46 protein-coding genes (2 of these 46 running past the window's edge) are annotated in these 57,671 nt (G+C 67.2%); 18 read left to right on the plus strand and 28 right to left on the minus strand.

Translation table 11 applies throughout. The annotated features are described in order from the left end of the window. The 9 genes from EP7_RS15835 to EP7_RS15875 all read right to left on the minus strand — a co-directional run. Nucleotides 1-686, minus strand: partial view of a S24 family peptidase gene (locus EP7_RS15835; RefSeq protein ID WP_463522363.1) — the 5' portion only. The gene continues 121 nt to the left of window position 1, outside the view; the window shows 686 of its 807 coding nt (coding positions 1-686); its start codon is at nucleotides 684-686; its stop codon lies beyond the left edge, outside the window. Between the two features lie 215 nt (nucleotides 687-901). Continuing rightward, a complete protein-coding gene (locus EP7_RS15840; RefSeq protein WP_463522365.1) occupies nucleotides 902-1,201 on the minus strand; it encodes a metal-sulfur cluster assembly factor in 300 nt (99 codons plus the stop codon). A 24-nt stretch (nucleotides 1,202-1,225) separates the two neighbouring features. Continuing rightward, nucleotides 1,226-1,540, minus strand: a complete 315-nt coding sequence (locus EP7_RS15845; RefSeq protein ID WP_463522367.1) for a non-heme iron oxygenase ferredoxin subunit — start codon at nucleotides 1,538-1,540, stop codon at nucleotides 1,226-1,228. A 37-nt stretch (nucleotides 1,541-1,577) separates the two neighbouring features. Next, nucleotides 1,578-2,024, minus strand: coding sequence for a SufE family protein (locus EP7_RS15850; RefSeq protein WP_463522369.1), 447 nt, complete (start codon nucleotides 2,022-2,024; stop codon nucleotides 1,578-1,580). A gap of 102 nt (nucleotides 2,025-2,126) precedes the next feature. Continuing rightward, nucleotides 2,127-2,987 carry a sulfurtransferase gene (locus EP7_RS15855; protein ID WP_463522371.1) on the minus strand — a complete coding sequence of 287 codons (861 nt, stop codon included), beginning with the start codon at nucleotides 2,985-2,987 and terminating at the stop codon, nucleotides 2,127-2,129. Nucleotides 2,988-3,116: 129 nt separating this feature from the next. Continuing rightward, nucleotides 3,117-4,454 carry a Fe-S cluster assembly protein SufD gene (gene sufD / locus EP7_RS15860; RefSeq protein WP_463522373.1) on the minus strand — a complete coding sequence of 446 codons (1,338 nt, stop codon included), beginning with the start codon at nucleotides 4,452-4,454 and terminating at the stop codon, nucleotides 3,117-3,119. A 197-nt stretch (nucleotides 4,455-4,651) separates the two neighbouring features. Beyond that, complete coding sequence (gene sufB, locus EP7_RS15865) at nucleotides 4,652-6,067, minus strand: Fe-S cluster assembly protein SufB (RefSeq protein ID WP_463522375.1); 1,416 nt, start codon at nucleotides 6,065-6,067, stop codon at nucleotides 4,652-4,654. A gap of 116 nt (nucleotides 6,068-6,183) precedes the next feature. Beyond that, entirely contained in the window at nucleotides 6,184-7,014 is an 831-nt protein-coding gene (gene sufC / locus EP7_RS15870; RefSeq protein WP_463522377.1) for a Fe-S cluster assembly ATPase SufC, read from the minus strand. Between the two features lie 100 nt (nucleotides 7,015-7,114). After that, a complete protein-coding gene (locus EP7_RS15875; protein WP_463522379.1) occupies nucleotides 7,115-7,780 on the minus strand; it encodes a helix-turn-helix transcriptional regulator in 666 nt (221 codons plus the stop codon). Between the two features lie 280 nt (nucleotides 7,781-8,060). Between EP7_RS15875 and EP7_RS15880 the strand changes: the two genes are divergently transcribed. Both EP7_RS15880 and EP7_RS15885 read left to right on the plus strand, forming a co-directional pair. Continuing rightward, nucleotides 8,061-8,975, plus strand: a complete 915-nt coding sequence (locus EP7_RS15880) for an ABC transporter ATP-binding protein (protein WP_463522381.1) — start codon at nucleotides 8,061-8,063, stop codon at nucleotides 8,973-8,975. Next, complete coding sequence (locus EP7_RS15885; RefSeq protein ID WP_463522383.1) at nucleotides 8,968-10,293, plus strand: ABC transporter permease; 1,326 nt, start codon at nucleotides 8,968-8,970, stop codon at nucleotides 10,291-10,293. Before EP7_RS15880 ends, EP7_RS15885 begins: the two co-directional genes overlap by 8 nt. A gap of 73 nt (nucleotides 10,294-10,366) precedes the next feature. Here EP7_RS15885 and EP7_RS15890 read toward each other — a convergent pair whose 3' ends face one another. Further along, a complete protein-coding gene (locus EP7_RS15890; protein WP_463522385.1) occupies nucleotides 10,367-10,507 on the minus strand; it encodes a hypothetical protein in 141 nt (46 codons plus the stop codon). Nucleotides 10,508-10,789: 282 nt separating this feature from the next. Here EP7_RS15890 and EP7_RS15895 point away from each other — a divergent pair, with 282 nt between their 5' ends. From EP7_RS15895 to EP7_RS15910, 4 genes are all read left to right on the plus strand, one after another. Beyond that, the gene (locus EP7_RS15895; RefSeq protein ID WP_463522387.1) at nucleotides 10,790-11,467 is read left to right on the plus strand and encodes a PEP-CTERM sorting domain-containing protein; all 678 of its coding nucleotides are present in this window, start codon (nucleotides 10,790-10,792) and stop codon (nucleotides 11,465-11,467) included. A gap of 235 nt (nucleotides 11,468-11,702) precedes the next feature. Then, nucleotides 11,703-12,407, plus strand: a complete 705-nt coding sequence (locus EP7_RS15900; protein WP_463522389.1) for a methyltransferase domain-containing protein — start codon at nucleotides 11,703-11,705, stop codon at nucleotides 12,405-12,407. A 67-nt stretch (nucleotides 12,408-12,474) separates the two neighbouring features. Further along, nucleotides 12,475-14,136 (plus strand): alkaline phosphatase family protein, encoded by a 1,662-nt coding sequence (locus EP7_RS15905; protein WP_463522391.1) that lies wholly within the window; start codon nucleotides 12,475-12,477, stop codon nucleotides 14,134-14,136. A gap of 91 nt (nucleotides 14,137-14,227) precedes the next feature. Next, nucleotides 14,228-15,499 (plus strand): hypothetical protein, encoded by a 1,272-nt coding sequence (locus tag EP7_RS15910; protein WP_463522393.1) that lies wholly within the window; start codon nucleotides 14,228-14,230, stop codon nucleotides 15,497-15,499. 32 nt (nucleotides 15,500-15,531) lie between these two features. On the opposite strand, the gene EP7_RS15915 is transcribed toward EP7_RS15910, so the two are convergent. The 8 genes from EP7_RS15915 to EP7_RS15950 all read right to left on the minus strand — a co-directional run bounded on the left by EP7_RS15915 (nucleotide 15,532) and on the right by EP7_RS15950 (nucleotide 23,057). Beyond that, nucleotides 15,532-16,032 carry a Fur family transcriptional regulator gene (locus tag EP7_RS15915; protein ID WP_463522395.1) on the minus strand — a complete coding sequence of 167 codons (501 nt, stop codon included), beginning with the start codon at nucleotides 16,030-16,032 and terminating at the stop codon, nucleotides 15,532-15,534. 128 nt (nucleotides 16,033-16,160) lie between these two features. Further along, nucleotides 16,161-17,078 carry a hypothetical protein gene (locus tag EP7_RS15920; RefSeq protein WP_463522397.1) on the minus strand — a complete coding sequence of 306 codons (918 nt, stop codon included), beginning with the start codon at nucleotides 17,076-17,078 and terminating at the stop codon, nucleotides 16,161-16,163. Between the two features lie 146 nt (nucleotides 17,079-17,224). Further along, complete coding sequence (locus EP7_RS15925; protein ID WP_463522399.1) at nucleotides 17,225-17,509, minus strand: flagellar biosynthesis anti-sigma factor FlgM; 285 nt, start codon at nucleotides 17,507-17,509, stop codon at nucleotides 17,225-17,227. Between the two features lie 280 nt (nucleotides 17,510-17,789). Beyond that, complete coding sequence (locus tag EP7_RS15930; RefSeq protein WP_463522401.1) at nucleotides 17,790-19,067, minus strand: MlaD family protein; 1,278 nt, start codon at nucleotides 19,065-19,067, stop codon at nucleotides 17,790-17,792. A gap of 80 nt (nucleotides 19,068-19,147) precedes the next feature. Next, nucleotides 19,148-20,047 carry an ABC transporter permease gene (locus EP7_RS15935; RefSeq protein WP_463522403.1) on the minus strand — a complete coding sequence of 300 codons (900 nt, stop codon included), beginning with the start codon at nucleotides 20,045-20,047 and terminating at the stop codon, nucleotides 19,148-19,150. 66 nt (nucleotides 20,048-20,113) lie between these two features. Beyond that, nucleotides 20,114-20,590, minus strand: a complete 477-nt coding sequence (locus EP7_RS15940; RefSeq protein ID WP_463522405.1) for a hypothetical protein — start codon at nucleotides 20,588-20,590, stop codon at nucleotides 20,114-20,116. A gap of 303 nt (nucleotides 20,591-20,893) precedes the next feature. Then, nucleotides 20,894-21,628 carry an FkbM family methyltransferase gene (locus EP7_RS15945; protein ID WP_463522407.1) on the minus strand — a complete coding sequence of 245 codons (735 nt, stop codon included), beginning with the start codon at nucleotides 21,626-21,628 and terminating at the stop codon, nucleotides 20,894-20,896. Nucleotides 21,629-22,142: 514 nt separating this feature from the next. Further along, on the minus strand, nucleotides 22,143-23,057 hold the full coding sequence (locus tag EP7_RS15950; RefSeq protein WP_463522409.1) for a sugar phosphate isomerase/epimerase family protein: 915 nt from the start codon (nucleotides 23,055-23,057) through the stop codon (nucleotides 22,143-22,145). A gap of 317 nt (nucleotides 23,058-23,374) precedes the next feature. Here EP7_RS15950 and EP7_RS15955 point away from each other — a divergent pair, with 317 nt between their 5' ends. Beyond that, complete coding sequence (locus EP7_RS15955; RefSeq protein WP_463522411.1) at nucleotides 23,375-24,685, plus strand: hypothetical protein; 1,311 nt, start codon at nucleotides 23,375-23,377, stop codon at nucleotides 24,683-24,685. 63 nt (nucleotides 24,686-24,748) lie between these two features. Here the strand turns inward: EP7_RS15955 and EP7_RS15960 are convergent, their stop codons facing one another. Beyond that, nucleotides 24,749-25,912, minus strand: coding sequence for a thermonuclease family protein (locus EP7_RS15960; RefSeq protein ID WP_463522413.1), 1,164 nt, complete (start codon nucleotides 25,910-25,912; stop codon nucleotides 24,749-24,751). A gap of 189 nt (nucleotides 25,913-26,101) precedes the next feature. Continuing rightward, nucleotides 26,102-26,395, minus strand: a complete 294-nt coding sequence (locus EP7_RS15965) for a hypothetical protein (RefSeq protein ID WP_463522415.1) — start codon at nucleotides 26,393-26,395, stop codon at nucleotides 26,102-26,104. Between the two features lie 477 nt (nucleotides 26,396-26,872). Between EP7_RS15965 and EP7_RS15970 the strand changes: the two genes are divergently transcribed. From EP7_RS15970 to uvrA, 4 genes are all read left to right on the plus strand, one after another. Continuing rightward, the gene (locus tag EP7_RS15970) at nucleotides 26,873-29,875 is read left to right on the plus strand and encodes a sigma-70 family RNA polymerase sigma factor (protein ID WP_463522417.1); all 3,003 of its coding nucleotides are present in this window, start codon (nucleotides 26,873-26,875) and stop codon (nucleotides 29,873-29,875) included. Nucleotides 29,876-30,829: 954 nt separating this feature from the next. Further along, the gene (locus EP7_RS15975; protein ID WP_463522419.1) at nucleotides 30,830-32,629 is read left to right on the plus strand and encodes a S8 family peptidase; all 1,800 of its coding nucleotides are present in this window, start codon (nucleotides 30,830-30,832) and stop codon (nucleotides 32,627-32,629) included. A 197-nt stretch (nucleotides 32,630-32,826) separates the two neighbouring features. Continuing rightward, nucleotides 32,827-33,396: a S8 family serine peptidase gene (locus tag EP7_RS15980; protein WP_463522421.1), complete on the plus strand. Its 570-nt coding sequence runs from the start codon at nucleotides 32,827-32,829 to the stop codon at nucleotides 33,394-33,396. A gap of 807 nt (nucleotides 33,397-34,203) precedes the next feature. Next, the gene (gene uvrA, locus EP7_RS15985) at nucleotides 34,204-37,002 is read left to right on the plus strand and encodes an excinuclease ABC subunit UvrA (protein WP_463522423.1); all 2,799 of its coding nucleotides are present in this window, start codon (nucleotides 34,204-34,206) and stop codon (nucleotides 37,000-37,002) included. Nucleotides 37,003-37,018: 16 nt separating this feature from the next. Here the strand turns inward: uvrA and EP7_RS15990 are convergent, their stop codons facing one another. Continuing rightward, a complete protein-coding gene (locus EP7_RS15990) occupies nucleotides 37,019-37,423 on the minus strand; it encodes an iron chaperone (protein WP_463522425.1) in 405 nt (134 codons plus the stop codon). Nucleotides 37,424-37,535: 112 nt separating this feature from the next. Between EP7_RS15990 and EP7_RS15995 the strand changes: the two genes are divergently transcribed. The 4 genes from EP7_RS15995 (at nucleotide 37,536) to EP7_RS16010 (ending at nucleotide 41,932) form a co-directional block, all read left to right on the plus strand. Continuing rightward, nucleotides 37,536-38,126 carry a hypothetical protein gene (locus EP7_RS15995; protein ID WP_463522427.1) on the plus strand — a complete coding sequence of 197 codons (591 nt, stop codon included), beginning with the start codon at nucleotides 37,536-37,538 and terminating at the stop codon, nucleotides 38,124-38,126. Between the two features lie 448 nt (nucleotides 38,127-38,574). Further along, on the plus strand, nucleotides 38,575-39,219 hold the full coding sequence (locus tag EP7_RS16000; protein WP_463522429.1) for a YkgJ family cysteine cluster protein: 645 nt from the start codon (nucleotides 38,575-38,577) through the stop codon (nucleotides 39,217-39,219). A gap of 138 nt (nucleotides 39,220-39,357) precedes the next feature. Then, a complete protein-coding gene (locus EP7_RS16005; protein WP_463522431.1) occupies nucleotides 39,358-40,245 on the plus strand; it encodes a bile acid:sodium symporter family protein in 888 nt (295 codons plus the stop codon). 409 nt (nucleotides 40,246-40,654) lie between these two features. Continuing rightward, nucleotides 40,655-41,932 carry a hypothetical protein gene (locus tag EP7_RS16010; RefSeq protein ID WP_463522433.1) on the plus strand — a complete coding sequence of 426 codons (1,278 nt, stop codon included), beginning with the start codon at nucleotides 40,655-40,657 and terminating at the stop codon, nucleotides 41,930-41,932. A gap of 461 nt (nucleotides 41,933-42,393) precedes the next feature. Here EP7_RS16010 and EP7_RS16015 read toward each other — a convergent pair whose 3' ends face one another. Continuing rightward, the gene (locus tag EP7_RS16015) at nucleotides 42,394-44,733 is read right to left on the minus strand and encodes a WD40 repeat domain-containing serine/threonine protein kinase (protein ID WP_463522435.1); all 2,340 of its coding nucleotides are present in this window, start codon (nucleotides 44,731-44,733) and stop codon (nucleotides 42,394-42,396) included. A 349-nt stretch (nucleotides 44,734-45,082) separates the two neighbouring features. Here EP7_RS16015 and EP7_RS16020 point away from each other — a divergent pair, with 349 nt between their 5' ends. From EP7_RS16020 to EP7_RS16030, 3 genes are all read left to right on the plus strand, one after another. Continuing rightward, complete coding sequence (locus tag EP7_RS16020; RefSeq protein WP_463522437.1) at nucleotides 45,083-46,579, plus strand: MFS transporter; 1,497 nt, start codon at nucleotides 45,083-45,085, stop codon at nucleotides 46,577-46,579. 112 nt (nucleotides 46,580-46,691) lie between these two features. Next, nucleotides 46,692-47,159 carry an EVE domain-containing protein gene (locus EP7_RS16025; RefSeq protein ID WP_463522439.1) on the plus strand — a complete coding sequence of 156 codons (468 nt, stop codon included), beginning with the start codon at nucleotides 46,692-46,694 and terminating at the stop codon, nucleotides 47,157-47,159. A 34-nt stretch (nucleotides 47,160-47,193) separates the two neighbouring features. Next, nucleotides 47,194-47,577 carry a VOC family protein gene (locus tag EP7_RS16030; RefSeq protein WP_463522441.1) on the plus strand — a complete coding sequence of 128 codons (384 nt, stop codon included), beginning with the start codon at nucleotides 47,194-47,196 and terminating at the stop codon, nucleotides 47,575-47,577. A gap of 9 nt (nucleotides 47,578-47,586) precedes the next feature. Here the strand turns inward: EP7_RS16030 and EP7_RS16035 are convergent, their stop codons facing one another. The 6 genes from EP7_RS16035 to EP7_RS16060 form a co-directional block, all read right to left on the minus strand. Next, nucleotides 47,587-51,321 (minus strand): response regulator, encoded by a 3,735-nt coding sequence (locus EP7_RS16035; RefSeq protein ID WP_463522443.1) that lies wholly within the window; start codon nucleotides 51,319-51,321, stop codon nucleotides 47,587-47,589. 1 nt (nucleotide 51,322) lies between these two features. Continuing rightward, nucleotides 51,323-51,694 (minus strand): response regulator, encoded by a 372-nt coding sequence (locus EP7_RS16040; RefSeq protein WP_463522445.1) that lies wholly within the window; start codon nucleotides 51,692-51,694, stop codon nucleotides 51,323-51,325. Further along, complete coding sequence (locus tag EP7_RS16045) at nucleotides 51,691-54,531, minus strand: response regulator (protein WP_463522447.1); 2,841 nt, start codon at nucleotides 54,529-54,531, stop codon at nucleotides 51,691-51,693. The genes EP7_RS16040 and EP7_RS16045 overlap by 4 nt, the downstream gene beginning before the upstream one ends. Beyond that, the gene (locus EP7_RS16050; protein WP_463522449.1) at nucleotides 54,521-55,138 is read right to left on the minus strand and encodes a RedB protein; all 618 of its coding nucleotides are present in this window, start codon (nucleotides 55,136-55,138) and stop codon (nucleotides 54,521-54,523) included. Before EP7_RS16050 ends, EP7_RS16045 begins: the two co-directional genes overlap by 11 nt. Nucleotides 55,139-55,349: 211 nt before the next feature. Next, nucleotides 55,350-56,312, minus strand: coding sequence for a ComEA family DNA-binding protein (locus tag EP7_RS16055; RefSeq protein WP_463522451.1), 963 nt, complete (start codon nucleotides 56,310-56,312; stop codon nucleotides 55,350-55,352). Between the two features lie 139 nt (nucleotides 56,313-56,451). Next, on the minus strand, nucleotides 56,452-57,671 hold the final stretch of the coding sequence (locus EP7_RS16060; protein WP_463522453.1) for a sigma-54-dependent Fis family transcriptional regulator. It continues 1,933 nt past the right edge of the window; only the last 1,220 of its 3,153 coding nucleotides appear in the window; the start codon falls outside the window, past its right edge; it ends in the stop codon at nucleotides 56,452-56,454.

Consider the following 57,671-nt stretch of genomic DNA (forward strand, 5'->3'; position numbering starts at 1 on the left):
ATGACGTGCCGGCCGCTGACGTCGAGCCAGCGCACCATCGACTCGCCGTCGATGACCGCGGCCACCATGCGGCCTTTCAGGGCGAGGGGATCGGTGACCGTCCGATCGATGGCGACGACCGAGCCGCTGGGCAAGATCGGGTGCATCGCGTCGTCAGGCAGGCGGACGCAGAAGGTCTCGCGGGGGTTGGGCAGCCACTGGCGATAGGCCAGCACATGCCCTTCGATGAGGGAGGGGTCGAAGGCCCCCTCGGCCATCCGTTGGATCGGGTAGAGCCCGACGGCGACGAAGTCGGACATCGCCTCGCCCGGCAGGTCGTCGGCGGCGACCAGCACCAGGTCATTTGGCTTGGCCTGCTCGAGCTTCTCGAGCCCCTTGCGGATCAGCTCCACCGGCGTGAGGTCGGAGAGGACCTGGTCCTCGACGCCGGAGTGGAACTTCGCCCCCTCGCCGCTGAGCAGCCAGAGCGGGTTGGTCGATGTCTGCTCGATGAACCCGAGCAGCACCTCGGCCGGGACGGTCACGCCGGTCTCGTAGTTGTACCAGGTCCGCGCGGGGAGGTTGAGGCGTCGAGCCAGCTCCGGGCCCCCATGCTCGCCGAACATTTCCTGGCGGATCTCGCGCAGTCTACGCGAGATTGACGCCTTGACGTTAATGCGAATCTTGGGAGTCTTTTTGCGAGCCACGTCATGTCCCCGCCTGCGGGATTCCCAGCGGACTTCCGGATCGTCGCCGGAAATCATTCGAGCGGAGTGAGATTGGGTGCGCAAGTGATATGCTGGATGATGCCCGCTGTCAAGGGAAAAGCCTGATCTTGCCGACTTTCTATAGCTCAGAGGCTCCGCAAAGCCCCGGAGACGGGCATTTGACGCATATCGATCCCACGAAGATGACCCGCCGCTCAGAAGATTCCCAGCTGGTCTCGGGCGTCGTCGGTCATCCGCTCCGGGGTCCAGGGCGGGTTCATCACCAGCTTGACGTTGGCCTTGGTCACCCCGTCCACCTTCTCGATCGCGCCGACGGCGTCGCGGATGAGCTGGGGGCCGGCGGGGCAGGCGGGCGACGTCAGGGTCATCTCGACGTCGACTTCGGTCTCGCGTGTCTGGATCGTGTAGATCAGGCCGAGGTCGACGATGTTGACGTGCAACTCGGGGTCGATGACATTCTTGAGCGCCACGACGATCGTGTCCTGATCGGGCATGGTTGGATGCTCCCTGGAGGGGGTTTAGTCGTTGAGGGTGACGTAGATGGAGCCGTCGCGGACGACGACGTCGTGGGGAGGGACCGCCTCGAAGGCGGGGAAGCCGACCGCACGGCCGGTCCGGACGTCGAATTTCGCCCCGTGCCTCGGGCACTCGATGACGCACCCTTCCAGGCGACCTTCCGCGAGCGGGCCGCCGTCGTGGGTGCAGACGTCGTCGAGCGCGTAGACGGTCCCGTCGACGGAGAAGAGGGCGATCGAGCGTCCTTCGACCTCGACGACGAGCTTGCCGTCGGCGGGAATGTCGGACAGTGAGGCGACTCGCGTGCTGGCGGGCATAGGTCCGTCCGATTTGGGGCCTGGTCGGTGGATCCGGTCAGGCGGAGGGCTCGCTGGCACGGCCGATGGCGGCCCGGGTGACTTCGGCCTTGAGGCGTCCGAGCACCCCGTGCAGCCCGCGGACCCTGAGCATGCCCAGGATCTCCGGCAGGCCGATGCGCTCGATCAGGTCGTTGGGGATCGACAGCACGTCCTCGATGGTGGCCTCTTTCAGCCCCTCGACGAGGATGGCCACAAATCCACGCACCGTGGGGGCCTCGATGGGCGCATCGGCGTGGAATTCGATCCGATCGCCGTGCAACTCGACGAAGAGGTAGACAGGCGACTGGCATTCCTCGACGCGATGCGCTGCGTCTTTCATGTGGTCGAGCTTGGCGGGCAGCGGCGGCAGGTTCCGCGCGAAGTCGATGAGCAGCTCGATCCGCTCCTGGCGGTCGGCGCCGCCCAGTTCCGACACGATCTCGTCGAGTGCTGCGGCGGACACGGGACCTCCTGGTGGCGGAGCCTACTCGGGCCGACCGGCGGGGCGTGCACTGTGGCTCCCCGCCGGTTCAGGCCGGTTCCTAGCGAGCAAACCAAGCGGGGCTCAGGCCCCCTTGACGATTGGCACCCGGACGAGGTTGCCCCACTCGGTCCACGAGCCGTCGTAGTTGCGCACGGTCGGGTAGCCCAGCAGGTAGGTCAGGACGAACCAGGTCAGGCTCGACCGCTCGCCGATCCGGCAGTAGGCCACCACATTATCGGTGGGCTTCAGGCCGGCCTCGGACTCAAAGATGACCTTCAACTCGTCGGCCGTCTTGAACGTCCCGTCCTCATTGACGGCCAGCGACCAGGGGACGCTCTTGGCGCCCGGGATGTGGCCGCCGCGGAGGGCGCCCTCTTCCGGGTAGTTCTCCATGTGCGTCCGCTCGCCGGTGAACTCTTTGGTGCTGCGCACGTCGATCAGCGGCAGGCCCGCCTTCTGGTGAGCGAGCACGTCGTCGCGGAAGCAGCGGATCGACGCCTCGGCGGCGGCCGCGGGGTCGACCGTGTACGTCACCTTGGGATAGCTGGGAACTTCGACGGTCAGCTCACGCTTCTGGTCGGTCCAGAGCTTGCGGCCGCCGTTCATGATCCGGCAGTCCTTGTGGCCGAACAGCTTGAAGGCCCAGAAGGCGTAGCAGGCCCACCAGTTCGACTTGTCGCCATAGAAAACGACAGTCGTGTCGTTGGAGATCCCCGAGCGCTCGCAGATCTCGGCGAACTTGGCGGCGTCGATATAGTCTCGAAGGATCTGGTGCTGAAGGTCCCCCTGCCAGTCGACCTTCACCGCGCCCGGGATGTGACCCATCTCGTACAGCAGGATGTCCTCGTCGCTCTCGACGATCCGGACCTTGGGGTCATTCCTGTGCTGCTCGACCCAGTCGGCGGAGACGAGGACTTCGGGGTGGACATAGGCAGCGGCCATGGGCGGAGACTCTCCGGGGGCTTCCGTGGGATGGGGCGAGGGGCAACGTTCCGGGGCCGACTCGACTCGTCTCGTCGAGGAGTCGGGCCCGGGGTCAGCCCCCCGCCCGTCGAGGGATCAGGATTGATGTCAGAGGTTGAGCTTGGTGGCGACGGCCTGGCGCAGGGTTTCCTGCACGGGCTCCATCTCGACCCGGTCGTAGACCTTGGCGAAGAAGCCTTCGACGATCAGGCGGACGGCCGTCTCGCGTTCGATGCCGCGTGCCTGGGCGTAGAAGACCATCTCTTCGTCGACCCGCCCGGCGGTGGCGCCGTGGGTGCAGCGGACGTCGTTGGCCTCGATCTCCAGGCCGGGGATCGAGTCGGCACGCGCGGTGTCGGCCAGCAGAAGGCTGTCGTTCTTCTGGTAGGCGTCGGTCTTCTGGGCGGCCTTCTCGACCCGGATCATGCCCTTCCAGACGATCCGCGACTTGTCCTTGAGCCCGCCTTTATAAAGCAGGTCGCTGGTCGTGCGCGGGGCCTGGTGGTCCTGGCGGGTGAAGTAGGAGAGGTGCTGGCGTCCCGATGTGAAGAGGATACCGTTGACCTGGGCATCGGCCTTCTCGCCAGCCAGGGCGACTTCCTGGTTGACCTTGGAGAGCCTCGAGCCGAGCCCGCCGACGGTCCATTGCAGCTTCGCCTCGGCGCCCACGTAGGCACGCTCTCGGCTGAAGTGCCAGGTGGCCTGGTCCCAGTTCTGGATGTTGACGAACCGGAGCTTCGAGCCCGCGGCCAGGTGCAGCGCGACGCCGCCGTTGTGGAATCCGGGGGCCTCGGCCCGGCCGATGCCGGTCGTCTCGCGGACGAGGGTCGCCTCGGCACCTTCCTCGAGCACGACGAGCGTGTGGTCGAGGTCGACGTTGCCCTCGGCGCCCAGGCCGACGAGCGAGTAGAGCGGGACGTCGACCTTCACGCCTTTGGGGACGTAGAGCATGACGCCGCCGGTGCGGAAGGCGGCGTGCATCATCGAGAAGGCATCGCCGCCGACCACGGCCGGGTCGCTGGCCAGGTACTTCTCGAGGATCTGCGGGTACTCGGCCGCGGCCGTGGCCAGGTCGAGCAGGATGGCGCCGCCGAGCTTGCTCGTGTCGGCTGTGCGAGTGACCCGGCCGTTGACCTGCTGGATACCGGTGGCGCAGTACGACGCGAGGGTCGCGTGCGCGGCCTCCATCGCGGCGATCGCGTCGACGCTGGGATCGATCGTCGGCGGGCCGAAGTTGTCGAGCTTCAGGGCGCGGATGTCGGTGCGCCGCCACTCGTCGTCGCGGGTGGTGGGCAGGGGGGTGGACTTGAAGGCCTGGAAGGCCGCTCGGCGGCGGTCGACGAGCCAGCGGGGCTCATCCCTGGACGCGAGCGAGGCTTCGAAGGCCGCCTCGCTGAACCCGCCGATGGCGGCGGCGGCGGGAGTGGACGCGGTGACGCTGCTCATCGTGGATGTCGTCTCGTTCTGGGCGGTCCGGGGTCGGACGACGGCCCGGCCGATCGTCCCCCCGTCTGCATGCGTTCCGGGTCAATCGTGGCCGACTGCGACAATTCCAGGTCGGCAAAGCTGCGACCGACGGCGTGGGCGGGGCCGGCCCGGGTTGCCCCGGGCCGGCCCGTGCGAGATCGTTGGCATTCCGGTCGTCAGCCGACCGAGCCTTCCATCTGCAGCTCGATGAGCTTGTTCATCTCGACGGCGTATTCCATCGGCAGCTCCTTGACCAGGGGCTCGATGAAACCGCTGACGATCATCGTGGCGGCCTCGGCCTCGGACAGGCCGCGGCTCATCAGGTAGAAGAGCTGCTCCTCGCCGATCTTCGAGACGCTGGCCTCGTGGCCGATCTTGACGTCATCCTCGTCGATCTCGATGTACGGATAGGTATCCGAACGGCTCTGGTCGTCGAGGATGAGGGCGTCGCAGACGACGTTGGACTTGGAGCCCTTGGCACCGTCGGCCACCTTCAGGAGGCCGCGATAGGTGGCCCGGCCGCCGTTCTTGCTGATGCTCTTGGAGATGATCCGCGAGCTGGTGTAAGGCGCGGCGTGCACGACCTTGGCGCCGGCGTCCTGATGCTGGCCCTTGCCGGCGAACGCGATCGAGAGGATCTCGCCGCGGGCCCCCTTGCCCATCATGTAGACGGCGGGGTACTTCATGGTCAGGCGGCTGCCCAGGTTGCCGTCGACCCACTCCATCAGGGCATCCTCGTAGGCGACCGCGCGCTTGGTCACGAGGTTGTAGATGTTGCTCGCCCAGTTCTGGATGGTCGTGTACCGGCAGCGGGCACCCTTCTTGACGACGACCTCGACCACCGCGGAGTGGAGGCTCTCGGTGGTGTAGACCGGGGCGGTACACCCTTCGACGTAGTGGACCTGGGCGCCTTCCTCGACGATGATCAGGGTCCGCTCGAACTGGCCCATATTCTCGGCATTGATCCGGAAATAGGCCTGAAGCGGGATGTCGACCTTCACGCCGGCGGGGATGTAGACGAACGATCCGCCCGACCAGACCGCCGTGTTCAGGGCGGCGAACTTGTTGTCCTGGTAGGGGATGATCGTGCCGAAGTACTGGCGGACCAGGTCCTCGTACTCGCGGAGGGCAGTGTCGGTGTCGACGAAGATCACGCCCTTGGCGGAGAGGTCTTCGCGGAGGCTGTGGTAGACCACCTCCGAGTCATACTGGGCGCCCACGCCGGCCAGGAACTTGCGTTCGGCGTCGGGGATGCCCAGCTTGTCGAACGTGTTCTTGATGTCGGCCGGCACGTCGTCCCAGGACTTGCCCTGGCGGTCGGCGGCCTTCATGTAGTAGCGGATGTCGTTGTAGTTGAGGTCGCAGAGCTCGCCGCCCCAGGTCGGCGTGGGCTTCTGCCAGAAGGCCTCGAGCGCCTTCAGGCGGATGTCTCGCATCCACTTGGGCTCGCTCTTCATCTCGGAGATCTGCTCGACGATCTCGCGGTTGAGGCCCTTGCCGCTCTTGAACGAGTAGTTGGCTTCCGAGTCGTGGAAGCCGTACTTGTACTCGTCCTTGATGCCCTGGACCTGGGTGTTCAGGTCGGTCGCCATCGTTATATCCTCCCCTGAGGGGTGGTCGGTCGATCGTGTGGGGTCGGGTCGGGGCGGTGGATCGAGGGCATGGGCCGCCCGCCGATTTTTGTCGGCGGGGGCGAGCGGGTGGGCGATCAGAGGGTGGCGGCCGGCTTGGGCGCGGCCTGCTCCAGATCTTCCTCGTCGCGTGCGGCCTCGGGGTATTTCTCGCGGATCCAGCCGTAGCCCTCGCGCTCGAGCTGGTCGACCAGCTCGGGCCCGCCGTCCTCGACGATCTTGCCGCCGAAGAGGATGTGCACGAACCCGGGCTTGATGTAGTCCAGGATGCGCTGGTAGTGGGTGATGACCAGGATGCCGGTGTCGTACTTGGCGGCGACCCGGTTGACCCCTTCGCTGACCGTGCGGACGGCGTCGATGTCGAGGCCGCTGTCGGTCTCGTCGAGGATGGCGAAGGCGGGCCTGAGCATTGAGAGCTGGAGGACCTCGGCTCGCTTCTTCTCGCCGCCGGAGAACCCCTCGTTGAGGTAGCGGCGGGCGAACTCCTGGTCCATGCCCAGCTCGTCCATCTCGGAGCGGATCTCCTTGCGGAAGTCCCTCATCGAGATCAGCTCGTGCCCTTCCTTGCGGTCGGGGTTGCGGACGTTGCTGACGGCGTGGCGGAGGAAGTTGGCCACGGTGACGCCCGGGATCGACGTCGGGTACTGGAAGGCGAGGAACAGGCCGGCCTTGGCACGCTCGTCGGCCTCCATCGCCAGCAGGTCGACCCCGTCCAGGGTGGCCGTGCCGCCGGTCACTTCATAGTTGGGGTGGCCCGCCAGGGCGTAGCTCAGCGTGCTCTTGCCGGAGCCGTTCGGGCCCATCAGCGCGTGCACCTCGCCCTGCTTGATGGTCAGGTCGACCCCCTTGAGGATCTCCTTGCCGTCGATGGCGACCCGCAACCCCTCGATCTTCAGCACCTTGCTCATCGGTCTCCGCCCCGTGGGAAGCTGGTCATCTGTCGTCGTTCTGTCTGGCCGGAAGCCAGGCGTCGTCCGTTGGGTTCGATTTGATTTGTTGGACCGGTTGTCACTCGGTCCGGGCGACGACGGCCTTGGGCTCGAAGTCGCAGCAGCGGTCGCCGTCCAGGCGGCACTGGCTCAGCCTGAGGGCCTGGCCCACCACCTTCTCGAACATCTTGCGCTCCATGGCGCAGATGCCCCGGTCCAGCTCGGCCAGCGCGTGATAGGGGCACGAGTGCTGCCGCAAGGTCGGCCCCAGGCTGTCGGCCTTGTTCAGGATCTCGGCCTCGATCCCCCGGTCGCCCAGCATCGCCCCGAGCTGCACCAGTCGCCCCTGCCAGTCGCCGCCGTCGAGCTGGGCCCGATAGAGGTCGGCCAGGCGATCGGTGACCCGGCCGAAGAGCAAGCGACGCAGCTTGCGGTCGTCGACCGCCTGCATCATCTCTTCCCAGAGGGCCAGGGCCAGGTCGGCATAATTCTGCCCGAGCCGCCGCTGGGCCTCGGCGCTGGCCCGATAGGTGTGCCTCGGGCGGCCCCTGCCGCCGGGCTCGGACTGGCGTTCGATCAGGCCCGAGTCGGTCAGCCGCGTCAGCCTCACCCGCACCGCGTTCGCCGTCACGCCCAGGCGTTCGGCGAGCTCGGCAACGGTCAATGACCCTTCACGCCGGAGCAGGTCGAGTAACGGTCGGTCCGTCGTGTCGGTCGAGTTTCGAGGACCTGCGCCGCTGTTCATGCCCCGATTGTAAGGAGGACTTGCCCCAGCGTCCACCACCCTGGGTCATTTTTCGCAAGAATCGTTGGGTTAAATCCAGCCCCATGACACCGATGACCTTACGATCCGTCTCCCGGCCAGATTGTGGGACTGAGTCTTAGTCTCAACTGGTCATTGGGGGCCCCACTCGGTCAAGACTTTGTAATACCATCGTTTCACGGACGAACCCATTAGCGACTCGACGATGAAGCCCACGTCCGGGCGTGGGCCGCGGGCCATGCAAGCCGGAAACCTTACTTCGATGGACGCCATCGCCATCCGGGGTGTGTCCAAGTCCTTCGGCCAGACCGCGGCCGTCGACGACCTCTCGCTGACGGTCCCTCGTGGGTCGCTCTATGGCTTTATCGGGCCCAACGGCTCGGGCAAGACGACCACGCTGCGCATGATCATGCGCATCCTGATGCCGGACCGCGGCGAGGTCGAGGTCCTGGGCGAGACATCCAGCCGATCCGCCCGCGACCGGGTGGCCTACCTTCCCGAGGAGCGCGGGCTCTACAAGAAGATGGCTGTCGGCCGCCTGATTCGCTATTACGCACGCCTCAAGGGATTGCACGGGCCGGAACTGGACCTGGGCGTCAATACCTGGCTCGAGCGGATGGGGCTGGCGGACTGGGCCGACAAGAAGGTTGACGCCCTGTCCAAAGGGATGGCCCAGAAGGTCCAGTTCATCGCCGCGGTGGTCGCCAAGCCCGACGTCCTGATCCTCGACGAGCCGTTCTCGGGGCTCGACCCGGTCAACGCCGAGGTGCTCAAGGACGCGATCCTCGACCTGAAGCGGCAGGGCACCACCATCGTCTTCTCCACCCACGACATGAGCGTGGCCGAGCAGCTCTGCGACCGGATCTTCATGATCTTCAAGGGGAAGAAGGTGCTCGACGGCTCCCTCGACGAGATCCAGGAGCTCTACGGCTACGACACCCTCAAGGTGAGGACCGCCGCGGGCGCCTCGGTGCTCGACGAGATCGACCTCATCGACGGCTACAACGACCAGGGGAACTACCAGGAGGTGCGCACCGAGGCCGACCCGCAGGCGGTCCTTGCCGCCCTGATCGCCCGGACGCAGGTGTTGCACTTCGAGATCGCCCGCCCTTCGCTCCGCGACATCTTCGTCCGGATCGCCAACCCCGAGCCGGAAGGAGCCGAGATCCATGCGTAAGATCTTCGTCGTGGCATCCACCGAGTTCGCCAACGCGGTCAGGACCAAGGCGTTCGTGATCGGGGTCTTGATGCTGCCGCTCATCATGGTCGGCTCGATCCTGGTCCAGAAGCTGGCCAATGACCAGGTCGACACCAAGCCCAAGCCATTCGCCATCCTCGACGGCACCGGGAAGCTGGCCCCCGGGATCGTCGAGATGGCCAGGCTTCGCAATGACATGCTCGACCCGGCGCAATCGGGCAAGGCCCAGGGCAAGTCGGCCGGCCAGGTCCGAGGGGCCCGGTTCGAGCCGACGATCGTCGCGGTCGACAATGCGACGCTGGACGCGAAGCGGTTGGAGCTTTCCGACCAGATCCGCGACGGCAAGCTCTTCGCCTTCGTCGAGATCCCGGCCGGGGTGATCGATCCCGCGTCCGACGAGAAGATGATCTATCACTCGAACGAGCCGAGCGCCAACGACCTCTCCAACTGGTTGCAGGCGACGGTCGGCGCCCAGGTCCAGGGGCTCCGATTCTCCGACGCCAAGCTCGACCCCACGCTCGTCGCCCGGATCAACCGGCCGATCCCCCTGGACCAGAGAGGCCTGGTTCAGCGCGGGGCGGACGGGGGGGTGGGTCAGGCGGCCCAGGTGGACAAGATCCGCCTGATCGCGGCGCCGGCGGCGCTCATGTTCCTGCTCTTCATGGTCGTCATGTCGAGCGCCCCGCAGATGCTCAACAGCGTCCTGGAAGAGAAGATGAGCCGGATCAGCGAGGTCCTGCTCGGCTCGGTCACGCCGTTCGAGTTGATGATGGGCAAGCTGATCGGCGGGGCAGGGGTCTCGCTGGTGCTGGCCGCACTCTATGTCGGCGGCGGTTACGGCGTGGCCTGGTATTACGGCTACTCCGACGCCATCAGCCCGGGGCTCTTCGCCTCATTCGTGCTCTTCATGGTGATGGCCGTCGTCCTCTACGGCTCGCTCTATCTCGCCGTGGGAGCCTCGTGCAGCGAGCTGAAGGACGCGCAAACCCTGATGATGCCCGTGATGCTGGTCTCGATGTTCCCCATCTTCGTCTGGACGGCCATCTTGCAGGCTCCCTCCAGCACCTTCTCGGTCGTCACGTCGATGATCCCGTTCGCCACCCCATACTTGATGCTCCTGCGCATGGGGCTACAGCCGACCCCGCCGGCCTGGCAGGTGGGAGTTTCGATCGTGCTGACCCTGGCCACGACGGTCGGTTGCGTCTGGGCGGCGGGGAAAATCTTCAGGACCGGCCTGCTCATGCACGGCAAGGCGCCGAGCTTGCTCGAGATGGCCCGCTGGGTTACCGCCCGCTGAGCCATTCAACGACGCAGGCCCGCCTTTGGGGGCGGGCCTGACACCGACATCGGCAAAACTTCGGGGCGGGGCCTTACAGGCCCTTGCCGCCGAGGTGCTTGTGCTTCATGGGGTTACGCCCCTTTTTCTTCACCCGACGCCCCTTGGCGATGGGGGAGCTGTCCGCCTTGCGCTTCCACTTGCCGCCCTTACGATGCTTCGTCTTGACCTTCATCGCTGACTGATCTCCCGTCCGGTCGACTGCCTGCTCAGACCGGTCAGCCGACCGGCGAAGTCCACATTCTGTCCACAACGCCCCGCCAACGCAACCCGAACCGGGCGGTGCACCGGGGAAGGAACGGGACAGGCTGGACGATCTCCGGAACGCCTTGGCTCTTTTTTACAATTGCAGGCTCTTGGAATACGCACTTGTCGACGTGTAAGATGGGCCCCGATCCATCGAAGCTTCAATGTCATACCGCCTTGTGAACTCGATCATCGAAGGAGCGAAGGCATCATGAATGGCCGGAACCTTGCTTCGCTAGCCCTGCTCGCCGGTCTGATGGTTGCCCCGAACGTCGTCCGGGCCGACTCCACCTTCTCGCTATCGCTCACCACGGGCAGCGACAATAAGCTGGACCTGGGGTTATTCTCGGGCGGTTCGATCCTGAATTTCTCATTCTCGGGCCACGGCGACCTCATCGACCCGAATATCCAGGTCAACGCCGACGGCTCACTGTTCTCCCCGGCCTCGTCCAACCTGGCGTTTGCGAATGAGGGCGCGGCTTACTCGACCCTCGCGGGCGGAGACGGCATCAACCACTTCGTCGGCGGCGGCCTCAATTTCGACTCGACCGGCAGCGGCTTTGGCTTCGCCGGGAAGATGACGACCGACACGACGGATCCTCTGGCGATCCGCCATGGCGCGGTCGTCGGCACGTTCAGCGCCACCCCCGGCCGGGACGATTGGTTCCTCATCGGACTTGGGAGCGTTGTCGTCATCCCCGATGGGGGCGCCCACCTCTATTTGGCCGTCAATGAATCGATCAACTCCGACAATAATGGCGCCTACCTCGGTACCCTGACCGTGATCCCCGAGCCGTCCAGCATCGTGATGCTCGGGATTGGGATCTCCGGCGTCTTGCTCCGCATTTCGGGCCGCAAAGCCTCCCTCTCGAGGTTGACCTCCGCCTGACATGCGGGCGTCGTCCCACGCTGCCGAGGGAGCCTTCGCACATGGTGTCACATTGGATAACGCCTGATTAAGGCGGGTCGTCGCGAAGATCGCGGGCCTGGGTCGCCCTCGATCTTCGGTTCGGATTGACCGAACGTGCGGCGGCCTCTATCATCCCGGCAATCCGGAAAGGCGTCCGGAGACGGCCGGCCAAAGGCGATCGGCCCGCGTCATCAGCTCAGGGAGGAGCATCCGCGTGCGAGATCATAACAAGGCGTTCTGCCAGTTCGTCTCAGAGACGTTCAACTGCCCGGGCCCCGTCTACGAGTTCGGGGCCTATCAGGTCGAAGGGCAGGTCGACTACGCCGACCTCCGCTCGATGTTCGCGGGCAAAGAATACCTGGGCTGCGACATGCGCCCGGGGCCCGGCGTCGACCGCGTCGAGGACGTCACCGCGATCAACATGCCCGACGGCTGCGCCGGGACGGTGCTCTGCATCGAGACCTTCGAGCACGTCTTCGAGGTGCGCAGGGCGTTCGACGAGGTCTACCGGATCCTCAAGCCGGGCGGCGTTTTCATCATCACGTCCCCGCTGAACTTCAGGATCCACGCCTATCCCGACGACTACTGGCGGATGACGCCGACCTGCCTGCGACGCCTGATGTCGAACTATGGCGGGACGCTCTCGGGCTACCAGGGCTACCACAAGTTCCCGCACACGGTGATGGCCATGGGCGTGAAGTCGCCCGCCGCGGCCGACTTCGCCACCAAGGCGAGCACCGTCACGAACCACTACAAGTCGTGGCTCGCCCAGCAGGAATCCGGCCGCAGCCTCGGCCAGAAGCTGCGTCGTGGGTTCGGCAAGATCTACCGGTCGAAGTGGGAGCGGTACATCTCCGACGCCTACTACCAGTCCGACTTCACCATCGACGCCCCGCGCCCCCTGGCCCGCGTCGGTTGAGCGAAGTTGGCCGTTGTGTGCGCGTCTGAGGTCCCTGGACTCGTCCCGGTTGCGTTTGGAGATGATCATGAAGACGACCGATCGCCTGGTCATCCTCGGCCTCGACGGCGCAACTTGGACCGTCCTGGACCCGATGATCCAGAACGGGGTGATGCCAAACCTGGCCGCCCTGCTCGGACGCTCGGCCTACGGCACGCTCAGGTCGACGATTCCGCCCGTCACGTCGGCCGCCTGGACGACGATGATGACCGGCTGCGGGCCTGCGCAGCATGGGGTCTTCGACCACCGCTATTATGACGCCGCAGCCGGCCAGCTCCGGGTCAACCACTCGGGCCGGGTGAAGGTCCCCACCTTCTGGCACCTGCTCTCCGACGCGGGCCGGTCGGTCATCAGCCTGAACGTCCCGGTGACGTTCCCTCCCTTGAAGGTTAAAGGGGTGGTCGTCTCGGGCATGGACGCGCCGCACCTTGAGGCCGCGCTGTCAGGCTCGCCCGAGTTCGCCCAGCGGCTCGCCCGCGAGGTCCCCGGCTACGCGCTCAAGTTCTTCTGGAAGAAGCCCCCGCGCAACATCGACGAGATGAACGCCGCGGCCGATCCCACGATCGAGCTGTTCAAGGCACGCGCCGAAGGGGCCTGGTCGGCCGACCGCCACGTCCCCGACTGGTCGACCTTGATGGTCCAGTTCCAGAACCTCGACCCGTTCCAGCATCGCGCCTGGCGATACCTGAACGTCGACGAGACCGGGATCGACGACCCCGCGATGAACGCCGCCGCCCAGGGCGTGATGCGCGGGCTCGACGCCGCCATCGGCCGGGTCTGCGAACTGGCCGAGAAACGCGGCGCCACCGTCATGGTCGTCAGCGACCACGGCTTCGGCTCGTGCAAGGGGCGGGTCCACGTCAATCGCGTGCTGCTTGACGCCGGGATCGCTCGGCTACCGTCCAAATTTGGCACCCTGGCGATGGGTGCCGAGAAGATTCGCGGCCGGCTGGCCCTCTGGAACGCCAAGCGGGGCACGCCCGAGGCCCGGACGTCGTCCTTCGACCAGTCGGTCTCGGCGCAGTTCCCGTTCGACTGGAAGCGGACTCTCGCCTTCGCGCCCCACCAGGACACGGCGGCGATGATCTACCTGAACACCGCCTCGCGCAGTGCCGGGGCGCCGCTCCAGACCTTCAGGCAGATCGACGACGCACGACAGGCGACGATTGCCGCCCTGGCCGACGCCCGCCACCCGCAGACGGGGGAGCCCCTGTTCGCCCAGATCATCGACATGGCCTCGACCCACAACCTCGACCCGGCGCGCGAAGGCTACCCCGACATCATCGCCCTGCCCGACGTGGCCTACTGGGTCCGCACCAAGCTGGCGCCCGGCAAGAGCTGGGTCGAGGCCGACGATGCGCTCCCGGGCACGCATCGCCCCGAAGGGATCGTCGCCATCGCCGGGCCCGGGGTCACCCCCGGCCGGAATCTCAGGTCGGACCTGCGCGACATCGCCCCGACCGTCCTCCGCCTGTTCGACCTGCCCATCCCGGCGCACATCGAGGGGCGGCCGATCATCGAGGCCTGGGGCGAGTCGAACGATGCCCCGCCGGCCGCTCAGGCCCACCAGCCGATGCGTGAAGACCAGGCCCACGGCCTGGCCGGACCGCACCAGCCCGAGTTCGAGTACACCCCCGAAGAGCAGGCCATCATCGAGCAGCGCCTGGCCGACCTCGGCTACCTGGAATGAGCAGGGCGGGCCTTCCAGGCGGAGGGCCCCGCCGACCGAAGCTCGACCGACCGACACCTCGACGACGCACCCACGACGGAGCACCCGCGATATGTCCGACCGGACCGACACGCCGATGCGCGACCTCGGCCAGGCTGGGGTCGCCCCGTCCCCGAGCTGGGGCCGGGTGCTCGGCGTCTTCGCGCTCGCCCTGGCCTTCGTCGTCCTGACCCGCTGGCCGGTGGCCCGCGATGCCCCCGTGGAGACCGACGAATTCGGCTTCCTGGAGACGATCGCCGCCTACCGGATGCCGATGCATCACACGCTTTTCCTGGCGTCGGCCCGGCTGATCGGCAACGCAATCGGCGACCCGTATCGCGGGTTCATCGTCCTGGACATGGTCGTCAGCGCGCTGGCGCTGACCTCGGCCTGGTGGTGGCTGCGGGCCCTCGTCCGGCCCGCGACGGCCACGGCCGCGGTCGCCTTGCTCGCCGTCTCGCCCCTCTTCTGGGCGTATGGCGCCCTGGCCGGAAATTACACCGCGATCCCGTTGGTCGGCTGTTTCTTGCTGGGAATCGCCGTCCGCACCTATGCCGATCCTAGGCCCTGGCACCCCTACGCCGCGGCGCTAGCTCTTGCGCTGGGAACCGGGTATCGCCAGGACATCGGCACCTTCTGGCTCCCGGTCTTCTTCGTGATCCTCTGGCCGCACCGCTGGAAGGCCGCGATCGGGCCGCTGGTCGTCTTCACCCTGGTGAACCTCGCTTGGCTCGGCGGGATGGTCGCCGATGTTGGCTGGGCCCACTATCGCGAGGCCAGCGCCGAGTTCGCCCACGAAGCCGGCTACCGGAACTCGTTCTGGAATCTGGGTGTCCGCGATGCTCCGCTCCGCTACGCGGTGAAGCTGACGATGGCTCTGGCCTGGACGCTCGGGCCCGCCTTGCTGTTCGTCCCCAGAGGGATTTCGCGGACCCGCTGGCCGCTCGTGGCATTACTGGCCCTGAGCGTCGTGCCGGCGCTTGGCTTCCACCTGTTCGTCCATTTTGGCGTGCCTGGCTATAGCTTCCACGACTTGCCGGCCTTGCTGGCCCTCGTCGCGCTCGGCATCGGCCGGATTCCCTCGGCGCAGGGAATTGCGACTCGCTCGGACCAGGCGCCCGCGAGGCTCGCCTGCGTCGCCCTGGTCATGGCCGCGCTCTTTCTGGCCTATCCCACCAACTACAAGCGAGGGGGGCTCTGGGGCGATTTCGACATCGCCTTCGCCCGGCTCACGCGAGTCGGCCTGAAAATTCCCAGGCCCGACCGAACCCCGGCCGCCTGGCCGACGGCCGTCACCAGGCCACTCGCCGGCGACTTGCTCCCCGGCGGGCGACTGGCAAACTAAATCAGCCGTGGCCGGCTCCGGGTCGCCTCAGATCAGATCAGGTCGAGGCGACGTCTGGGGCTGCGCGCCCGACTGCACCTGGCACAGACCCCGGTGATCAGGAACCGGTGGCCGACGGCCCGGAATCCGTGCTCCGCGGCGATCTGATCGCGCAGGTTTTGCAGTTCCTCGTTGCGAAACTCGACCACCTCGCCGCACTCGGTGCAGTGCATGTGGTCGTGCGACGGATAGCCGTAGTCGTGCTCGTAGGCCGTCCGGTTGTTGAGCCTCAGCTCACGCAACAGGTTGGCGTCGACGAGGAGCCTGAGCGTCCGGTAGACGGTCGACCGGCTGACGGTGCGACCCGCCGAACGCAGGTCGGCGACCAGTTCGTCAGCGTCGAAATGCTTATGAGAGCTGAAGATGTGTCGGATCAGGACCCGACGGGGTTCGGTGAGTTTCTCGCTGCGGATCTCGAGATACTCGCGGAACTTCTCTTCGGGGGATTCCGACACCGACAGCGGGACGATGGGCTCGGAGTGGAGATTCGCCACGTTGAACGCCCTTCGCGAACGCGACGAGGCACGCTCGCCCGGACCAAGGGAGAGCGAGCCTCGTGTAACGAGAATGATTCTTATCTACAGTGTAGCAGAGTCGCCTAGCCCCCGCCACTTCGGACGGCTCACTGAATGGGCGTCAGCCCGATCGGCGAGGGGGTTCCGAGGGGAGGAGCGGAAGGCTCGGACACGCTCGGAGGCGGCGGAGCCGGGGCGATCACCTCGGTCGAAGTCCCGTCGGCCAGAGGGGTTGAGCCGACCGCCTGGGCGGGGCCGCTGATCTTCGCCTGAATGGCCTCGAGCGCCGTGCTCAGGTGGCGGATCGAGTGATCACACCCCTGGGGATTGCCCGAATACGAGAACGAGTTGGCCCGCAGCCGGCCCATGCTCCGCTCGTAGACGACGACCTGAACCCGCTCCATGTAGTCGGTGGCGGGCCCGCCGCAGTGTCCCTTGACCTTGAGCACGTCGCCGGCCTGGATCGCGTCCAGGATGGGCTTGAGCGTCTCGCGGCCGACATGGTGCACGCCTTCGCCGTCAATGACGGTGCCGTCGGCGTAGACCTGGAGGAACATGGCGAACTGCGTCCCGTTGTCCGACCGCCCGAGGGCGATCCGGGAGACGAGCGGGTCGCTGTCGGTGATCGACCGGCTATTGCGGGGCTGGGGCAGGATCCGGGGGCCCGCCGCATTGGGTCCGGCAGGGGCCGGGATGGTCGGCGCCGGGACCTCGGGCATGACGCCCGGAGTGGCGTTGGGGCTGAGATTCAGGCCCGAGCCCAGATTCGGCGGGACGGCCGACGGGTTGTAGGCCGGTGCCGGGGAGAAGTTGGGGGCCGAGTCGTAGGGCGACGGCTGCGAGGCCGGTGCGGCCCCGGGCTTCGCCACTCCGGTCGGCTTGACCTTCTCTTTGTCTTTGTCGGACCCGCCGAGGCGGAAAAAGCGGCCCAGGCCCCTGGGCTCGTCGGCCCCGGATGGGGTGGGGCCGAACGCCGCGGGCGCGGCGAGCGCCAGGGCGAGCACTGGCTTCCATGCGCGTCGCATCACCGACCTCCTTGCCGGTTCCGATCCATTCGTGACGGGCTCCGCCCGTCAGCAGGTCTGTCGCCGTCGAGAGTCGCGGCGGAGGGCCCCCCACGGGGAGTCATCAGCCGCGTCATCCCGAACGAGGCGAGCGGACCTTGGGCAGCTCACCAGCCGCTGAGTTCGTCGAGCATGCGGTCGAGGGCCAGTTCCAGGCGCTCGGGAGTCTCATACGACCCCGTGGCGATCTGGCGGCGGATCTCCTCCACCTTCTCGTGACGGATCTCGGGCAGCCGGCTGATCCCGTCGAGCATCTGGCCCAGGGGCGAGATTTCGACCGAGTCTCGCGGGGTGCCCGCGTGAACCGAGTGGCCGGTCTCGATGCTGAACGAGGCCAGTCGCGGGTAGATCGCCTGGGGCCCTTGGGCTCCCCCTGCACCGTGAATTTCCATCTGAGTCGCTCCCCTCGTTGTGCGTCTGGGCCGGCGGTCGTTCCGTCGCCGCGCCGGTACGTTTCGTGACAGGCCGCTCATGGTTCCACCGCGGAGGCTGCGTCCCGACCGGACTTGGTCCGGTCTTTCCGCTGCGTCGGGGCGGCTCGAATGCCGCCCGTTCGCCCTTCGCTGCGGCCCCGGTCCTTTGCAGTCCCAGGCCCACACCCTTAATGATCGGCTGGAAGATGGTCCGAATTTAACCGAAGTCTGGAAAATGAGGCCTCCGACCCGAGAAGTTTCATTTTCGCATCCTCGGCATCGTCTTGAGCCCTTCGGCCAGATTCTGAGTCGTCTGGTTGAGCTGATTGGTCAGCCCCCAGGCTTTCTCATAGAGCTTGGCGAACGCGGCCTGCTGGTCGGCGGTCATCGCCGTCCCCTGCATGGCCGAGAGCGTCTTCACCGAATCGTGCAGCTCCTGCGCGCCCTTGGTGAAGACCTGCGCCGTGTCGTAGACCACCTGCACCCGCACGTCTTCGGTCGTCGGCTTGTACAAAGGACTTAGGACGAACGGATTGGCGTAGAGCTTCTGGACGAGCTTGTCGCCCCAGTCGGTCGCGTCGCGGACGTTGGCCACTGTCCGCTCGATGTCGGTCTTGTTCCGGGTCAGCATCTGGCCGGCCTGGCTGGTGAGCAGATCGGTCTGGTACAGCACGCGGTCGGCCCTGGCGCGGGTGGTGTCAAGTCCCTCGATGAGCTTGGCCACTTTGGGCCGCTCCTTGATCGCGATATCCTGCGCCGTGGCCGTCAGGTCCTTGACGCTGACCAGGGTTGCGGCCAGGTTGGGCCGGTTTTCCATGATCAGGGCATCAGCCTCGGCGGTCAGCTTCTCCAGGCGGATCAGCGTCTGCTCGATCTTGGGCCCCGCCATGTCGAGCCGCTTGGTCAGCCCTTCGACGTGCGCGATGCTCGACTCGACCTGAGGCCGCGCCGCCTCGGTCGTCTCGCGCAGCCCCGCGACCATCTCCTGGAGCGACGCGAGGACCAGGCGCGTCCTCGGGCCGACCTGGTCGACGGTCTGGCGGACCTCGGCGATGGTGTGGCTCAGGTGGTTGCGTTCCACCGGCCCCATGCCGACTTGCTCCAGGATGGGGTCGAAGAACGAGGTCTCGACTCCCTGGACCACCTGGCCGGGCACCAGCGCCACCGTCGACTTTCCCGACGACACGATGTTGATCCGGCTCTGGCCCGTCAGGCTCGCCTGGATCGTGATCTTGACGTCCTGCTTCAGCTTGCCGGCCAGCTCCACTGGCAGGGCCAGCTTGACCCGCGCCCGCAGGGTGCCGTCAAACTCCGCGAGGTCCACGGCCAGCACGCGGCCGGCATCCAGGCCCGAGATCCGCACCGCGCTGCCGGCTCGAAGCCCCTGACCGTCGCGGAAGACGACGTCGATCGACTGGCTGGGGGCCAGGAACCCCGGTCCGCCGGTCGCCAGGGCCATCAGGCCCAGTAACGCCGCCAGGCCGACGAGCATCGCCGCGCCGGCCCGCACCTCGCGCATCGACGATCGACGACTCATGGTGGGCTCCTCGTTGAGATCAAAAAAGCAGGTTGGTGGCGAAAATGGGGGTTGAATCGAAGGTCAAGGCGTCGCGGCAGCTAACGCCCCGGCGGGGTCATCAGGGTGGGCCCGAACGCGGGGCCGCCGTGGTAGGCCAGCAGGAACCAGCAGGAGTTGACCACGAGGATCGCGGCCGCCGAGAAGCTCGCCGCGCGACAGGCCGCCGCCGGCACGCTGGCCGAGCCCGGCTTCGCCCCGCCCCGCAGCCCCTCGTGGCAGGCGAACAGGGCCCCGATCAGGCCGAAGGCGGCCCCCTTCAGGCCCAGTCCCACCACGTCGCGGGTCCAGAGCATCGCGGCGAACATGCCGAAGTATTCGTGCGTGCCGATGCCCAGCATCCGAGCCGCGATCAGCCAGCCGACGACGGTGCCCACGATCACGCCAAGCAGCGAGAAGACCGGGCAGGCCACCGCGCCGGCCAGCATCCGGACCGCCGCGAGCCGATGAGGGTCGGGGGCAACCCGGTCGTCGGGCCGGTCGCCCCGGACGACGTCGCGGTCGGGTACCGAGCTCGGGTCTTCATCCAGGCCCACCAGGCTGCCCGCACGCAGCTCGGAGACGTATTTCGCGGCCATCATCCCGGCCATCAGGATGCCCGTCATCAGCGGCGCGAAGTTGCGCACCAGGCCCACGCCGACGACGGCGCCCGTGCCGTCGGCGAATGTCCCGCCGAAGTACGCCTGCATCGCCAGCGACGATCCCATCGCCACGTGCACCAGGACGACCAGCGGAGTGACCATCAGCAGCATCCAGTCCCAGTGCCCCGAAACCGCCGCAAGCAGCCGCCGGCTCGGGACTTCGGGGTGCACCAGGGCGCGAGCCGACGCCGGGACCAAGAGGCCCAGGTCGCCCAGATAGGAGAGGATGTCGTTCCCCAGCCGTCCGATCCGGGCCAGCGGGTACAGGAGTTCGTTCGACGTTGCAGTCTCGGTGTCCATCGCCGCGGCCCTCCCTGGCCGGCGCCTTGGGGCGATCGGATTTCTCCCGCCCGAGGCGCGGGGACTTTAACGCAAACGCCTTCGCCTGCCCAGCCCGCCTTTGCGCCCGGAGGCAAGCGTCGTCGATTGACCTCGGACCGTCGGTTTGGGCCCCGTCGCGTCGCGCACGCTGTCCTGCTCGGCGGAGCCCTGCGGCTGCTGGTCCCACCAGGTCTTCCAGCGTGCCTGGGCGGCGGCGCGTTCTGCGTTGTCGCCCCAGGGAAGGTAGCCGAAGTTCTGGCCCGTCCGCTCGCGGAGGGTCTCGTGCGCCGTCAGCCTGACGACGGGGTCGGCGTCGCCCAGGCGCTCGATCAGGGCCGGCACGGCCACCTGATCGGGTTGCCGGTCGGAGAGCCCGGCCGCCCGGGCCCGGACGATGCCGGATGGGTGAATCATCTGGGCGAAGCTCTTGGGAGCCAGGCTACATCCCGCCCCGCTGAGCAGGCAGAGCAGCCCCGCGACCAAGGGCCCGACGAGGCGCATCCCCCGAAGGCCATCAACCAAGGTAAGCTCCCGTCTCTCGACATCCATGTCCGCGACGGTCGAGGGGCCTTCATTGGCCCCCACGCTGGCGGGGTCGTCGCCGGCCCAGCCTTTGATCCCCGAGACAGGCCCACCTTGGCCACGTCTCAGGGCTCGGCGGGGACGCTAACCGATCACGTGTCCGCCGGCAATCTCAACCTCGATCGCCGGGTCGCGGGCGTGACGATCCCGCAGATTCCGGGACTTCGTCGCCCCGCGATGCATGAAACCGGCTCGGGCTTAGTCCGGTTCGATCCGAGCAGTCGAGTTCCGGCTTCAACCCGTCTAGACGGTGGCGTTGCGGTTCACATACAGGGCGTTCGTGTAGTTGGCGCCGCCCAGGTTGTCGTAGACGTCCTGCTCATAGAGGGCGACGAAGCGGAAGCCGAGGGGCTCGAGGTATTCGTGGAGCTTGAAGAAGTTGGTGTGGACGTCGTCCTCGGGGTTGAGCGTGACCTCGCTGTAGACGAACTTGACCTTGCCGGAGGTGAGCATCCGCTCGGCCCCGCGGAGGACCTGGATGTCGAACCCCTCGGTGTCGGTCTTCAGGAGGTCGATCGAGGTGATCCCCTCGGCCGCGCAGAAGTCGTCGACCTTGCGAATCTGGATCGTTTCCTTGGCGGACGACTCGGCGCTCCGTCGCTCGTTGAGCGGGGCGGTCAGGCTATTCCACTCGGAGCTCTTCTGGAGGTAGATCTCGAGCGAGCCTTCGGTGTCGCCCATCGCGAACTGGAAACAGCGGACGTTGGGCAGGCCCTTGGCGGCCACGACGAGCTGGTCGTACGTCGCCTTGACGGGTTCGAAGGAATAGATCTTCGCCTTCGGGAAGCCCGCCGCGTAAGTCAGGACCGACCGCCCCGCATTGGCGCCGACGTCGAAGATCGTCGAGAACCGATCCGTGGATCCGATGCGTTTGAGGTCGAAGCAGAGGTCGTTACCGACCGGAAATTGCCCAAGCCTGGAGACCCTGATCCCCATCCGAGCGAAGGAACCCTGGACGAGCTCTTTGAGGGATGTCACGAAAGCAAGACTCCGAGAGAATGGGGGGCTTCCGGGATGCGTATGGAACCGTCGATCTCTCGTCGAGATCCGGCCGGTCATCAATAATCAATCGATTCGGATTCCGAGCAAGATTCCAGCAGAATCCTCGGGGGACGTCAAGCAACGCGGTCCCAGAGCGACATGGACAGTTCCTCGCGTCTACAAATTTCGACCGCGACGGGATCCGTGGTCGCTAGTTAGGCATCGAGCTTCGCGTCAGTCGCATAAAAGGATGAATCGGGCGAACCGCCAGGGGGAGGGGCTTCACGTTGCCGATCTCCGCACAGGTCGCTCGAAACCAGATCGCAAGGCGGGGACGTCAAGCCTCACTCGCTTCTCCACGTATCGGGAACCGATGCTACGTGAAGAGGCCCGATCCGAGCGACGCGGGCCGGGATCGTCCGATCCATGCCTCGACCTGGCCGGCGCCTCGTCCCGGCTTCTTCGCCCGGGACGGGCGCGAGCAGGCTCGCTCTGAATTCGTGGGACTCGGTCAGGAGATCAGAGCCCTGAGGGCCTTGATGTGGCCCGGGATTGCCTTGAACGGGTCTTCGGGCGCCTCGTACTCCAGGACGACGTAGCCCGAGTAGCGGGCCTGCTTCAAGAGGTCGATGAACTTGGACAGGTCGGCCTCCTGCTTCTTCGCCCCCTTGATGCTGATCTCGGTCTTCACCTGGACGTTCACGGCGTACGGTGCCAGCTCGGCCAGCTCGGCGTAGGGGTCTTCGCCGTGGAAGTTGCCGGTGTCCAGGTTCACGCCGAAGTTGGGGGCATCGATCGCCTTGACCAACTTGAGCAGTTGCTTGGGGGTGGCCGTGATGCCGCCGTGGTTCTCCAGGGCGAGCGTCACGCCCTTCTCCTGGGCGTAGGGGAGGCTCGCCTTGATGCCGGCGATGGCCCGCTCGACGGCGGCCTCCTCGCTGTCCCCTTTGGGAACCGTGCCGGCGAAGATCCGGATCGTCGGGGCGTCAAGCTCGGCGGCGTGGTCGACCCAGGTTCGGACCAGCGTCAGCTGCGCCTCGCGCTCGGGGCCTTCGGGTAGGCAGAAATTATTGCCCACGGAGGTGCCGGAGACGTCCAGGCCCAGGTTGAAGGCGTGCTGCTTCAGGCGGTGCAGATACTCAGTTGTGACGTCGGGCGGGAAGTAGTAGGAGGTCAGCTCCACGGCGTCCAGCTGCATGTCGGCGGCCAGGTTCACGAAGTCGAACAGGTCGATCTTCGGCCCCTTGCCCGTCAGGGCGTCGCGGAACGAGTAGGCCGCGATGCTCAACTTCATGTGGCTGGGCCTCGTCCGGCCGATCGCGTCGATCGCTCGTGCCGTGCGCGGCAAGGCCAGGGGGGAGGTGACGACGGCCGCGGCGGCCATCGCGGACCGGGCCAGGAACGTGCGGCGGTTGGCGGGTTGCATGGCGTCGGTCACTCCGGAGAGGTCGAGGGCGATCGGTCCCGGGCCTCGTCTCAGCCCGGACCGGACGGAACGGTGCATCCAGCCCGCGATCATACGACAGCGGAAACCCGCCGTGCCACGGCCGAGCCCGCCCGATCGAATCGGGGAAGATGCCCCGCAAAGTCGCCGCATTTCCTCCATCCTGGCCTTGCCGCAAGCGCAGAATCGGCCTTTCGTTGCGCAACGCCACCGGCATTGACACCCCGCCCGGCCGCTCGGATGATGACATTCGGATTCCCTCCTCATGCAATCCACCATTCCCAGACGGGCCGCCCGCCATGTTCACGTCCGAGCCCAGCCTGGCCCAGCGCATCACGCGGATGATCGCCGAGACGCCGATCATCGATCCGCACTCCCATATCCGCTGCGATCAGCCGGGTGCCCCCGACCTGGCCGCCCTCATCGGCGAGCACTCGATTTCCGCCCAGCTCCGCTCCGTCGGCATGCCCGCCGCCGACCTCGACGCGTCGCTGCCCGCCGATGAGCGGGTGCTCCGCTCGATCCCGTTCCTCTCGAAGATCCGCAACACGGCAAACGCCTGGTGCCTTTTCCGGATCTTCCGGGACCTCTACGACTTCGACGAACCCAACCTCACCCCGTCGAACTACCGCGGCCTCTTCGACCGGGTGCTCGCCACCGGCGGCGATCCTTCATGGGCCACCTCGGTCCTGCGCGAGAAGGCCGGGATCCAGACCGTCGTCACCACCCTCGATCACAAGAGCGCCGACCCGTCGAAGAACCCTGAGCACGTCGCCTTCCGTCTCGACCTGCACGATCTCGTCGCGCCCCGCCTCTCCCCTCAGAACAGCCTGCTAAAACACCCCAAGGCCGACTATTACGACAGCCTGGTCGGCATCCTGGGGGGAGACCGGCCGTCGACCTCCGAACGACTCGGCCAGTTGCTGCGCGACTGGCTCGACGCGACGGTCAGCGGATCGGTCCGCTTCTGCTCGGCCTTCCTGCCGATCGAGCAGCGGTTCCATGCTCCCGATGAGTCGCGCATCCACTTTGTTCTGAACCAGGCCGCGCACGGGCAGCCGCTGGGCGATTCGGACATCGACGAACTCGTCAGGTCGGTCACCTGGACGATCCTGGGCTGGCACCAGGACCATGGCCGGCCGTTCCAGATCGCCTTCGGGACCGAGACCCTGCCCGAAGGGGGCTGCCTCCCCAGGTCCCAGTCCAACTGGACGACGGAGATGTGCCGCATCTTCCAGCACTTCGGCCGGGCGAAGTTCGACCTGATGCTCGCGGCCGACTCGTCGCTCGTCCAGGAGACGGCCGTCGCGGCCGGGCAGTTGGCCAACGTCTACCTGGCGGGAGACTGGTCCCACAACGTCGCGCCGCCGATCATCGAACGCACGGTCGCGGCACGGGTCCAGCTTGCCCCGATGACCAAGTTCAGCGGCTTCCTGAGCGACGCCCGCCACGCGGAGTGGGCCTACGGCAGGCTCCAGATCGTCAAGAAGTCGATGGCCGGCGCCTTCGCCAGCCTCGTCGCCGCCGGCTACTACGAAGAGGATGAGGTCCCCCCCATCCTTCGACAGATCCTCCTCGACACGCCCCGCGACCTGTACGGGCTGTCCTGATCCGATCGACCGGGGCGACCTCCGACGCGGGCAAATGCTCGCGTCGAAGGTCGATCTCCTCCCTCAGCGCGGCAGGTGTGACGGGATGGAAGGGATTGAGGGCGAGGGCCCACGCGGCAGGTGGTTGGGGATGTAGGGGATGCCCGGCGTGTTGGCGTTCGGGGTGATGTACCACTGCCCCTGGGTGATCGTCGGGAACGGCACGACCCCGCCCCCCTGGTTGCCGCCGGGATTGCCCCCGATCGTCGGGCCAAAGCCGCCGCGATTGAAGCCGCCGGAATTGCCCGCGAAGCCATTGCCGAATCCGTTGTTCCCGCCGAATCCGTTGTTCCCGCCGAATCCGTTGATTTCCACGAAGCCGCTATTCACCCCGAAGCCGCCGAATCCGTTATTCAGGCCGACCCCGCCGAATCCATTGCCGAACCCATTGTTGAACCCGAATCCGTTGTTCCCGACGAAACCGTTGTTGAAGCCGAAGCCATTATTCGCCCCGAAGCCGCCAAATCCGTTGTTCACCCCGAAGTTGTTGATCCCGCCAAACCCATTATTCGCGCCGAACATGTTGGCCTGAATCCCGCGGTTCCCGCCCTGCATGGAACGGACGTTCGCCACGGCGTCGGCGGCCTGGGCCCGGCTGCGGTTGCGGTGTCCGGCCCCGGCGCGCGAGGCCTTGCCCCCCGGGCCTCGTTCCGAGACGACGGCCTGGCCGAAGCCGGCCTCGCTCGCCGAGTCGGCCGCGACGGTTTGATCCTGATCGGAAACGTCCGCCTCGGCCGACCACTCGCCGCGCTGGGCTCGTTTCGCCTCGGCCTCGCCGGCCTCGAACGCGGCCAGTTCGGCAAAGGGGACCGACTTGGAGACGCGGGCATAGCCCTTCTCGACGAGTACCTGATTGACCGGCTTGGCCTCATCGCCCGCATAGAGAAGGCCGACTTTGTTTCGGGCCTTGACCCCATCGGGGACCGCGACGGGGACGAATCGGACCGCTTTGTCCTTGAGCTGCGCTTTCAGGACCTCGCGGCCTTCGCTCCCTTTGGTGGAGAACGCGTCGACCCCGACCAGGTCGACCGTCTGCACCTTGCCATCGAGGCGCAAGCTCACGGTCTTCACCGAGTTGACCGCCACCAACTCGGGAGCGACCTCGTCCGCGGATGCGGGGGCCAGGGCTGCCAGGCAGCCGAGCATCAGCGTGGCAAGACCTGTCACGGGGTGGCGGGGACCGATCACGGCATATCTCCTGGGCATTGCAGCCCGTCAAGGCGAGTGAGGCCTTTGATCTCACCGATCCATCACTAAGAATACGCTCCAGGGCTATCCTCTTCCTACCGACCAGTCGAAAATCAGTCTCCATCGGCGCAAAGTCGATTGGAAGATTGCATGGAGGTCCCCCGACGCCCGTCGGGGGACCTCCCGATCTCAACCCCAGGCCCGATCCGGGGTTGGCAAGTTGGCGGCGCATTCCGGGCAGGCCCGCGCCTCGCGCACGATCTCCTCGCCTGGGCTCAGGCGGAAATCCAGATTCGGACACCTGGGTGAGCGGAACACGCCGTCCCGCCCTGGCCAGCTCAACGGCACGCGCGGGCCTGGTCGCCGGCGCGTTCGCAGCGTCAGGACCACCTCGCTGGGCGAGGTCTGCTCGGCCGACTCGATGCGGCGAGCGAACCGGAGGCCCGCGCCACGGCCTGCCATCGAGCTGGCGATCCCACGCATCACATTCGACACTTCCCGATCCATGCTCGCGGGGCCGCGAGGAAGGACGGGCTGGATCGAGACGACCCGACGGGTCTCGATCACGACGCGCCGGCAGGCCGTTCCGGCCGCGACGACGTCACCGCAGAGTTCGCATTTGAACAGGGCAGACAGCCAATGGATTGCATCCGGGGGGGCTGATGTCCCGGAAGGTCTGGAGGTGAGAGACCGGGCCAACGCCTCGGTCTCACGGAGCCTAGCCGAAGTCCCTCGAATCGGTCAATCCATCCGATCTGAATCTCGGGCCCGATTCATGGGGTTCTCGAAGATCGTCGCGGTCGGACATCATGCCCGGCGTCGCCCGGACCCGCCGCGGCATGCGGGTCGTCCGAGGAATTTCCCGAACAGGCCGAAGATGTCCGGAGATTTCGTATTCGGAGGGGTTCCTCACGGCACTAATCCTGGAGTCATCGCCACGAACCTGAGAGGGTTGAGCAGATGGACGACAGATTCGCCGGGACCACCCTTCACGACCTGGGCACACTCTTCCGGTTCGGCACCGCCGCCGGCCTGACGGACGGGCAGCTCCTGGACCGCTTCACGGCTGGGGGAGACGATGCCGAGGCCGCCTTCGAAGGCATCGTCCACAGACACGGCCCGATGGTCCTGGGCGTCTGCCGCCGGACCCTGGGGCGGGTGCACTCGGCCGAGGATGCGTTCCAGGCGACGTTCCTGGTCCTGGCGATCCGTGCCCGTTCGATCAGGCGGCGAGAATCCCTGGCCCCCTGGCTCCACGGAGTCGCGTCACGCCTGTCACGCAGGACCAGGGCGATGGCTGGGCGAAGGACGGACGTTTCCTGCCCATTACCGGAGCCAATCTCGGCCGAGACGACCGGCGACCTGGGCGACCTCCGGCCGGTGCTCGACGAGGAGTTGAGCCGGCTCCCCGAGAAGTACCGCCGCCCGATCGTCCTCTGCTACCTGGAGGGGATGACCCAGGAGCAGGCGGCCGGCGCCCTGGGCTGGACCAAGGGCACCGTCTCCGGAAGGCTGGCCCGCGCCAAGGACTTGCTCCGAGGGCGACTCGCCCGCCGTGGGCTGGCCCCTGCGGTTGGCTGGATGGCGTCCGGCAGCAGCCCCGGTATCGAGGCCGCCGCGATCACCATGCCCGCGACCCTGGTCAACGCGACGACTCGGGCCGCCATCGCGGTCGGACTCGGGCTGGCGGAGTCGACAGCCACCTCGGGATCGGCCCTGACGCTGGCCCGCGGGGCGATGCGATCGATGCTCGTCGGCCGGCTCAAAGTGGCGGCCGTCGTGCTGATGACGGGAACCCTGGGGGGAGCCCTGGCGATCGGTTACGCCGGGGCAGAGGGGCGAATTCGGCCCGAGACCGAGGCCCCGCCTGCTGTGAAGCCCGTCGAGGTCGCCCTCAAGTCGGCCGACCCTTCGCTTCCGCCGGGCGCACGTGTGCGGATGGGCTCCACGTCGCTGAGGCACGAGGGCCACGTGGTACGCTCGGCCTTCTCCCCCGACGGCAAGACCCTGGCCTCGGCCGCCTGGGACGGGGCGATCCGGTTCTGGGACCTCAAGACCGGCGAGCCCGCCCCCGGCCTCGATCCGGTCTTTGGGCGGGAGGCGACCTATTCGCTCGCCTACTCGCCCGACGGCAAGCTCCTGGCGCTGGGCCGGACCGACGGCACGGTCCAGCTCCGGGATCTCGTCGCGCGGCGTGAGCGGTCCAGATCCAAGCTGCACAAGGGGCGAGTCACGGGCATGGCCTTCGCCCCCGACGGACTGACCTTCGCCTCTTCGAGCGACGAGGAGACGCTCGTGCGGGTCTGGGACTCCGCGACCGGGCAGATTCGTGGCACCCTGGATTTCGTCGAGGCGAGCGTCTCTCCCGGTTCCCTTGCGTTCTCGCCCGACGGCAAAAGGCTGGCTCTAGGGATAAACTCGAAGCAAGGGCTTCCTAGCACGATCCGGATCTGGGATCTCGACCTCGGCGGCAAACCGGTCGTCATCCGCAACGCGCACGGATCCAACCTGGTCGACCTCGCCTTCTCCAAGGATAGCAAGTCGTTGATCTCCAGCGGGTGCGAGCGTGCGCCCAATGACAAGGACGAACTCGGCCGCAATCAAAGGGAAATGAACCTCGTGGCGCACCTCGCCCGCTGGGATGTACGCGACGGCCGGAGGCTCTGGGAGATGGAGCCGCCGGGCGCCGGCCTCCTTGGCGGGTTCGCACTCGCGCAGGACGGCACGACCCTGGTCTCGGCCCATCAGGATCGGCTCCTGGTCTGGGATCTCGCCACGGGTCTCGTCTCCCGGACGATCCCGATCGACCCGGCCGATTTCGGCAGCCAGGCCGACACGGTCGCCATCTCGCCCGACGGCCGGGCGATTGCAATGCTCCGCGGCGACAACCGGATCCATCTCCTCGATTTCGCCACGGGCAAGCCGCTGCTGGTCCGGCCCGAGTCCCACGACGGGCCCATCTATTCCGCCGCGTTCACCCCCGACAGCCGCACCGTCGCGACCTCGGGCGACGACGGCAAGGTCCGGATCTGGGACGCAGCCAGCGGTGCGTTTCGCCGCGTGATCGTCCCTGCCACTGTCGGCCGTGGCAACGACGTGTGCGCCTCGCCGGACGGGCGATTCCTGGCGGTTGCCAGCGAGTTTCACCGCGCCCCGGGGTTCGGCGGCTTCGCACGCATTTTCGACCTGTCCGACGGCCGGTTGATTCACAGCTTGGAATTCGACAATCGCGCCACCCTCGTCGCCTATTCCGCCGACGGCCGGCGGATGGCCGTCTCGACCTGGAACGCCGAGGCAGAAACCGGCGTCTTTGGCGACGAACGTGACGGGTTACCCGACAACTCAATCCACCTCATCGAAATCGGCGAGGTGGCGAAGGTGAGCCCGATCAAGCTGCAAGGCCACAAGGGCAAGATCCTCACCCTGGCCTTCGCCGCCGACGGCCGATCGCTCGTCACGGTGAGTCAGGACCGGACGTTCCGGTTCTGGGACGCCGAAACCGGCAAGGAGACGCGGCAGATCGCCTTCCAGCAGGAGCCGGAACCGAACAATGGGCCCGATCAACCCCCCCGCCAGATCACGTCCGCGTCGCTCGCACCCGACCTGAAATGGGCCGTGACCGGCATATTCGCGGACGATCGGGTCTTCGTCTGGGACCTGACGTCCGGTGAACTCCTCCGCACGGTCCGGGCCGAGAAACATCGCTCCTGGGCCGTCGCCATCTCCCCCGACGGCAAGCGTTTCAGCACCGTCTCGGACACCGCGGCCGGCCCGAACGCCGGCGACGTCCGCATCCAGATCTGGGACATGGCCAGCGGCCGCGAGTTGCTGAGCCTGGCAACCGGCGGCAGGCACGTCATCTCGCAGGCCTTCTCGCCCGACGGCCGGTCGCTCGTCACCGGCATGGCGGACACGACGGCGATCGTCTGGAATCTCGACGAGGCTAAGGGCCCTCAGCCATGAGAAATCCATCCGGTGTCGAATTCGTCGCCGGATGCCCCACGTCAGCCGTTCCCCACGTCCGAGTCTGGCCGGGCGAAACGAACTCAACTTGACCGATGCCGTTTTCGAGGGGCCGTCTTGGCGATCGCATGGGGGGCAGACGCTCCCCAGCGACAGCCCGTACTCGCTCGCCCAGACGCTCCCTGATGCAACGCCCCCAGGCCACTCCCGCGGTCGTGGCTGCGAGGCCGCGCCTTGCCGTCCACCGCCCGCGTCGGCCGTTCGACTCCGGTCGTCGCCGCGGCCTCGTCGCTCAACGCCCGCAGCCAGGCGGCGAAGCACGCCCGTGACGCCTCGGGCCACAATGCCATCAACACGAGGCGGAAGGCGTCCTTTCCCGGGATGCCGGAGACTGATCGAGGACCGAGGGACCTCCAACTCCCGGAATTGAGACCCGACCTCGTCCAGCCCCATCCGCCGCGAACCCGCCATCGATCATCCCCCATGCACCGTCGGGTGAAACCGCATGGAGGGTTTCCTATGCGAACCCAAGCCCCGGCGCAAGCCGTCAGGGTCCGCCAAGCCTACCCATAGGTGCGCGGTCCCTGAGTCCAACCCCCATGCGACGGGCCGGGACGGCATCCGAAATCGGCAGCAACCGAGGCAAGCGGCCCGGCTCCTCGTTCAACACGCAGCGAGACAGGTGTTCTACGCCGGTAAGCAGAGGTACTTGAGCGAGGATCCGCCTGTTGAGGTGGATGTCGAGGGGATTCTCATACGGGAGATTTCCGAATTTCGCTTAATCTTGGTGAACGTATTGCATCTCGAACCAAGGTATGTAAAAAAGAATCGGGTGTCCTGATATGGCCACTCTGTTTGTTGCCTTACTCTCCCCCCCAATCAGAGAGGTTTCGTATGAGTCGCATGCTGATTCGATCTCTTGTCCTCTCGAGCTTTGTGTGCGGCAGTGGGGCGATGTACCATGCCGACGCGGCCGACGAGCAGAAGGTAAAAGGCTCGGCCGTCGCGTTCAGCCAGAACAACGAAGTCTTGATCCTGTACAAGGAAGGGGAGGCCGAAGCGGCCAAGACGAGCGCCACGGAAGCCGGCTTCGTCGTCGTTGAAGATTACAAGCCCGGCCGCTTCCTTCGATGCACGCCGCCCAGGCCAGCCCCGGCACCCGGCGGACGGTCCTTCGCCGCCCGCTTGAACAGCATCGCCACCTCCGAGGCGGTCCGGGTCGTCGAGCCCAACTTCGTCGTGAGCATCCCCCGCCCGCCCGTTGAGCCGGCAGGCGGGGTGGCGGTCGCGTCCGCCAAACGTCGTCAGGGAAGGGCCCGGACCACGTCCACGGCCCCCGACGACCCGAAGTTGAGCGAACTCTGGGGCATGACGAACATCAACGCCCCGACCGCGTGGGGCAAGGTCAACGAGTCACCGGCGGTGGTCGTCGCAGTGATCGACACGGGCGTCGATTACACGCATGAAGACCTCGCGAAAAACATGTGGAAGAACCCCGGTGAAATCCCCGGGAACGATCTTGATGACGACGGCAATGGCATCAAGGACGACGTCCACGGCGCCAAGTTTGCCAACAACGTCGCGTCCGGCGACCCCAAGGACGACAATAGGCACGGCACCCACTGCGCGGGGACGATTGGGGCCGAAGGCAACAACCACCTGGGGGTTATCGGGGTCACCTGGAAGGTCCAGATCATGGCCCTGAAGTTCCTGGACGCCGACGGCTCCGGCACGACCAATGACGCGATCCGTTGCATCGACTACGCGATCGCGCAGAAGAACAAGGGCGTGAACGTGCGGGTCCTGAGCAATAGCTGGGGCGGCGGCGGCGAGTCGCAGGCCCTGGCCGAGGCGATCACCCGCTCCGAACAGGCGGGCATGTTGTTCGTTGCGGCAGCTGGGAATGAAGGCAAGAACAACGACATTACGCCGAACTTCCCATCGAACTATCCAAATCCGAACGTCTTCGCGGTGGCGGCGATCGATATTTCGGAGCAGTTGCCGAACTTCAGCTGCTTCGGGGCAACGATGGTTGACATCGGTGCGCCCGGCGTGGGCATCCTCAGCTCGATCCCAGGCAACGGGTACGAGAAGCTCACCGGCACCTCGATGGCCACGCCGCACGTCGCCGGGGCCGCGGCCCTGGCGCTGGCCCACGCCGACCACCAGAGCAAGTCGGGGCTCGAGATCAAGGCGCTCTTGATGCAGAAGGCCCGGCCGATCGGATCACTCTCGGGCAAGTGCGTCACGGGCGCCACGCTCGACATCGCGTTCCTCGGCTCGACCAACGGCGGCACGCCACCCGTCCCCATCCCCTTCCCCGAGGCGATCGCCTTCCTCGGTGAACTCTCCGGGCAGGGGGGGGCGTTCGCGCTGAACGGGTCGACCGGCGAGGCCAGGTACACCCTCGGCGGCACCCTCTTCAGCAGCAACCTCGAAGCCAAGGCCATCGAGACGACCCCCGACGGCTTCGAGGGATGGGTCTATCGGGAAGACTTCCCGACCCAGCCCTTCGACTTCCTGTTCACCCGCGGGACGATCGGCAACGCCCCCTACCACCGGGTCTACCTCCGCCCAGCCGAGGAAACGGGGGCCCAGTTCTCGTTTTATCTCGACGTCTCGCAGTCCTCGGTCTTCTCGACCTCGGCCTCCGCGAGCGGCACCCGCCGGTACGATGTCATCAAGGAAAGGGTGGAGTCCCTGAAGCGTCAGGCCCAGCCGCAGAATAACGCTTCCAGCAGCCGGGGTCGTTGACCGACGACCCGGCTGCAACCCGACGCGAGGCCGTGGTATCCTCGGCCTCGCGTCGCTTCTTCACCGAGACCCCAATCCGCCGTCCCGAGGCACGATCAAGGGCCCGCCGATGAGACAGGCCCGACATCGACTCCAAATTCGGGTAAACGTCGTCGGGCGGCCAAGGCCGACTCGACGAGATCTCTCAGGAGGCTGCAATGAGACGGTCCCTGGTCGTCTGTCTGGCGATCCTTCCTCTTGTCGGGATGCTCCGGCACACTTCCGTCCAGGCGTCTCCGGCCGACCGGGAATTCATCGAAGTCAAGATCCAAGGAAAGTTGCTCGTCGGCGAGGGAGGGTCGGAAGGCCGCGCCGGTTCGCCCGTGATCACCGCGAATGGGATTTCCTTCACGCTCGAGTTCAAGAAGGATCCGCCGACGCCGGCCAGGCTGACAACCCTCCACAACCATCGGGTCGTGGTTCGCGGGACCCTGAAGAAGGGCGAGAAGGATCAACTCATCTGCGTGGTCGAGGGCGACGTGAACGAAGACAAGCCGGCGGGCCCTGTCACCCAATATCTCGTCGGATACCGGGACGGCCAGCAGTCGACTCTCGCGGACCTCGGCCAGTCGCTAGGGATGAAGGTGGTGGACCGGAACGTGCCTGGCAAGTTTCTGATCCTCGAAACCACCGACAAGACCGAAGCCGAGTTCTTCGAGAAATTGAAGAAGGACAAGTCCGTTCGCTTTGTCGAGAAGAACCTGGAATATAAGATTCCCGAAAAATAGATCATGTCCCAGCGTACGAATCGCGAGTTCAGAGCGGGTGTCCCAGACTTTGAGCATGGACCACGACGTCACGATCCCAGTGACCTGACCAACCAAGGCAGCAGCTCCGATCGATTGATGGCCGAAATGCGGGGCAACCCCCGCGTGACCGAGGGTCGGCGTCGGCAACCCTCGGGGGCCATCCTCGACAGCCAGTCGACCAGGACCGCCGAAAGGGCGGGCCTCACGGTTCCGATGCATCGAAGAAGGAAAATGGCCGAAACGGCGCATCTTGGTCGACGCGCACAGCCTGAACCTGGCGGTCGTCGTCACCTCGTCCGACGTCCAGGCGCAGGTATTGGGCCGCTTCCGGTGTTCGAGTCGACCAGCGTCGTTTCTGCCGACTGACGTGGGTCTGGGCCGAGCGGCGGGCATACCCGATCCGGCCGGTGGTCCTCGAGCGAGAGGGGCCGGGATTCTAGGCGTCAAGCGACGGTAGGTCGTGGAGCGGACATTTTTCCGGCTGGGCCGATGCCGTCGTTCTTCCGACGATGACGAGGGGACGAACGCCAGCCGCGAGGCATTCGTGAGGCTGGCGTTGATCCACCTGATGACACCAGGGCTCGTCAAGAAGTTCCAACAATCGCCCTTCCCATCACGCTTTGAGGCCTGAGTCGCGACAAACCCCGCTTGACCGCGACTTTGAGGCCCCAGAGCTGGAAGCCCGGTTTCGCCCGTATCTGCTGCGTGCCGCCGTCAAGGCCTGGCGGAGTTGGGCCCGGGTCCCACAATGGGTCCGGGGAACTGCTGGGCTTGGGGTGGGCGGCGATGACTCGACGGCGGCAGGTCAGGTTGCGGGGTGTGCGGGTCCATAACCTGAAGGGGGTCGACCTCGACCTTCCCCTGGGCAAGCTCGTGGCGTTCACCGGGGTGAGCGGGTCGGGCAAGAGTTCCCTGGCGTTCGACACGCTCTATGCCGAGGGGCAGCGGCGGTATATCGAGACCTTCTCGGCCTACACCCGCCAGTTTCTGGAGGCGCTGGACAAGCCCGATGCCGACCTGATCGAGGGGATTCCGCCCGCCGTGGCCGTGGCCCAGCGGGTCTCGAAGCGGTCGGGCCGGAGCACGGTCGGCACCGTCACCGAGACACAGGATGCCCTCGGCCTGCTGTTCGCCAAGCTCGGACGGGTCATCTGCCGGGTCTGCGGCGACGAGGTCCACCCGGCCAACCCCGCGACCGTCGAGCGGGCGATCGACGGGCTCGCCGAAGGAACCCGCTACCTCATCACCTACCCCCTCGAGGTCCGGCCCGAGTCCGACCGCGCCGCGCTGGCCGATGCCCTCCGCGAGGACGGATTCACGAGGGTCAGGGTCGGCGGTGAAGTGGTCGCCCTGGAAGAGGGCCCGATCCCCGAGCCCGGCGAGGGGGGCATTGTCGACGTGGTGGTCGACCGCCTCGTCAGGGGCTCCGACGCGACCTCTCGGCGGCTCGACTCGATCGAGACCGCCTTCTCCAAGGGGTTCGGCCGCTGCCGGATCGTCGCCGGGGACGAGGTCCTCACCTTCTACGACGGCTGGCGTTGCAGCCGCTGCGGCGCCGACTACCTGGCCCCCGAGCCCCGCCTGTTCCGGTTCAACAGCCCGCTGGGCGCATGCCCGACCTGCGAAGGGTTCGGCCGCGTGGTGGACCTCGACCTCGAACGGGTCGTGCCCGACCCCACCCGGTCCTTGCGAGACGGCGCCATCGTCCCCTGGACGACACCCGCCTACCAGAGCTGGAACGATGACCTCGTTCAGGCGGCCGGACGCATGGCGGTGCCGCTCGACGTTCCCTTCCGCGACCTGACCCCCGAGCAGGTGGGCCGGGTGGTGAACGGCGACAAGGCGGCCGGTTTTCCGGGGCTGCGTGGGTTCTTCGCCAGGCTGGACAAGAAGGTCTACAAGATGCACGTCCGCATCTTCCTGGCCCGCTGGCGAGGCTACAAGCCTTGCCCCGACTGCCAGGGAGCCAGGCTCCGGCCGGAAGCTCTCGCCGTGCGCGTGGGCGGGCGGAACCTGGCCGAGGTCGATTCGCTGACCATCGCGGGCGCCCTCGCGTTCCTGGACGAGGTCGCCGCGGCCGAGGCCGAGAATCCGGTGGCGCGGGGCATCCTGGCGCAGGCCCGGAACCGGCTCGACTACCTGGAGCGGATCGGCCTGGGATATCTGACGCTCGACCGGCTGGCCCGGACCCTCTCCGCCGGCGAGGCCCGCCGCGTCGCCCTGACGTCGGCCCTCGGCTCGGGCCTGGTCAACACCCTGTACGTGCTGGACGAGCCCTCGATTGGCCTCCACCCCACCGACGTCGGCCGGCTGATCGCGGCGCTGGTCGGGCTGCGTGACTCGGGCAACTCGGTGGTCGTCGTCGAGCACGACATGGACATCGTCAGGGCCTCGGACCACGTCGTCGAGGTCGGCCCGGGCGCGGGCGACGCTGGCGGCCGGATCCTCTTCACCGGCACGCCTGAGGGTTTGGCCCAGCTCGAAGGCTCGGCGACCGGCGATGTGTTGAGCGGCCGAGGCGCCTCGCTGGCCGTCCCCAAGACGCGGCGGAAGCCGTCGGGCCACCTGAAACTCACCGGCGCACGCGGACATAACCTGAAAGGGATCGACGTCGACATCCCGCTCGGCGTCCTCTGCGTCGTCACCGGTGTGAGCGGGTCGGGCAAGAGCACGCTCGTCGAAGACACCCTGTTCCCGGCTCTCGCCCGCAGGCTGAAGAACGAGCCGCTGCCCGCGGCGCCGTTTGACGAGCTGACCGGCACCGAAGCCCTGGGCGACGTCGCCCTCGTCGATCAGTCGCCCATCGGCCGGACCCCCCGGTCGAACCCCGTGACCTATCTGAAGGCGTTCGACGAGATCCGCAAGACGTTCGCCGAGACCCACGAGGCCAAGCTGCGGAACTTCTCGGCCAGCCGGTTCAGCTTCAACGTCGAAGGAGGCCGGTGCGACGCCTGCGAAGGCAACGGCTACCAGGTCGTCGACATGCAGTTCATGCCCGACGTCATGCTGCGCTGCCCGGTCTGCCGGGGCCGTCGGTACCGATCGGAAGTCCTCGAAATCACCTACCGAGGCAAATCCATCGCCGAAGTCCTCGACCTGACCGCCCGCGAGGCGTTCCGCTTCTTCGCCAACAAGCCCAAGGTGCAGAGCAAGCTCCGCCCGCTCATCGACGTGGGCCTCGACTACCTCCGCCTGGGCCAGCCCGCCTCGACCCTCTCCGGAGGCGAGGCCCAGCGCCTCAAGCTGGCCAACTTCCTCGCCTCGACCCCGGCCGCGCTTACCCGAGCCGCCGGCGGCGCCAAGACCCTGTTCATCCTCGACGAGCCGACCACCGGCCTGCACCCGCTCGACACCCTCAAATTAATGGACGCCCTGACCAGCCTGATCGACGTGGGCCACTCCCTCGTCGTCGTCGAGCACAGCCCCGAGTTCATGGCCGCCGCCGACTGGATCATCGACGTCGGCCCCGGCCCGGGCGCCGACGGAGGAACGATCGTCGCCCAGGGAACCCCCGAGCAAGTCGCCAAGTCCAAGACCCCCACGGGAACGGTGCTGGCCGGCAGGCTCGGCAAGAAGCCCCGCTGAGACGCCGTCGGATCGCTCAGACCGGGGGCAGGTCGGGCTCATCCAGCTCGCTGAGTCTGGCCCGGACCAAATCCGCCAATAATTCCCGATCGAGTTCCCAGTCGACAGGGATCTGAAAACAATTTTTCATGACAACATACTTCTCCAGCCTCGCCTTGAAGTCTTCGATGACGCGGGGACTGAAGGCTGAAAATGTGAGGTGACGCTTGTAGGCGCAAACGCCAACAACATATTTCCCGTCACGGTGGATGGTGGGCACATTCCAGGAAATCTTGGACTTCAATTCCGGGAATTGGGCGACAATGAAATCAATGACGGACCCAAGGGTCTTTGCTTTCGTCGGGTCTTGCGAGGCCAGATAGTCCTCGACCGAACTGAATTTCGGGGATTTCATTTCTTGCTGACTGCCTTGGGGTGCCAAGGATGTTCTCCGCTGGAAAAACCGCAAGCAATACTCGCGTGGATCCGCCGAGGATAGGCCAAGCCGGCACTCCTTGCCAGCCCGACCGGATGGTCGACGGATTGACGCTCAGATGACAATCGAAGAGGGCCCGGCCATGCCCAACTCCGCCGCCGATCGCGGATTTCGACTCACCGATGCGATGGTCATGATCTCCCTCGCGGCCATCGGCCTGGCGATGGCGGTCAAGCCCTATGAGGGCATGGATCGGCAGATGATCATCGTGATCGGAGGCTTCGACGCTCGGGCCTGGAGTTTCGCCAGGTATTACGGCTCGCTCGCCTACCCGTGCATCACCCCCCTGACTCTCGCGCTCCCGCTCCTCGCCCTGCGACGACCTCGACCACCGCTCAGCCGACTCTTCCTCCGGCCTGGCTTGGGCGGATGCGTGGCGGCATCGGTTGCGTTGCTTCTGCGAGGCCTCGAATCCCTGCCCCATTACCTTGCAGACATGGGATGGCACCAGGGGCCGATCGAGCCGTGGGTGCTGACCGGCGAGAAGGTTGGCTATTCCGTCCTCGGTGTCTGGGCAATGCTCGCTGTTGCGGGGCGATGGCGAATCGGGCCGGGCTGGCTGGAACGCGTCGCGATTCTTGTCGGTTCGCTCTGGGCTGCCGGTGCGGTCGGTTCCGTCGCTGTCGTGCTTCGTACCAGATGGGGGTGAATGCATCAGGATTCCGAGCTGGGAAGAGGTCAAGCAGACATTCTTGCTCTGTTACGGCTTGATCTCGACCCTGTGCATCCTTGATTTGACCGATGGATCGACCGTCCCCATCGCGGTGCCGTTCCAGGCCGCTGCTCCCGACGCGGATCACGAAGTCAATGGCGACATCGATTCGGTTAAAATGCGGTGTTCCCGCGACGAACCTTCACGACCAGCGCGAGAAACCCTCCAAATGCCAGGCAAGCCCGGACGTCCCAGACCTCCCGGAAGAAAGGCGAAGCGTGTTCGACCTTCCTCGCGACCAAAAAGGTTCGGCGAGGAGCGTGTCGTCACTCGGGCTCGGCTCGCGGCTGCCCAGGACTCGCTGAAGATCCTGTCGGGGCCGTCGGCGGCTCTCGGTACGATCGAACTGGCGCGAAGGATCAGCGAGCTCACCGACCGGTCGATCATGCAGGTCCATGCGTCTTGCCATGACGGGAACCGGGTCGCGTGCCGGAGCGGATGCACCTATTGCTGCATGTTCCCGGTCGCGGCTTCGGCTCCCGAGGTCCTGGCCATCGCCACATTCGTCCGCGAGCGGTTCGATGAAGGGCGGCAAGCGGCCCTCGATCGTCGCGTCGAGGCGAATATCTCGGCGACCGAAGGCATGGACATGAGCCGGAGGGATCGTGTCAGGGTGGATTGCCCCTTCCTTGAGGAGGGCAAGTGCGCGGTTTACGAGGTCAGGCCCGTCGCCTGCCGGGGATACTCATCGTACAGCGTCGAGGATTGCCGGGAGGACTTCGAGCATCCGGGGGCCGGGGTTGAAATTCATACCAACGGGCTGCGGGAACTCGTCTTCGGGGCGATCCGCGAGGGGCTGGCCGTCGCGTGCAAATCGGCCTCGGTGGAGCATCGCCTCCTGGAATTGGTCCGGGCCTACAAGATCGCCTCGGAGGATTCGACCCTGGCAGAGACCTGGCGGAGCCGACCCGGAACATTCGAAACCGCGACCGGGGAGAGCGTTTTCCCGGGCCCGTGGTCGGACGAGCTCAACCAGGACTTCGAGGACGTTTACAGTGACACTGTCAATGATCTAGAACGCGGGAAGTAGCGTTGTACATCGGGTTTTGGCGACTCAGTCAGCTTCGAATCCTTGTGGAGCGGCTGAGGCTCCTTCCCTGAGACTTGCGAGCTGCCTGACGTGGGTCGCGAGACAACGCGTCAGGGGTGACTTCGCGAGGGAGCGACCATGACGACTGATCAACTGAACCGACTGATCAGCATTGTTGCCTCGATCACCTTGTTCGAGATGATGGTGGCAATCGGGCTGGGCGTGACGGTTGCCGACGTGCTGCGGGTCGCTACGGATTGGAGACTGGTTGCCAAGGCGTCGCTGGCAAGTTATGTCCTGGTTCCGGCGGCTGCGGTTGGCCTGTTAATTCTCTTTCAGGCGGACCCATACGTTGCCACGGGGTTCTTGATCTGCGCGGTTTGTCCGGGGGCACCCTATGGCCCGCCATTGACCGGGATGGCGAAGGGAAACGTCGTCGTGTCGGTGGGGTTGATGGTGGTTCTGGCAGGGTCGTCAGCGCTCGCGGCGCCGCTCCTGTTGCAAGGGCTATTGCCCCTCGTGCTGCGGCATTTACCCGCATTGCCGCCCGACAGCCCTCTTCCAGCGATCGATGCGCGCAAAGTGGTCGCCACCTTGATGATGGCGCAGTTCATTCCTCTGTGCCTGGGCTTGGCAATGCGCCAATGGCGGCCAACCCTGGCGGATCGCCTGAAGAGGCCGGCAAACCTTCTCAGCATGGTGCTCAACCTGACGACCTTGAGCCTGATTCTCTTCTCGCAGTTTGAGATGCTCATCGGCGTCCCCCCGCGGGCTTATCTCGGGATGCTGGCCCTGGTTCTTGCGGGCGTTGCCGCCGGTTGGCTGCTCGGCGGAACCGGCAACGACCGCGCCATGGTGATGGCGACCTCGGTTCGCAACGTCGGCGTCGCCCTCGTGATCGCGACCTCTGCCTTCGCCGGCACACGCGCCGTCGCCGCCGCAACCGCATTCGCCATCTTTCAGACCGTGGTCATGGCCCTAATCGCGGCCTTGTGGGGCAGGCTTGCGTCCCCGTCCGATGCTTGACGAGCGACTCGGCCACCTACAACCAAAGAAACCAACGTCGAACACGAGGACGGTGAAGCGCTGTCGAACGGCTGCCGCCCGCAAAGGGGACATTCTGTCGTCCCAAATGCGATCGAGAGGCCGTAGCCGACGCCTCTTTCCCGAGTCACTCTCTGTGTTGGCCTACGACTCGACCTCCCTTGAAGTGTTCTGAGCAGGCCCGATCACGGGCGGCGCGTGGAATGTTCGACAAGGGCGGCTGCAATGATTTTCCCATTTTGTCCATTTTTTAGGGACGGATCGTCCCGCTTAAGGGATAGTATTCTATAGGGCCCCACATCTCGCGCAACGACGCCCGGGACGGCCTCCTTCGCCGATGTCGGCGAAACCACGTACAGCCTGAATCCGCACCCGGGAGCGACGCAGCACCATGGGCAAGCTCGAAGTCAGCCAGCGGCGCATCGACGCCAATCGCCGCAATGCCATGCGCAGCACGGGGCCGAAGACCGAGGAGGGGAAGGCGCAGTCGCGGCGTAATAGCCTGATTCATGGGCTGGCCGGCAACGGCGTCGTCGTTCCCGAGAACGAGGCGCAGGCCGCTCGCGAGCTGGGCGAGCAACTGGTTTCGTCGCTTCGGCCGATGAATGCGTTCGAGATGGGGCTGGTCGAGACGATCGCGATCGAGAGCGTACGGATCGACCGCTGCCGGATCGAGGAACGGCTGGTGCGCGACGTGCGCGCCCGCCGTACGTTTTCCTGCTGGCTGGACGAGCGCAAGGCCGAGGCCGCGAAGCTGGGGAAGACGCTGGGCGACTGCCCGGATGAGGTGGCCTCGCGTTTATCGACGACTTCGGCGGGGTGCGAATGGCTGGGTGTCCGCTGGCGGGCGCTGGGCAAGGTGCTCGAAAAGAAGGGGTCGTGGAGCGACGAGCAGAAATCGCTGGCGCTGGACCTGATGGGAGTGGCCGCTGAGGTCCGCGCGATGGACAGCCCGCTCGACGCGCCCGAGGGGATTGATGCGTCGACGCACCTCCGGGACATCGTCGAGTATGAATTGGAGGCGCTGGCGCTGCGCCAGGAGGATTCGCTCGATGCCATCGACGACGAGCTGCGCGAGGCCACTTCGCTGGGCCTGATCGCCGTGGATGACCCGACGCTCGGGCTGCTTCGTCGCTACGAGACGGCCAGCTTTCGCCGCCAGCGGTGGGCGCTGGACATGCTGCACAGGGGTCGCCAGAAGCCGGCGCCCGTCCCGACGATGACCCACGACTACGTCGAGCGGCCCCGCCCGGATTTCTCCGTCTGGGGCACCCCTGATCCGGTCCCGCACGGCGACGAACCTTCGCCGCATCCCGACCCCGAGACACCCTCACCCGGACCCGAACGCTCCCAACCCGGAGCCGACCATTCGCAATACGTCATTCCGGCCGAGCCCGCCGGGGTTGCCCGGCCTGAAAACCGCCAGCAATCCGCCTCGAATCTCCTCGCAGAACGAAGCCATGGGGCCAACACGGGTCGATTCGCGGAACGAAGCCATCTTTCGGGCCTGTTGCGTCGGTTGGCCCGGTCGCTCGCCGGCCCGAAGGTGGCCAGCTTGCCCGTGAAGCCGCTCGCCAGGCCCGATCGCCGGCTGTCTCGACCCGCGATGGCCCCGGCCCGGCCGATTCGCCCGGAAATGCTCCGAATCCTCGATGCCCCGGCCGCCTGAACGCCGGTTTGGATCGCTGAACATGCCTTGATCTTTGACAATTCGGAAGAATCAAGGCATCCTTGCGCGTCGGCCTGTCGCTCCCTCGGGGGAAACAGCGAATGACGGAGGCGTTACGCGCCGGCCGGACGTTCCCCCGGGAAAACGAGGGACAGGCACCTTCGCTTCGCTGCGGAGCCAGTCCCCGTGTTCCTTGTCACCGACCCCCGAGGTCGTCACCTGCGCTTCGCTGCGGAGGAGTTGGTCCCCCGATTTCCCGCATCGCCGGAACAGTGCGGTTCCCGCATGCCTGGCCCGGTCGAGGAAACGGGGGCGGGCTTGAGTCTGCGTCGGGTGGGCATTGTCCGCCAGGAGCGAGCCCCCGCGGTGGGCATTGCCCACCCTACGTGAATTGCTCAAATGACCAGCCGTCTGGCCCGGTCTTGGGCCAACTGCGTCACTTCTAGCGCGATCACTCCAGATCAGGCCCGGAGCTGCCAGAGGCGGACGGATCGGTCGTCGCCTCCGGAGAAGGCGAAGCGGCCGTCGGGGGTGAAGCCCAGGCAGCGGACCGGGCCGGAATGACCGATGAAGGAGTCGGGCTCGGCCTCGTCCTGGAGATTCCAGCCCAGGATCAGGCCATCGGCGCCGCCGGCCATGATGGACCGATCGCCGGGGGCGAACGCGACGCATCGGATCGCGGAGGAATGGCCTTCGTAGCCTTTGGGGCCGCGTGCGGTGTCCAGGTGCCAGATGCGCAGGCGGCCGGAGTGATCGCCGGAGGCGAGGCGGCGGCCGTCTTCGGAGAAGGCCAGGGCGAGCACGGCGGAGGAGTGGCCCGCGTACCGCCTCCGCTCCTTGCCTTCGCGCAGGCTGTAGACCCGGATCGTGCCGTCGGCCCCTCCCGCGGCCAGTTTCCGGCCGTCGGGCGAGGTCGCCAGGCAGCGGACTTCCAGATCTTCGGCCACGATCTGGTACGACTCCGTGCCGGTCGCGACGTCCCAGACCCGGATGACTCCGTCGGCCCCCGCGGAGATGCCTCGGGACCCGTCGGGGGTCAGGACCAACGCGTCGATGGGCCCCGTCCGGCCGCTGAACTTCGAGGCGACGACCCCTTCCTTCAGGTCCCAGAGCGCCAGGCCTTCATTCAGGGCGAAGAGCATCCGACGGCCGTCGAGGCTCATCGACAGGCCGCCCGACCACGACTCGTGCCCCAGGTAGATGCGGACGGGCTTGCCCGTCTCGACCTCCCAGAGCGTCGCCGTCCGGTCGCCGCCGCAGGAGAGGATCCGCGAGCCCTTGCGCGAGGCGCGGACCGCGAGCACCGGCGCGGTGTGGCCCTCGAACTTGCGGATTGCGGAATGGCCGGCCGACAGCGCGGCCACCGAGGTCGGGTCAGACCAGTTGATGCCGCTCCTCGCCGCGACCGGGGACGGGCTCGGGCTCGGGTTGCGCGGGGGAGGTGCCTGTGCCTTTGCCTGCGTCGCGGGCCGCCTCTTCGGGATCGGGGGGGCGGGGATCGAGGCCGAGATGCTCGCCGAGCCGATGCTCGATCGGATCGCGTCGAGCTTCTCGCCCAGGTCGGCGGCGTCGAACGGCCGGTCGGCCGGGTCGTCCTCGAAGCAGGACGCCAGCAGCTCGATCATGGCCGTGGGCACCCCGCGCAGGGCCAGCTTGACCGTCCAGCGCGAGCCGCCGGGCTGGCCCCGGGTCATGTCGCCGGTGAGGAGCTGATGCCACATGATCCCGAGCGAGTAGACGTCGTCGCGCGGGTCGGCGTCGTCCCCCCGCTTCTGCTGCGGCGACGAGTAGAGCGGCGTGTGCGCACCCCGGATCGCCGTGACCAGGAACTGGTTGGCCCCGTCCTTACCGGTCTCGCGGGCCAGCGCCTTGTTGGCCACCAACGCCCCGATGCCGAAGTCGGCCACCTTCAGCTCGTGCCGTCCGTCGTCGCGGCGGCGGACCAGGATGTTCGACGGCTTCAGGTCGCGATGCACGATGGGGGGCGAGAGCCGGTGCGCGGTGCCGAGGATCCTGGCCAGGCGGCTGACGACCTCGGTGGCCCGCTTCAGGACCGACTCGGGCTTGGTCCTGTCCCACCGACGGGCCATGGCGAAGAGGTCGCCGCCGTCGATGTACTCATATTCCAGGCACGGATACTCGGCGCCGAGATAGGTGTGCTGGAGCGTGACCACTCCGGGGTGCCGGCCGTGGCGCATCACCTCGTTGAGAATGGCGGCCTCATGCCTCAGAATCGTGTCCTTCATGTCGCGGTCGAGGCAGAACTTGAGTGCGACGGGGGGGACCCCGTCGAAGTGCGGGTTCTTCGCCTTCCAGACCTCGCCGAAACCGCCGGTGCCCAGCAGCTCGACCAGCTCCCAGTCGACGCCCGGCAGCGGGCGTTCGCCGGCCCTGAAGCGGGGCAGGGCGGTGGGCAGGAAGGGGAGCAGCTCCTCGGCCTTGTCCAGCGAAAGGACGCCCGCCTGCGCCATCGTGCCGGAATGCGGGGTCGGGCCTCGCATCGACCGCCGGATCGCGTCGGGGACGTGCTCCAGATAGGCCCGCAAGTTCCCCTTCATCTCGGGAGACTCGTCGGGGGCGATCCGGTCGATGACCGAGGCGACCCGCTGCCGGACCTCGTCGCGCGGCGACGCGGCCAGGTCGGCGACCTCGGCGCGGCGCCGGTCGGGGTCGGCCAGGGCACCCCTCCAGAGTTCCATGGTCCCCTGCGCCACGCGCGGCAAGTCCTCGACCAGGCGGCCTCCCGGCTTGCCCGCCCACGTGTCAAGCAGCGATTGCCCGATCGCCTGGAGGAAATCCATGGTCCCTAGCCCGGTAGGTGGTTCATCCGGCGGAGTCAGCATCATGCTCCAGGCCATACGCGGCGAGCGGCCCCGGCGGGACAGGCCAAACACGAACGGGTCGGATGCCCCTGTGTCGAACCCACCCGCCGCGCATCCAGTCTATCACCCTGGCCACCCCGGGTAGAATCCACTTCAACGCCGGACTGCGCCACAATCTGCGCAATCAGCACGCGGACCCCCGGTCCCTCGGTTCGGTCGCCAACAAGGAGCATCCATGAGTCGGGCGGAGGAAACGGATTGTCAAACGCACAAGGACGTTACGTTGAGGGAGGCTGCCGAATCGGGGAGGCCCGAAGTCGACCGGGGGATGATCACCCTGGCGCTTTTGTTGGCCATGGCGGTGACGGCGCTCGAGCAGACGGTCGTCTCGACGGCCATGCCCAGCATCATCTCCAGCCTGAACGGGCTGGAAATCTACCCCTGGGTTTTCTCCGCCTACCTGCTGGCCGCCACCGTCAGCACGCCCCTTTATGGCAAGCTGGCCGACCTGCTCGGCCGTAAGCGGGTGCTGCTCTTCGGGCTCTTCCTCTTCAGCCTGGGGTCGATCCTCTCGGGCCTGTCCCGGAGCATGCCCGAGCTGATCGTCATGCGCATCGTCCAGGGGCTTGGCGCCGGCGCCGTCGCCCCGGTGGTGCTGACGATGCTGGGCGACCTGTTCAGCATGCAGGAGCGGGCCCGGGTGCAGGGTCTCTTCAGCGCCGTCTGGGGCGTCTCCAGCCTGGCCGGCCCGACCCTGGGTGGCTACCTCACCGACTCGATGTCGTGGCGGGCCGTCTTCTTCGTCAGCGTCCCGTTCGCCGCCGTGGCCATCTGGATCCTGATGGCCTACGTGCGCGAGACCCTCGGCCATCGCGAGGTCCTGCCGATCGACTGGCCGGGCGCCGCGTTGCTGGCCGGCGGCTCGACCTTGCTGCTGCTGGGCCTGCTCCACGGCGGGAGCGGCGGCTGGACACGCACGGCGGGCCTGATCGGGCTCTCCCTGGCCTTCCTCGTCGCCTTCATCAGGCGTGAACTGGTTGCCGAAGACCCGATCTTGCCGATGGATCTGATGACCACGCCGACGATCCTGGCCGCCAACGTCGGCAGCTTCGTCATCGGCGGGCTGCTGTTCGGGCTCGACACATACATCCCGCTGTATGTCCAGGGGGTGCGCGGGGGGACGGCCTCCGACGCGGGCCTGATGGTCACGCCGCTGTTCCTCTCCTGGTCGATCAGCGTGGCGGTCGCGGCCAGGGTCGCGGTGCGATTCGGCTTCCGGGCGACGGCCCTGGTCGGCTCGGTCCTGATCACCCTGGGGATGTTCGCGATCGCCGCGGGGGCGCAATGGCCGGCCTGGTCGAAGGCGTCGTTCCTCGGCGGGATGTTCATCATCGGGCTGGGGATGGGGCCGACCTCGCTGAGCTACATCCTGGGCGTGCAGAACGTCGTGCCCTGGGGAAGACGGGGGGTGGCCACCGGCGGCGTGCTCTTCTTCAGGACCGTCGGCGGCGCCCTGAGCGTGGCCGTGCTTGGTGCCTCCCTGGGCGCCGGCTTGACGAGCCGGCTGGCCGCCGGGAAGGCCGTCGGCATCGACGTCTCCAAGGCCCTCAGGCCCGAGACCCACTCCTTGCTCCCTCCCGACCAGTTGCTGGCGGTGCAGGACGCCCTCGGTCAGTCGCTGACGATGGTCTTCCTGGAAATGTGCGGCCTGGCCCTGCTGGCGCTCGTCTGCTCCAGCCGCCTGATCCGGGGCATCGGCGCCGACCCCGTCACGACCGACGGGCACCAGCCCGGCGCCGAGTCGGCCATGGTCCTGATGGAATGAGCCCGGTCCGGCTCGAGCTGCCCGGCTTGTCCCCGCCCGGCCCTTCGGCTAACCTCCGACCCGGATGGCCGGCCGGGTGGCGGGCCCCTTTGGATGAGGATGACCGAGGCGGATGGCATACTGGCTTCTGAAGTCCGAGCCCGACTGCTTCGCGTTCGGCGACCTGATGGCCGCCGAAGGTCGTATGACCGGCTGGGACGGCGTGCGGAACTTCCAGGCCCGTAACTACTTGCGAGACTCGATGAAGGTCGGCGACGGGGTGCTCTACTATCACTCCAACGCCAATCCCCCGTGCATTGCCGGGATCGCCGAGGTGGTCGAGGCCGGACACCCGGACCCGACCGCCTTCGACGAGACGGCCGACCACTACGACCCCAAGAGCCAACTGCACGCCCCCACCTGGTTCCAGGTGACCATCCGGGGCGTCCGCCCCGCGGGCCGCGAGCTGGGGCTGCCGCTGCTGCGAACCATCCCCGAGCTGGCCGGAATGGAGCTGCTCCGCAAGGGGAGCCGGCTGTCCGTGCAAGTCGTCAGGCCCGAGGAATGGGCCGCGATCCTCGGGCTGATCGACGCCCCTTGATTCCTGACACCCAACGACCGCGAGACGACCCCCAATGGCCAAGATGGAACACTTCGCCCTGTTCGCCGCCGACCTGGCCGCGCTCAGGGACTTCTACGTCGAGGCCTTCGGCTTGAAGGTCATCGTCGACAACAGCAAGGCGCCGACCCCCGGTTACTTCCTGGCCGACGACGGCGGCGGGGCCCTGGAGATCATCGGCCGGCCGGCCGGCGAGAAGGGGGCCGACACTCGCTATGTCTGCCACGTCGCGTTCCTGGTCGACGACGTCGCCAAGGTCCGCGCCTCGCTCGAGGCCCGGGGCATCGCGTTCGAGACCGGCACCGAGGTGGACAATGCGGAGATGAAGACCGTCTTCTTCCGCGATCCCGAGGGCAACCGCACCCAGATCGTCTCGCGATCGGCGCCCCTGGGAAGCTAGCCGAGTCGGTCAGCCGCCGGCGAGGGCGGGTGTCGCGGCGAGCTCCTCGAGGGCTCGGATCAGCTCATCCTTGCGGACGGGCTTGGGCAGATAGCCGTCGAAGCCCGCCGCGAGGCAGCGCTCGCGGTCGCCCTTCATCGCGTGCGCGGTCAGGGCGATGGCCGGCAGGCGGTGGCCGGTCCCCCGCTCGCCCGCTCGCACGGCGGCGATGGCCTCCAGCCCGTCCATCAGCGGCATCTGGATGTCGATCAGGGCCAGGGAGAAGCCGCCAAGTCGCAGCGCGTTGATGGCCGAACGGCCGTCGCTGGCGAGGACCACCGAGTGTCCCAGCTTCTCCAGCATCCTGCTGGCGACCACCTGGTTGACCGGATTGTCCTCGGCCAGCAGGATGCGAAGTCCCCGGCGCAACGGCGGGCCCTCGATGGCGGCGATCACCTCGGATTCCGGTTCCGGCACGGGCGCGCTCTCGCGGTTCCCGGCCGTCCCGAGCGCCTCGAGGAGCGCCCTGCGCAGGTCGTCGCGTGCGATCGGCTTGGTCAGGCAGGAGACGATGCCCAGCCCACGAAGGGCCGGCTCGTCGCGGCCGATCCCCGCGGAAGTCAGCATCACGAGGGGGATGCAGGCGACCTCCGGGGCCGACCGGATGAGGCGGGCCAGCCCGGCCCCGTCGATCCCCGGCATCATCGAGTCGATCAGCGCGGCGTCGAACGGCCGCCCCAGGAGCGAGGCTTCGAGCAGGGCCGCCAACGCCGACTCGGCCGAATCGACCGACACGGGCCGGATCCCCCAGGCATAGACGATCTCCTCGAGCACACACCGGTTCGTCTCGTTGTCGTCGACGATGAGCACCGATGTCCCGGCGAGGCGGTCGAAGGCCGCACGGTCGGTCAGGTCGTCGTCCTGCTCGAGGTGGGCCGGGGCTTTCAGCACCGCGGTGAAGTGGAAGGTGCTGCCGATGCCAGGCTCGCTCTCGGCCCAGATCGTGCCGCCCATCAGCGAGACGACCTGGGAGGAGATGGTCAGCCCCAGCCCCGTGCCCCCGAACCGCCGCGTGGTCGAGCCGTCGGCCTGCTCGAACGGCTCGAAGATGCGCGTCAGCGCGGCCTGCTCGATCCCCACACCGGTGTCGACCACGCGGACGTGGAGCGTGACCTTGCCGCCGCCCGGGCCGGTCTGCCCGGTGGCCCCGACCGAGACGAGCACCTCGCCGCGCTCGGTGAACTTCAGGGCATTGCCCACCAGGTTGAGGATCACTTGGCGGAGCCGGTTCACGTCGCCGACCAACCGGTCGGGCACCTCGGGGGCGATCCGACAGGCCAGCTCCAGGCCCCTGGCGTGCGCCCGCAGGGCGAGCACCCGGAGGATATCCTCGATCGCCCCCCGCAGCCCGAATGGGGCCTCGTCCAGCTCGAGCTTGCCGGCCTCGATCTTGGAGAAATCGAGGATGTCGTTGATCACCGTCAGGAGCGATTCCGCGGAGGTCTTCACCAGGCCGAGATACTCACGCTGGCGTGGGGCGAGCTCGGTGCCCAGGGCCAGCTCGGTCATGCCGATGATGCCATTCATGGGGGTGCGGATCTCGTGGCTCATGTTGGCCAGGAACTCCCCCTTGGCCCGAGTCGCGGCCTCGGCGACCTCCTTGGCCTGGCGCAGCTCGGCATCGGCCTGCTTGCGCGTGGAGATGTCGCGGATGATGCCCGTGTACAGCCGCTTGCCCTGCACGTGCAGGGCGCTGAGGGCAATCTCGACGGGGAAGAGGCTGCCCGACTTGCGACGGCCCAGGGTCTCGCCCCCGCCGTCGGCACCTCGGCTGGGGTCGATGTCGCGGGACTCGTCCTCGGGCCCGCTCGGCCGGCCCTCGCCCCAGTGGGGCATGAGCAGGGTGACGTCCTGCGCGACCATCTCCGACCGGTCGTAGCCGAAGATGCGCGAGGCCGCCGTGTTGGCGCTCTCGATCGCACCGTCCTCGTCGATGGTGACAATGCCGTCGGCGACCGCGTCGAGCACGGCCCGCAGCCGCTCCTCGCTGTCGCGCACCGCCTGCTCGGCCTCGGCCCGCTCGGTCAGGTCGTGCCAGACGACCAGCAGCAGCGAGCGGCCCGCGACCTCGACGGGGGTGAGTGAGACCTCGCACGGGAAGGGAGTGCCGTCGGCCCGGCGATGGATCCAATCGAAGCGGTGGCGGCCCTCGCGCCTGGCGATCTCCTGCATCTCGACCCCCTTCTCGGTCGAGAGGCGGCCGTCGGGCTGGTACTCGGGCGAGAATTGCACGGGATGGATGCCGAGGAACTCGGACTTGTCTCGAAGCCGGCACATCCGGACGGCCGCCTCGTTGCAGTCGATGATGCCGTCGACCTCGTGGATCAGGAGGTGGGCGTCCGATGACCGTTCGAACAGGACGCGGAAGGTGTCCCGGGCCTGCTTGCTCTCGGTGATGTCCTCGGCCGCCCCCAGGATCTGAGTCGGGTTGCCCGCCTCGTCGCGCTTGAAGGGCAGCTCGCGGGACCTCAGCCAGATCCAGGTGCCGTTGCGGTGCCTGATGCGGAATTCCCGCTCGAAGACCTGTCCTTCCTTCAGCAGGGCGTATCGGCTCGGCCCGTCGTCCGCGACGGCCGTCATCGCGGGCTCGTCGGGGTGGCCCAGGCGTCCGAGCTCGTGCTCGTCCATCGCGTTGATCTCGGCGGGGGTATAGCCGAGGACCGTGGCGATCCGCTCGTTGACCCAGGTGTTGCGGTGCTTGACGAGGTCGTAGACGTAGAGGATCGATGGGTTGGCCTCGGCCAGCCGCTCGACGAAGTGGCGACGCTCCTGGCTCTCGCGCTCGGCCTTCTCACGCTCGACGATCTCCAGCTCGAGCACGGCCTTGGCGGCGTGAAGCTCGGCGGTGCTCTCGCGGATGCGTAGATCCTGGGCGTCGTGGGCACGCCGCAGCGTCTCCTCGGATCTCACCTGCTCATCGATGTCGGTGCAGGTGCCCATCCATTGCGTGATGTTGCCCCCGTCGTCGAGGATGCCGATCCCTCGGGTCTTGAACCAGCGATAGGTCCCGTCGGCCCCCCGCAGCCGGTATTCCAGGTCGTAGCTGCTCCGCTTGGCCACCGCCTCCCGCCAGAGCGACGTCGCCCGATCGCGATCGTCGACGTGAATGGCCTGGGCCCAGCGATCGCCCCAGTGCTGGTCCTCGGCGACGCCGGTGTAGTCGACCCACCGGCGATTGAGGAAGTAGCAGCTCCCCTCGGGCGTGCAGCTCCAGACCATCGAGGGAATCGCCTCGATGAGGTGGCGGAACCGGGCCTCGCTCACGCGGAGTTGCTCGTTCGTCGCGCGTAGCTCGGCGGTGCGGCTGCGCACCAGGGCCTCGGCATCGTCGCGCGCGGCCTTCACCCTCAGCGCCGCGCGCACTCGGGCCACCACGATCGGGCCGCTGATCGGCTTGATCACATAGTCGTGAGCCCCCACGGCCAGCCCGCGCAGCACGTCCTCCTCGCCCCCCAGCGCCGAGACGAGGATCACCGGGATCGCGGCCGTGGCCGGGTCCAGCTTCAGGACCCGGCAGGCCTCGATCCCGTCGAGCACCGGCATGCAGATGTCCATCAGGATGACGTCGGGCTCGCTCGCCCGGGCGATCTCGATGGCGCGCCGGCCGTCGAAGGCCTCGAGGATCTCGAAGCCCTCGTCCTCGAGTTCCGCCGCAATCAGGGCGACATTGTCGGCCACATCGTCGACAATCAGCACCCGGACCATTTCAGTTCGCCCCCAGAAGTCCGCGGATTGCCTCGAGCAGCACGGCCTCGTCGATCGGCTTGGTCACCAGTGCCGTCACCCCGGAGGCGAGGATCGACTCCGTCTCCCCCTTGACCGCGTGCGCCGTGATGGCGATCACGGGCGTGCCGCGCAGGATCGGGTCGGCGCGGATCCTCCGGGTCGCCTCGCAGCCGTCCATGCCGGGCAGCGAGATGTCCATGAGCACCAGCCCGAAGGGGCGGGACCGCAACGCCTCGAGGCCGGCCTCGGCGGTCCCGTGGCACTCGAACTCGTGATCCTCGTCCTCCAGGAGCCAGGCGAGCAGCTTCTGGTTGTCCGGATTGTCCTCGATCACCAGGATTCGGTCGCTCACGCCACGGCCTCCCGTATCTTGGCCTGGCCGGCGCCGTTGGCGCTGACGCCCAGGATCGCCTCGACCAGGCGCTGGGTGTCGGTCCGGCCCTTGGTCATCACCGTCGCCCCGATCCGCCTCAGCTTCAGCAACTCCTGCGGCTCGAGCTCCTTGGCGGTGACGATGACCACGGGGATCGTCTTCCAGAGGGGGTCGAGCTGGAGGTGGTCCAGGAACGAGAAGCCGTCCATCCCCGGCATCATCAGGTCCAGCACGATCACCGAGGGCGTCGCCTCCGCCAGCCTGGCCAGGCCCTCGCGGCCGTCCGAGGCGATCCGGATCTGCATGCCCGCCTCGAAGAGCGTCGCGGCCATCAGCTTGGCCAGGTCGGGGTTGTCCTCGACGATCAGGGCGCTGCCCAGCCGCTTGCCCAGCAGGTCGCGGACCGTCGTGACCAGGCCCGACGCGTCGACCGGCTTGGCCAGGTAGGATCGGGCCCCCGCGGCCAGCGCCTTCGACGGCTCGCCGTTGGCCGAGACCACGACCACGGGGATATCCGCCAGGTTGGGGTCGGCGTGCAGGCTCCGCAGCACCTCCATGCCATCCTTGCCGGGCATCGACATGTCGAGGCAGATCAGGTCGGGGCGCTTCTGCCTGGCCTGGATCAGCGCCGCGTCGTGCCCGTCGGCGAGGATCGCGTCGTAGCCGACGTCCTGGAACGTCAATTGCAGATACTTCAACGCGTCGGGCTCGTCGTCGACGCAGAGGATCGTCACGCCTTCTCCGGCGCCGGGGGGCCTTGCCAGGTCGGCGTGTCCGGCGTGCGGGGCCTGTCCTGTCGCCTTCGATCCGTCCGCGTTCGTGACCGCCAGCGGGATCAGGACCGAGAATTCGCTCCCCTCGCCGTAAACGCTCTGCACGTCGATCCGGCCGCCGTGCATCCGCGCGTAGCGGTCGCTGAGCACCAGGCCGAGGCCGGTCCCGCCCACCTTGCGGGTGTAGCCCTCGTCGAGCCTGGCGAAGTTCTGGAACAGCCGACAGTGGTCCTCGGGCTTGATCCCGATGCCCGTGTCACGCACCGAGAGCCGTGCCACCGGGCCGAGCCGGTCGTCCTCCGCCAGGCCCACCGACACGGTCACGCACCCCTGCTCGGTGTACTTGATCGCGTTGGAGATCAGGTTCATCGCCACCTGACGCAGCTTCATCCGGTCGCCGACCAGCGGGATTGGCCGTGCCGGCGCCTCGAAGACCAGCTCGATCGGCTTGCCGTCGACCAGCGCCGCCGACTGGTCGTGCGCCTCGCGGGCCGCCTGCACCAGGTCCAGGTCGGCCCGGTCCAGCTCCATGTGCCCCGCCTCGATCTTCGACAGGTCGAGGATGTCATTGATGAGCACAAGCAGATGCTTCGCGTTGCGGTCGACCGTGCGCAGGGCGTCCAGCTCGCGCTCGGGGAGCTGGGCACCGAGCTTGCGGATCAGCCTCGCCGTGAAGCCCATGATCGAGTTCATCGGCGTCCGCAGCTCGTGCGACATGCTCGCCAGGAACTCGCTCTTGACCCGGCTGGCCCGCTCCGACTCCCGCCTCGCCTCCTCGAGCGCCCTGGATTGGACGCGCAGGTCGGTCAGCAGCTTCATCCGCTGCTCCTCGACGCCGAACGCGTTGACCCGCACCGCGAGCTGGTCGAGCGAGGCCATCAGGAAGACCTCCTGCTCCTCGTTCGGCATCGAGACGTGCGCCGTGACGAGCACCCCGACGCACCGGTCGTTGAACATCATCGGCCACCCCTTGATGGCGCACAGCTCCAGCTCGAAGAGCCCCCCCCTCATCCTCAGCCCTCCGTCGCCGAAGGGGCCGCGGAGCTCGAACGGCCGGCCCGACCGGGCCACCGAGGCGGGCAGGCCGTCGCCCTGGAACTCGGACGTCTTCAGCGGGCGCTCGTCCATGGTGTAGGAGCAGCGAGCCACCGGCGTATCGTCGTCCGGGGCGATGGTATACAGCGCCGAGCAGGGGATGCTCAGCGTCCGCCCCAGGCAGGTCACCGCCGCCTGGAACGTCTCCAGCGCCTCGGCCTGGTTCAGTGCCGCGGAGAACTCCGCCGAGGCCGAGAGTCGTGCGTCGCGCACCTTGAGCAGGTCGGCCGTCCGGTTCAATTCCGCCGTCCTGCGGCGGACCGTCTCCTCGACCCCGGATTGGGTCGCCTCCAGCATGGCCCGCTGCTCGGCCACGGCCCGCATCTCGGCGACGGACCGCATACACGAGCGGATCAGGAAGTAGGCCATCAGGATCACCCAGCCCGAGTGCTCGATCGCCCGCCAGGGGCTCACCCTAATCACCCCGTAGGCCGACCTGGGCCAGAAATAGCCCCGCAAGACGTGGTCGGCGGCGGCGACCAGTGCCGCCGTGACGATCACCTTCCAGTCTCGATAGAAGGCGAGGACCGCCAGCGACCCGAAGACGTGGAAATGGGTCTCGACCCGCCCGCCCGCCAGGTGGATGAACAGGGCGCCCATCAGCATCTGCGCCGTGGCCACCGCCTGCCTCGTGCGGGCCGCCGCCGGCGAGCTCCAGATCAGCGCCAGCGGCAGCGAGACGATCCCGGCCCCCAGCGCGACGGCCGTCCAGACGTGCTCGTGGATCTGGCTCCTGTCCCCCTCCCAGGTCAGCGGAGAGACGGTCACCGACACGATGATGGCGGCCAGCCACTGGAACGCCAGCAACCCAGCGAAGAGGTGGTCGGTATGCCGGTGGATGGCGTCCAGCGCCTGCCTCAAAAGGATCTCGGTGCGTGCCGCGACGCCCCTTGACGGGACGTCGATCGCGGAGATTTGCTCGTCTTCTTGTCGCTGGTCAGCGGGCATCGGCCACCCCTCTCCGATTGGCGATAGTGCAGCCGTAGACCGGCGTCGAGGCGCCCCTCGGTCCATCGCCGCGGATCAGGCCGGCGATGGTCGATGCCCCTTCATTGTCCCCCTCGTGGGCACGTCCGGGCGTGATCCCGCCATCGAACAGCCTGGCGCCGTCCGGCCCGTAGAGGTGGGAATGCCCCGACGTCAGGGAGCCAAACTCGGCCGCCAGGCGCCCCCCCTCGTCACCCACGATGCGCAGGCCGGGGGTCGCCGTCGCAGCGTCCATCAGGGCCCCCTCGGCCCACGATTCGGGCGTGCCGACCGGCCTGTACAGGTGGAGCTGGGCCACCAGCCGACCGTCGAATCGGGCCAGCAGCTTCGCAAGCTCGGCCAGCGTGGCGCGGGTGCAGGGGCACCTCGGGTGCGCGAAGATGACGAGGTTGAATCGCCCTGGTTCCAGGGCCAGGTCCGAAGCCCCGGGCTGCGTCGCCAGAGGTGGACCCGCGGGGCCGGGCGACGACTCGTGCCTGATCAGGGCCGCGAAGCCCGTCGTGACGAGCGTCCCCCAGCAAAGCCAGATCATGCCGCCGACCAGGCGCTTCCTGCCCTCGAGGCCCATCGTCGCCCCTCCAAACCCAGCATCCCATCCGACCGCCGCCATGCCTTCAACCTAGGTCATGTCTGCGGCGGCGGCGGGCTTGATCTGGGGATTTCGGGCGAACCCGGCGCGGGTTACCTTCCACCGGGCCGATGGCCGGTCGGGCCCTGGTTTGCCGGCATGCGATCGCGATGCGAGCCGGCGGAGGGGCGCCGGCCCGCATCGCCGACCATCAACGGACGATGATGAACTCTTTGATCTTCGAGAACGTGTCTTCCTTGATCCCCTTGACGGTCATCACGTCCTCGACCGTCTTGAACGGGCGGGCATCGATGATCGCCTGGGCCTTCACCGGGCCGATCCCCGGCAGGGCGTCGAGCTTGTCCTTCGTGGCCGTGTTCAGGTTGACCTTCTCATTGGGCGCCAGCTTCGGAACCGCCGACTTGGTGGCGGCCGTGGCCTCGCCCTTGGGCATGGCCGCCTTCTTCGCCGCCGACTTCTCGGCGGGCGCGGCGGGAATCGGCGTGGGGGCGGGGGCCGGCTTGCTGGCGACGACCTTCCCCTTCAGCTCGGCGAGCTTGGCCGGTCCCATCCCGCTGACTTTCGACAGCTCGTCGACCGTCGCAAACGGGCGTCCCGCGACGATCTCTTTCGCCAGCACGGGGCCGATTCCGGGCAGGGTCTGGAGCGTCTCCAGGTCGGCCGTGTTCAGGTCAACCGGGCCGTCCGACGGGGGCTCGTCCTTGGTCGCTTCCTTGGTTGCGGCCTTGGCCTTCGCTTTCGCCTTGGGCATTTCCTCCTTGGTCGTTTCCTTGGACGCCGCCTTGGCCTTAGCCTTGGGGGTCTCTTCCTTGGCGTCTTCGGCCTTCGGGCGGCGGGCGATGACCTTTCCCTTCAGCTCGGCGAGCTTTGCGTCTCCCAGCCCGCTGATCTTCGAGAGCTGGCTGACGTTGGCATACGGGCGGCCGGCGACGATCTCTTTCGCCAGCACGGGGCCGATTCCGGGCAGGGTCTGGAGCGTCTCCAGGTCGGCCGTGTTGATGTCGATCAGGACGTCGTCCGCCTTCGACTTGGCGGCCTCGGTCTTGGTCGGCAGGGTCGCCTTGGGCGTGACCTGATAGGCCCCCGCAGAAGACGCGCCGAAGGTAAGGACGAGGGCGAGCAACGACGCGGATCGGGTCGCGAGGCGCCTCATGGTGCTGACTCCAAGGGAGATGATGCAGACTGGGGCGCGGGGCAGTGATCGATCAAAGATATGCCAATTTTCGGCCGACGCCAATGCCCCGCCGCGACGAACGTTGACGGCTTCGTTTTACGCCTAACTCTTGCGAGATTCAGGCGATCCCGTGTTTTTTAAGCTTACTGACGAGCGTGCTCCTCGGCATGCCCAGCAAGCGGGCGGCCTCGCTTTTGTTGCCGCCCGTCTCGGCCAGCACGTCGATCAGGCGTCGCCGCTCGTAGGCGATGAACTCGAAGTCCCAGCCGGCGTCCGCCTGGCGGTCGCGGGCGGACGCCGCCGCGGGCCGGGGCTTGGTCGCGGTCGCCTCGGATTGCTGCGGCCAGCTGCGCACCGCCGGCGGATTTCCCGCCCGGGAGGGAGTTGGGCCCGCCGACGAGACCAGCATCGGCAAGGCCCGGGCGCGGCGCTTCGGGCCCGGCTGGCGGACCTCCGGCGGGAGCTCGGCCAGGGTCACCGCCGGGCCGTCGGCCAGGACGACCGACCGCTCGATGACGTTCTCCAGCTCGCGTACGTTCCCGGGCCAGTCGTAGGCGATCAGGGCCTCGACGGCGTCTTCATCCAGGTGCGTCACCGGCTTGGAGGCACGCGCCGCATGGACGCCCAGGAAGTGAATCGCCAGCTCGAAGAGGTCGTCCTTGCGCTCGCGGAGCGAGGGGACGCGCAGGCTGATGACGTTCAGGCGGTAATAGAGGTCCTCGCGGAACCGCCCCTCGGCGATCAGTCGTTCCAGGTCCTGGTGGGTGGCCGCGATGATCCGGACGTCGACCTCGATGGGGTGCGAGCTGCCCACCCGCTCGAACGACATCTCCTGGAGCACGCGCAGCAGCTTCGTCTGCACTTCCAGGTTGATGTCGCCGATCTCGTCCAGGAACAGGGTCCCGCCGTTGGCCTGCTCGAACCGGCCCATCCGGTCGCGGTCGGCGCCGGTGAAGGCCCCCTTCACGTGGCCGAACAATTCGCTCTCCAGCAGGCCCTGGGCCAAGGCGGCGCAATGGACCTTGACGAACGCGCCCGAGGCCCGCGGGCTGGCCGCGTGGATCGCCTCGGCCAGCAGCTCCTTGCCGGTGCCGCTCTCGCCCCGGACCAGCACCGCGGCCGGGCTGGCCGCCACCTTCCTGGCCAGGTCGGTCAGCGACCTCATCGGAGGGCTCGAACCCTTCATCCGGTCGAACACCTCGGAAGCCAACCCCGAGGCCGCGCGATCCTCGACGTCATCCCCCCGCGCCGGAACTCCTCGGTCCATCAGCTGGTCTTGCAGGAGCATGATCCGCCGCTGCTGCTCGGCGATCTTGCCGACTTTCTCCTGAAGGTCTC

The sequence above is a fragment of the Isosphaeraceae bacterium EP7 genome (assembly GCA_038400315.1).
Taxonomy (GTDB): Bacteria; Planctomycetota; Planctomycetia; order Isosphaerales; family Isosphaeraceae; genus EP7.

Excerpts from the sequence above, each read along its gene's own strand:
- sufC (WP_463522377.1), bottom strand. The coding sequence starts at position 7,014 with ATGAGCAAGGTGCTGAAGATCGAGGGGTTGCGGGTCGCCATCGACGGC.
- EP7_RS16010 (WP_463522433.1), top strand. The coding sequence starts at position 40,655 with ATGGGCAAGCTCGAAGTCAGCCAGCGGCGCATCGACGCCAATCGCCGC.
- EP7_RS15880 (WP_463522381.1), top strand. The coding sequence starts at position 8,061 with ATGGACGCCATCGCCATCCGGGGTGTGTCCAAGTCCTTCGGCCAGACC.
- EP7_RS16045 (WP_463522447.1), bottom strand. The coding sequence starts at position 54,531 with ATGCCCGCTGACCAGCGACAAGAAGACGAGCAAATCTCCGCGATCGAC.
- EP7_RS15975 (WP_463522419.1), top strand. The coding sequence starts at position 30,830 with ATGTACCATGCCGACGCGGCCGACGAGCAGAAGGTAAAAGGCTCGGCC.
- EP7_RS15980 (WP_463522421.1), top strand. The coding sequence starts at position 32,827 with ATGAGACGGTCCCTGGTCGTCTGTCTGGCGATCCTTCCTCTTGTCGGG.
- EP7_RS15995 (WP_463522427.1), top strand. The coding sequence starts at position 37,536 with ATGACAATCGAAGAGGGCCCGGCCATGCCCAACTCCGCCGCCGATCGC.
- EP7_RS15970 (WP_463522417.1), top strand. The coding sequence starts at position 26,873 with ATGGACGACAGATTCGCCGGGACCACCCTTCACGACCTGGGCACACTC.
- EP7_RS16050 (WP_463522449.1), bottom strand. The coding sequence starts at position 55,138 with ATGGGCCTCGAGGGCAGGAAGCGCCTGGTCGGCGGCATGATCTGGCTT.
- EP7_RS16020 (WP_463522437.1), top strand. The coding sequence starts at position 45,083 with ATGATCACCCTGGCGCTTTTGTTGGCCATGGCGGTGACGGCGCTCGAG.
- EP7_RS15920 (WP_463522397.1), bottom strand. The coding sequence starts at position 17,078 with ATGCGACGCGCATGGAAGCCAGTGCTCGCCCTGGCGCTCGCCGCGCCC.
- EP7_RS15955 (WP_463522411.1), top strand. The coding sequence starts at position 23,375 with ATGTTCACGTCCGAGCCCAGCCTGGCCCAGCGCATCACGCGGATGATC.
- uvrA (WP_463522423.1), top strand. The coding sequence starts at position 34,204 with ATGACTCGACGGCGGCAGGTCAGGTTGCGGGGTGTGCGGGTCCATAAC.
- EP7_RS15890 (WP_463522385.1), bottom strand. The coding sequence starts at position 10,507 with ATGAAGGTCAAGACGAAGCATCGTAAGGGCGGCAAGTGGAAGCGCAAG.
- EP7_RS15965 (WP_463522415.1), bottom strand. The coding sequence starts at position 26,395 with ATGCGTGGGATCGCCAGCTCGATGGCAGGCCGTGGCGCGGGCCTCCGG.
- EP7_RS16000 (WP_463522429.1), top strand. The coding sequence starts at position 38,575 with ATGCAGGTCCATGCGTCTTGCCATGACGGGAACCGGGTCGCGTGCCGG.
- EP7_RS15910 (WP_463522393.1), top strand. The coding sequence starts at position 14,228 with ATGTCCGACCGGACCGACACGCCGATGCGCGACCTCGGCCAGGCTGGG.
- EP7_RS15930 (WP_463522401.1), bottom strand. The coding sequence starts at position 19,067 with ATGAGTCGTCGATCGTCGATGCGCGAGGTGCGGGCCGGCGCGGCGATG.
- EP7_RS16015 (WP_463522435.1), bottom strand. The coding sequence starts at position 44,733 with ATGGATTTCCTCCAGGCGATCGGGCAATCGCTGCTTGACACGTGGGCG.
- EP7_RS15855 (WP_463522371.1), bottom strand. The coding sequence starts at position 2,987 with ATGGCCGCTGCCTATGTCCACCCCGAAGTCCTCGTCTCCGCCGACTGG.
- EP7_RS16035 (WP_463522443.1), bottom strand. The coding sequence starts at position 51,321 with ATGGTCCGGGTGCTGATTGTCGACGATGTGGCCGACAATGTCGCCCTG.
- EP7_RS15905 (WP_463522391.1), top strand. The coding sequence starts at position 12,475 with ATGAAGACGACCGATCGCCTGGTCATCCTCGGCCTCGACGGCGCAACT.
- EP7_RS15925 (WP_463522399.1), bottom strand. The coding sequence starts at position 17,509 with ATGGAAATTCACGGTGCAGGGGGAGCCCAAGGGCCCCAGGCGATCTAC.
- EP7_RS16055 (WP_463522451.1), bottom strand. The coding sequence starts at position 56,312 with ATGAGGCGCCTCGCGACCCGATCCGCGTCGTTGCTCGCCCTCGTCCTT.
- EP7_RS15935 (WP_463522403.1), bottom strand. The coding sequence starts at position 20,047 with ATGGACACCGAGACTGCAACGTCGAACGAACTCCTGTACCCGCTGGCC.
- EP7_RS16025 (WP_463522439.1), top strand. The coding sequence starts at position 46,692 with ATGGCATACTGGCTTCTGAAGTCCGAGCCCGACTGCTTCGCGTTCGGC.
- EP7_RS15885 (WP_463522383.1), top strand. The coding sequence starts at position 8,968 with ATGCGTAAGATCTTCGTCGTGGCATCCACCGAGTTCGCCAACGCGGTC.
- EP7_RS15950 (WP_463522409.1), bottom strand. The coding sequence starts at position 23,057 with ATGCAACCCGCCAACCGCCGCACGTTCCTGGCCCGGTCCGCGATGGCC.
- EP7_RS15895 (WP_463522387.1), top strand. The coding sequence starts at position 10,790 with ATGAATGGCCGGAACCTTGCTTCGCTAGCCCTGCTCGCCGGTCTGATG.
- EP7_RS15840 (WP_463522365.1), bottom strand. The coding sequence starts at position 1,201 with ATGCCCGATCAGGACACGATCGTCGTGGCGCTCAAGAATGTCATCGAC.
- EP7_RS16030 (WP_463522441.1), top strand. The coding sequence starts at position 47,194 with ATGGCCAAGATGGAACACTTCGCCCTGTTCGCCGCCGACCTGGCCGCG.
- sufD (WP_463522373.1), bottom strand. The coding sequence starts at position 4,454 with ATGAGCAGCGTCACCGCGTCCACTCCCGCCGCCGCCGCCATCGGCGGG.
- EP7_RS16005 (WP_463522431.1), top strand. The coding sequence starts at position 39,358 with ATGACGACTGATCAACTGAACCGACTGATCAGCATTGTTGCCTCGATC.
- EP7_RS15875 (WP_463522379.1), bottom strand. The coding sequence starts at position 7,780 with ATGAACAGCGGCGCAGGTCCTCGAAACTCGACCGACACGACGGACCGA.
- EP7_RS15845 (WP_463522367.1), bottom strand. The coding sequence starts at position 1,540 with ATGCCCGCCAGCACGCGAGTCGCCTCACTGTCCGACATTCCCGCCGAC.
- sufB (WP_463522375.1), bottom strand. The coding sequence starts at position 6,067 with ATGGCGACCGACCTGAACACCCAGGTCCAGGGCATCAAGGACGAGTAC.